We start from the raw sequence: 56,277 nt of genomic DNA, 5'->3' as shown, positions 1-56,277 counted from the left end.
AGCGGCGTCAGAATACATCGCTGTTAACCCCTGAGGCCCCGGAACGGTAGTTCCGGGGCCTCAGGATTTGTTCGCGCCGTTGCGAGGAGGCGCTAACTCCAGGTGCCTGCCGTTATGCGTTGGCCTTGATGGCCGCGGCAAGGACGTCCAGGCCGTCGTTCAGCAGGTCATCGGTGATGACCAGCGGGGGCAGCAGGCGGATGACGTTGCCGTAGGTGCCGCAGGTGAGGATGATGACGCCTTCCTTGAGGCAGGCGGCGGCAACGGCCTTGGTCAGTTCCGGGTTTGGTTCCTTGGAACCGGCCTGGACCAGTTCGATGGCCAGCATCGCGCCGCGGCCGCGGACGTCGCCGATCACGCCTGTGCCGGTGCCAACCAGTTCGGTCTGCAGTTCGCGGAGGCGGGTGGTGGCAACAGCTTCGATGTGGCGGGCGCGGCCGGCCAGGTCGTATTCCTCCATGGTCCCGATGGAGGCGAGGGCGGCGGCGCAGGCTACCGGGTTGCCGCCGTAGGTGCCGCCCAGGCCGCCGGGGTGGACGGCGTCGAGCAGGTCTGCCCGTCCGGTGATGGCGGACAGCGGCATGCCGCCGGCGATGCCCTTGGCCAGGGTCATGATGTCCGGGATGACGCCTTCGTGGTTCACGGCAAACCATTCACCGGTGCGGCAGAACCCGGACTGGACTTCGTCGGCGATGAAGACGATGCCCTTCTCCTTGGCCCAGTCAGCCAGCGCGGGGAGGAAACCCTCGGCCGGGACAATGAAGCCGCCCTCGCCCTGGATGGGCTCGATGATGATCGCGGCGACCTGGTCCCCGCCGATCTGCTTCTCGATCATGGTGATGGCGCGCTTGGCGGCCTCGGCACCGGTGATCTCCGGGTTTTCCTCACGGTACGGGTAGCTCATGGGCATGCGGTAGACCTCGGGCGCGAACGGACCGAAGTTGGTCTTGTACGGCATGGCCTTGGCGGTCAGCGCCATGGTGAGGTTGGTGCGGCCGTGGTAGGCGTGGTCGAAAGCCACGACGGCGTCGCGCCCGGTGGCCAGGCGCGCCACCTTGATGGCGTTCTCCACTGCTTCGGCACCGGAGTTGAACAGGACTGTCCGCTTTTCGTGGTCGCCCGGGGTGAGGCGGTTCAGCTGCTCGGCGACGGCCACGTAGCCTTCGTACGGGGTGACCATGAAGCAGGTGTGCGTGAAGTGCTCCACAGCTTCCTTCACGGCGCCCACGACGGCGGGATCGGAGGCTCCGACGCTGGTCACGGCAATGCCTGAACCCAGGTCAATGAAGGAGTTGCCGTCCACGTCGTGGATGATGCCGCCGTCGGCGTCTGCAACGTAAACCGGGACGCCGGACGCAACGCCTGCGGCGACTACGGACTTGCGCCGCTCCGCCAGGGCCAGCGACTTGGGGCCCGGGAAGTCGGCCTGGACGCGCCGCTTCTGCTCCAGGCGGAAGGTGATGTCTGATGCGGTGGTGGTCATGATGATTCTTTCCTTGCTGGGTGGGCCCACGCCGGCGGGATTCCCTGGCCGAAGCGGAGCGAGGTTGAGGGGCAGGATTAGGCGTCGAGCGCGGACATCACGTGCTTGATGCGCGTGTAGTCCTCGACGCCGTACATGGAGAGGTCCTTGCCGTAGCCGGACTGTTTGAAGCCGCCGTGGGGCATCTCGGCGGTGAGCAGGATGTGGGTGTTGATCCAGACTGCGCCGAAGTCCAGGTCGCGGCTCAGGCGCATGGCGGTGCCGTGGTTGGAGGTCCACACACTGGAGGCCAGGGCGTAGTCCACATCGTTGGCCAGCTCCACGGCTTCCTGCTCCGTGCTGAACTTCTGCACGGTGATGACCGGGCCGAACGTTTCCTGCTGGACGATGTTGTCCGACTGCTTCGCGCCAGTGATGATGGTGGGCTCAAAGAAGAAGCCCTTCTCCCCCGCCCGGTGTCCACCGGTTTCGATCCGGCAGTGCGCGGGCAGGCTCTCCACCACCGAGGTGACCTGGTTGAAGTGGTTCACGTTGTTCAGCGGGCCGAAGTAGTTGTCTTCGTCGTTCTGGGAGCCTGTGCGGAGGGTCCTGGTGTGCTCCACCATGGCTGCCACCACGTCGTCGTGCACGGTTTCCTCGACCAGCACGCGGGTGATGGCCGTGCAGTCCTGGCCGGCGTTGAAGAATGCGAACTCGGCAATCGCTGCGGCGCTCTTCTTGATGTCGGCGTCCTTGAAGACGATGGCCGGAGCCTTGCCGCCCAGCTCCAGGTGGGCCCGCTTGAGGCCCTTGGCAGCACCGGAGGCAACGGCGATGCCGGCGCGGACGGAGCCGGTGATGGACACGAGTCCCGGGACCTTGTGGTCCACCATCATGGCGCCGGTCTTGCCCGTGCCGAGCACAACGTTCAGGACGCCGGCAGGCAGGATGTCACCGGCAAGGCGGGCCAGGACCAGGGTGGACTCGGGCGTCGTGTCCGAGGGTTTCAGGACCACGGTGTTGCCGGCGGCGAGCGCGGGGCCGATCTTCCAGATGGCCATAAGGAACGGGTAGTTCCACGGGGCAACCTGGGCCACCACGCCGATGGGTTCGCGGCGGACGTAGGAGGTGTGGCCCTCGAAGTATTCACCGGCGGACTTGCCTTCGAGGATCCGCGCCGCTCCGGCGAAGAAACGCAGCTGGTCTGCGCCGGCGGCAATCTCCTCCGAGGCGATCAGGGAACGCACCTGGCCGGTGTTGCGGTGCTGCGCCTCCACCAGTTCGTCACTGTTGGCCTCGATGGCGTCTGCGAGCTTGAGCAGCATCAGCTGCCGCTGGCCCGGGGTGACGTGCTTCCAGCTCTTGAAGGCCTCCTTGGCGGCGGCCATCGCTGCATCAACGTCTTCCTGGACGGAAATCGGCGAGCGCGCCACAACGTCACCGTTGGTGGGATTGACGATGTCCAGCGTGCCGGTGCCGGCGGGCGTAACAAACGTCCCGTTGATGAAGTTCTGCAAGGTTTGGACCACGGTGTGCAACCTCTTTCCTGGGGGCCATCGGCGGCAAAGCGGATGGATCTGACTGCCTTGAGCCTATGCCAGCACCCCGTTGCCGTGAATAGCCACCTGCACACCCTTCCTGCTGCTTTTTAGTGCGGTTGACTAGCAGCCGTTTATCCTTGGTTCATGGCCATTTCCCTTGCTGCCCTCCTGGGTGTCAAATCCCTGAACCTGTCCAAGGCAGGGGTTGCCGAGACGACGTGGCACCAGGACATCAATTGGGTGGCAGTGACCGAACTGGAGGATCCGCAGCGGTTCATCAACGGCGGCGAGCTTATCCTCACCACCGGCCTGAGGCTGAGGTCCGCACCCGAGCAGCGGCGGTTTGTCCGGCAGGTGCAGCGGGCAGGGGCGGTGGGGATCGGTTTTGGGGTGGGCCTTTCCCATGACGCTGTGCCGCCGGCGCTGCTCGCGGAGGCGAACCGCTGGGGCCTGCCTGTGGTGGAGGTCCCGTACGAGACGCCGTTCATCGCCATCGGCAAACTGGTGGCGGACGCCCAGTCTGCGGACCACTTCGCCAAGCTGGAGCGGCTGATCGCAGGACATCAGGTGCTGGCCCGTGCCCTGCTGACGGGCGGCGGCCTGGCTGAGTTGCTGAAGCACCTGGGCGGCATGCTCCGGGCGGACATTGCCCTCACCCAGTTCACGGCCCAGCTGTACAACAGCAGCAAGGACACGCCGCAGGCTGACACCTGGGCCTCGTACCCCATCCCCACCGGCCGGCGCGACGCCTGCACGCTGTGGGTCCGCAAGCCCTTCGAGGACAGCGGCATCATCGGGTATGCCCAGAACCTGATCAGCGTTGAACTGAACAACATGGTCAAGCAGCGCCAGGCCGAGCGCGCCCTGTGCGGGCAGGTGCTGGAGGATGTGATCCACGGGGCGCTGGAAACCAGTGAGGCGCAGCGCCGCCTGGCCGGCGTCGGTGTGAACAGCACCCGCAAGAACGTCGTGCTGCTGGCCGTTTCCGCAGCCCATCACAAGGCGCTGGTGAGCACCTCGGTGCCGCGGGAACTGGAGAAGGCGGTGGCCGCCGTCGTGGGCAAGGATTTAATGCTGGTGATGAACGACGACGGCGGGGCGGCGCCCTCCCTGGCGCGGAAGTTGAGTGACCACCTGGCCGAGGCGGGCATCCACGCGACCATCGGCATCGGCGGCGCGTACACCAAGCCGAACGGCCTGCGCTGGAGCTACTTCGAGGCGCGCGACGCGGCAAGCCACGGGCTTCCCGTTAACGAACCGGAGCGGCTGAGCCTGACGTCGCTGCTGCTGGCGAGTGAAGATGTGCCGCTGGCCGACATGGCGCACGAGTCACTGAATCCGCTCCGGACGTTCGACGCGGCGCACGGCGCGGAACTGATGACCACGCTGGAAAGCTACCTCAACAACAACGGCTCTGTGGCCGCCGTCGCCGAGGAACTCACCCTGCACCGGAACACGGTCCGGTACCGGCTGGCACAGATCACCGAACTGACCGGCTACGACCCCGCCGTCACCACCGACCGCGTGCAGCTGTGGCTGGCACTGGCGGTGGCCCGGCTGTCCGCACGGCAGGGAAAGTAAGGGAACTCCCCGGGGGATTAAATAACCCGGGGCTTCAGCAGGCTGCGGGACTTCTTGCGGGCTTTGCGGTACCTGGCCTCGGCCGCGTCCATCAGTTCCGCCTGGCGGACCCGCAGCGCGGCCAGGGCCTCAGCAGTGGTCTCAGGCAGCGCGTGGCCTGCTTCGAGTGACTGCAGCAGGTTCCGCGCAATCAGGGCGTCGTGGAAGTCGCCCAGGATCCGCTGCTGCCGGTGGGCGGCCTTGGCCACCTTCTGCGGCCGTTTGCCGCGCACCAGGCCCGCAGACTCGGCCACATGGCGGAGCCGCTTGGCGTCCTTGCGGACCTGATGGAGGGCGTTTTCGTGGGCCGTCCCTCGCCTGGCGTGGGCTGCGGCCTTGTGCGAGCGCCGCAGGCGGCGGGCGGATTTCTCCACCACCTTTGCGGCAACGGTCCGCCCCGGGGCCACTGTCTGCGACAGCACCGGCGGCTGGCGGCAGAAGTCCTCAAGACCATCCAGCAGCCGGAAGTAGCGTTCCGACTGCAGCGCCGCCCGGAGCCGGCGGTATCCGGCGTCGAAGGCAGCCCCGGCCCTGTGCTCTACTTGTTCCCTTGCTGCGTCCGTCCCCTCGCCGGGCGGCAGCTCATCAAGGTGGACCCGGAGCCGGCCCAGCAGGACTTCGGCATCCCGGGGTTCGCCCAGCAGGTGGCCCAGCCAGCCAAGTTCGTCCCGGAGGCGCCGTACCGGGACAGCGCGGTACAGCTTGCGGTAGGCAGCCAGCACCGAGCGGATCCGCCGGGTGGCGGACCTCATGTCGTGGACAGCCTCAGGCTCCTCCAGCCTGACGGCGGCATCCCCGGCGAAGAGTTGTCCCAGTTGCTCCGCGAGATAGGCGGTGACGACGGCGGCGGCCGGGGCCTTCTTTCCGGCCAGGAGCGCGGAGGGGCTTTCCTCCTCCTGTTCCCCGCTCCCGTTTCCAACGCTGCCGAGCGCCCGCGCGAGCTTGGATGCGTGTCCGGCGGGACGGGCGCCGGCGGCTGTGAGGAGTGGCTCAGCGGGGCCGAACAGGTCCGGCCCGCCGTTGACCAGTTCCAGTTCCCACTCCCGCCAGCGCTGTGGCTGTTCACCCGCAGGTCCGTGCAGGCGCCTCGCCTCCACCTGGTCATCGGCCAGGTCTGCCAAATGAACGCCGTCCTCCCCGTAAAGCGCATGGGTGGTGCGGCGTGTTTCAAGCCTGACCACAGGCACCACTTCCGTTCCGCGGAGGTATGCCTGCACGTGGGCGAGGAGGGTGTCGGGTACGACGTCGGGCTGGCCAAGCGGTGCGTGCAGCTCGCGGCGCTGCTGGGGTTCTGTTCCGGGTCCGGCCTGGGCTTCGGGAGGCAACTTCAGGTGCCAGCCGGCGTCGATCCCGCCGGTGCGGCGGCGCAGGGTGATGCGGCGGGATGCGAGCGCGTGCCGGTCGGTATCGAAGTAGACGGCCTCCAGCACAGCGGTATGGGGCGTTCCGACGCGGGCAACGCCAGGCAGTTGTTCCAGCGCGGGCACTGCGGCATCGTTGCCGACGTCGTACTTCTTTTCGATCTCGATCCCTTGGGAAGCCTTCACAGCCGTCCTTCCGCGTTGGTCCTGCCTGCGGGCCAGGTGGTGCCCGTGCCCTCGGTGGAAGTCTATTGCCCGGGCAGGATGGGCCGGGAGAGCTTGGCCACAAAACTGGAGACATCAAACGTCCAACCTTTAGCCTTGGAAGATGCCCGCCACTCCCCCCGCTCCTGCTGCCGCACCCTCCGCCGTGGCCACGGCGCCGTTCCCTGTGCAGGCTGCGGTGCCGCCTGCCTCCGCATCCGCCTCAGGGGTCCCGCTCACCCGGCCCCGTTCCGCCGTTGTGTTCGGCGTTATTGCGCTGGTGCTGATCGGGCTTAATCTGCGTGCGGGCATCACCGGGGCATCCGCGCTGCTGCACGACCTGCAGACGATGCTGGGCTACGGGCCGCTGGTGGCTGCCTTCATCCCGTCCATCCCCACCCTGTGCTTCGCCCTGGCCGGCGCCGCCACCTCCTGGCTGACGGGCAAACTGGGTGTTGAGAAGGCGATCCTTTTGTCCCTGGCCATGCTGGCCGGCGGACTCCTGCTCCGCGGAATCCCTGCCACCGGGATGCTCGTGGCCGGCAGCGTGCTCGGGATGTCCGGGCTGGCGGTCTGCAACGTGGCCATGCCGTCCTTCATCCGCGAGCACTTCGCCGCCCGGACGTCGCTCATGACCGCCGTTTATACGGTGACCATGACCACCGGGGCCACCGTCACCGCCGTCGCCGTCGTCCCCCTGGCGCAGGCCCTCGGATCGCCGTCAGCCGCCGTCGGCGCCATTGGCATCACTGCCGTGGCGGCATTCCTGGGCTTCCTGCCCGTAGCTCTGCACGCGCACCGGAACAGCACCCGTTCGACCGCGGGGCATGTGTCCCCCTGGCCGCTGCTGCGGACCAGGAAAGGGCTGCTGCTGACTGCCATTTTCACGCTTCAGGCGCTGTTGGCCTACGCGCTGCTGAGCTGGTTCCCGTACATGCTCACCACCATGGGGATGGACGCTTCCGGGAGCGGACTGATGTTCGGGCTGATGCAGCTGGTGTCCGTCCCCGCGGGCATGCTGCTCATCGCCATCGGCTCCCGCCCCAGGATGCTGCGCCCCGCGTTCTACCTTGTCAGTGTCACCATGGCGGTGGGCCTGGCACTGCTCCTGGTGCTGCCCGTGGGCCTTGCCATCGTTCCCGCGATCCTGCTGGGCTTCGGCCTGGGCATCTTCCCGCTGGTGATGGTGATGATCAGCCGCAGCGGCGCGAGCACGGCCGAAACCACGGCGCTGTCCACGCTGGCCCAGTCCACGGGCTACCTGCTCGCGACCACCGGGCCCTTCGGGATGGGCCTCCTGCACAGCGCAACCGGCGGCTGGACCCTGCCCCTCACCCTGCTGCTGGTCCTGGCGCTGGTGCAAATTGTGGTGGCGCACCTGATCACCGGAGGCGCAATGACGCGGAGTGTCTCCGGGACTGCACCCGGCACTCACGGCGGCACTGCCGGCCGCGCCGCCAACCCAACGGCCGGCGCCACAGCCGGGAAGGGTAAGTAGGCTGCCGTGGCGCTGACCCCCTCACACCGCCCGCCGCTCGCTGAGGAAGTCACAGCGAAGCTGCGGACCATGATCCAGTCCGGCGCGTGGCCCCTCCACCAGCGCATCCCGTCCGAAACAGGGCTGATCACCGACCTCGGCGTCTCCCGTGGCACCCTCCGCGAGGCCATCAAGGCGCTCGCCCACAGCGGCATGCTGGAAGTCCGCCGCGGCGATGGCACGTACGTCCGGGCAACCAGCGAAATCTCCGGGGCAGCCCGCCGCATGTACCAGGACCACACTGAAGCCCACATCCTGGAAGTCCGGCTCGGCCTGGACACCCAAGCGGCCCGGCTGGCGGCGCGGAATGCAACAGCCGACGACGTCGCAGCCCTGCGCGCCCTCCTCGCCCGCCGGAACGCGGCCTGGAACTCGGAGGACTACGAGGCCTGGGCGCGGGCGGACTGGGGCTTCCACGAGCGGGTGGCGCAGGCATCGGGCAATCCCCTGCTGCACGAGCTGTACGTCAGCTTCGGCGCCGTGGTCCACGGGGATCTGCTCCAGCAGCTGCGCCGGCCGGGATTCGACGGGCTCCAGCACGAGGGGCACGATGTGCTGCTGGCAGCCATTGAGCGGCGGGACGAGGACGCGGCTGTGGCCACCGTCAACGCAAACCTGAACTCCTGCGCGGAGTGGCTTGCCGCGTAGTTGTTTTGCGCTTCGGGGTTTCACCCTTCCTTAATCGGTCAGTAGGCTTACTATCTGAGAAAGGTAGTATCCCTGCCGTGTACAGCGCGCTAGGGCACCCGCCAAGATAAGGAGACCCCATGGCGCGAGCAACACGCCTGACCGACCACGGGCCAGGCAGCGACACCGCGCAGCCGGCACCCGCCGCCGGCTCAGCCCTGCAGCAGGCTGCGGCACCGGCTGCGAGGAAACAGGAGGAACCCAAGCCGCCCGGCGCACTCTGGGCGGACGGACTGGGACGGGTGGGCATACGCTCCGCCCAGATCCTGCTGATCCTGACAGTGGCTGTGGTATCGGTCTATGCCCTGATGCAGATCAAGCTCCTGGTGATACCGATCCTGATCGCACTCATCCTGGCGGCCGCCATCGGCCCGTTCGTCAATATGCTTCGCCGCCGTGGGTTGCGGGGCGGGCTGGCAACCGGCATCGCTTTCATCGGGCTGCTTCTGGTGCTGGGTGGCGTTGGCACGGTTATTTACTACTCCGTCCGCAACCAGTGGGGCGAACTGGCCCAGCAGGCTGCATCCGGGCTGGACGAGCTGGAGAGGTTCCTGCTTACCGGCCCCATTCCCTTGGAGCAGGAGCAACTGGACCAGGCCCGCGAGGGCATCGTGCAGTTCGCCACCAGCAGTCAGGTCCGCTCGGGCGCCATCACCGGACTGTCTGTGGTGACCGAGTTCATCGCCGGCGCCAGCCTCGTGATCATCATCCTGTTCTTCTTCCTGAAGGACGGGGCAAAGATCTGGAATTTCTTCCTCCGCCCCTTCAAGGGGGAACGTGAGGCCAAGCTGCGCCGGGTGGGCAAACGTACCCTTGAAGTGCTCGGCGGCTACGTCCGCGGGACGGCGATCGTAGCGCTGGTGGACACTGTAGCCATTGGAGCCGCACTGCTGATCCTCCAGGTTCCGCTGGCAATCCCCCTTGCACTCATCGTCTTCATCGGCGCGTTTGTCCCGCTGGTGGGTGCCACTGTTGCCGGGATCCTTGCCGCCCTGGTGGCGCTCGTGGCCAACGGTCCGGTGGTGGCGTTGATTGTGGTGGCCGTGGTCATCGCCGTCAACCAGCTCGAGGGCGACCTCCTGCAGCCCATCGTGATGGGCAAGTCGCTGCAGCTCCACGCCTTGGTGATCCTCATGGCATTGACGGCCGGAACCATCCTGGCCGGCATCGTGGGCGCGGTGCTCTCCGTACCGCTGGCCGCCGTCGCCTGGGCCATCATCCAGGTGTGGACGGCCGAGGATCCAAAACTCGAGGACATGAACCCGGACCTGCCACCGCCCAACAGCCAGCCGGTCTAGCCGGGGCTTGCCATAGCAAAGCCACACAAAAGACGACGGTCCGGCACTTGGGTGCCAGACCGTCGTCGTATGCTCTGCGCTTCCGCTGTTGGTTAGCGCTGCAGGCCCGTGAAGACGTTCTTGGGACGCTGCATCTCGCCATGCTTGGCACCGAGGATGACCACCAGGCCCGCGAACGCGGGGATCACCCACTGCAGCATCTTGAGCTGCTGCTGGGCAGCCTGGAGTTCATCAGAGGCGCCAGGCCGCGGCTCGGTGGCGCCCTCAGCGCCCTCACCGGCCAGCTTTTCAACTTTCTTGCCAAGGATTCCGGAGTAAAGGGTCACTCCTGCGCCCGCCAGCGTCACCGCCGTCTTGATTATGGTGTCCCGGGCCACGCCGTCCTGCTTGGCGATGCGCTCCTTGTTCTCCCACGCGATGGCGAGGTCCGCCACGAGGTGCGAGGCAAAGGCTGCCGTCTGGAACGGCGCCCATTTCATCCATCCGGCGCTGGAGAGCCGGGTACGCTCGGACGGATCCTTGGCTGCCGCCGCTGCACCGTTCAGGCCGATGGCACCCATCAAAGATCCACCGAACCATGCTGCTGCCGTCAGATCGTGAACTGACCGGGCAATGAGATTTCCTGCCATGATGTGCATTCCTAACGTTGAACTGGTTGAGATGCCGCGCCTGCGGACTTCACTTGCCGTGTCCCATCGAGGTCATGGTCCGCCTATGGTAAGCACACTTACTAATGTTACGAAAGCCCGTCTTGCGACGGACGGACCGCGTAATATCGTCGGCATGGGAACTACAGGCAGTTTGTTCGGCTGGGCTTTCGGAGACCCCGCCCGTGAAAATGACGACAGCTACGTGCAGGGGCTTCAGCGGGAGGCGTTCGGGAATGCCCGGGACACCGCGAAAGCCAAGGGTGTCTCCGTTGTGGCGGGATCCGAGGTCTTCACGGTGTTGAGCGCGGATGATTCTTTGGTGGAGCTGGATAACGCCCCCGGAAAGCTTGTGGTCCGCTGCACCGTTCACCTTGAAGGACCCGGCGCGGAGAAGATCCGTGCCGAAGGGCCCATGAACGGCTGAGCAATGTCGGACAGCGACTCCACCATCAGCCAGGCCGCGGACGCCGTCGAGGAAGCGTCCAACCACCCCGCCCTGGACGTCCTGGCGCGGACCGGATTCGCCGTGATGGCCCTGCTGCATGTCATTATCGGGGCCATAGCCATCGCCGTGGCTTTTGGCCAGCCCGGCGAAGCCGAACCTACAGGTGCCATTGAACAACTGGCCGACAACCCCTGGGGTCCGGCAGTGATGTGGATGTGCGTCGCGGCGTGCATCGGTCTGGGGCTGTGGCAGGCAAGCGAGGCGACCCTGCGGGCACGCCGACTGCCCCGCAAGGAACGTGTATCCAAGCTGATCTCGTCGGGCTTCCTTGCAATTGCGTACACCAGCGTCGGACTCAGCTTCGCGGGCTTTGCCGTGGGCCTGCGGGGGGATTCCAGCGAAAGCACCCGGGACTTCAGTGCAAAGCTGATGGCTACGCCGCTGGGCCTGTGGGCGTTGGTGGCGCTGGGCCTGACCATCATCGGCATCGGCATCTACTTTGTCTTCAAGGGCGTGCGCCGTGGGTTCAAGGAGGAGCTCTTCCACTTTGACGGCACCCGGCGCGGCCGGCTGATCGACACCCTTGGCGTCACTGGCCATATCTCCAAAGGCGCCGCTCTGGGCCTTACCGGCATGCTCTTTGTCATCGCTGCCGCCAAGCACAGCCCGGAGGAGTCCACCGGATTGGACGGCGGCCTCAAAGCCCTCCGGGACCACCCATTCGGCCCCTATGTTCTGGTCGCCATCGGGGCAGGATTCATCGCCTACGGATTATTCGCCCTGATCCGGTCGCGGTTCGGACGAATGTAGTTCCCCTCGAGATGGGTAGGAAGGAAGCATGACGCAGCACTTGCTGAGGGACCAAACAGCAGGCGACGGGCCACGCGGCGTGGCCCCTGCCGTCACCGAGGCAGGTGGCCGCGCCTTTGCCGCCTTGTTCCGGCTCCTCAAAGTAGTCCGCCCTGACCGGCCGATCCATCCCAAGGGAATTGGCCTGAGCGGAGAACTGGCCAGGACCGGGACTCGCGGCGAGCCGAGCGGCCTGGACTGGCTCGACGCTCCCGGGATTGACGCCGTTGCCGCCCGGTTTTCGCGTTCGGCCGGGTTGCCCGAGAGGCTGCCCGACGTCCTCGGGCTGGCGCTCCGGGTGACACCCTCCCGCAGCGGGGCGTCGGGCAAGGCCAACGACGGCGTGGCGGGCGACGTGCTGTTTTCCTCCACCGGCTGGAAGCTTCCGGGCAGGTTCCTGCTCCAGCCCAGGCTCGACGTCTCCTCTGCCACCTTCACCACGCTGATGCCCTACCGGGGCCGACAAGGTCCCGTGCTGCTGGGGCTCCGGACCATAAGCCTGCCGGAAGGGTCGGTGACGGGCGGCGAGTGGGTACTTGGCCTGTACTGGGCCAAGCCTGCGGGGCCGTGGCGGCAGTGCGGCGAACTGTGGCTGCGCGCCTCCCCGGAGCCGGCCGATACGCCGCTGCGCTTCAATCCACTCGAGAACCAGCCGCCCGGCACACAGACCTACGACTGGACCCGCCGCCTGCGTGAGCGCTCGTATCAGGCGGCGCAGGAATCCCCGCCGTCCGTCGTCGGGCATGCTGCCGCCGCTTCCGCTCGCGGGGGAAACACCACCAGCCCAGCTACCACAGAAAGGAACACCATGTCCACCGTGTCCCAGCTGTTCAATACCCCTGCCGCCGACGTCTGGCGGGTCATTGCCGACGGCTGGCTGTACGCCGGCTGGGTCGTGGGGGCATCCCGGATCCGCGCCGTGGACGACACCTGGCCCCAGGCCGGAGCGCGCCTCCACCACTCCGTGGGCGCTTGGCCGCTGGTCATCAACGACAGCACCCGGGTGACCGCCGCCGAACCCGGAAAGTCCCTGGAACTGGTCGCACGTGGCTGGCCCATGGGCGAAGCGAAGATTGTGATCACGCTCCAGGACCAGGGATCCCAGTGCCTCGTCACCATCGCCGAAGACGCCATCCGGGGGCCGGGCAAGAAGGTGCCAAAAATCATGCGGGACCCGATGATCACCGTGCGGAACCGCGAAACGCTGAAGCGCCTGGAGCTGATGGCGGCCGGCGGGGCCGGGAAATAGCGCCGCCACGTTAAAACAACGCGAGGTCACCCAGCGCCCATAAACCCCTTAGGGATGGTCGCGAAGTGACCTCCGCACCTGCACCCTGGGGTGCGGGTGTGTGTTGCTGTCCTGTTAGACCTGCGCTGCGACACCGTCGCGGGAAATGGCAACCATGTCCTCGCGCGGCACCACCTTGATGCGCTCACGCTTGACCTCAACGCCGTGCGAACCGCCGGCCTCGGTGGCGGCAGCGCCCAGGGCAAGCTCGTGGGCGTCCAGCGCCAGCCAGCCTTCCCAGCTGGTGAACTTCACGCCACGGGCGTCGAGCAGGTCGACGACGGCGTCAGCCTCGGGAACGGCAGCCACCGGAAGGTTTTCGCGGTCTTCCAGCAGGTAGGTCACGGTCTCCAGGGCGTCGCCCTTGGTGTGGCCGATCAGGCCGACCGGTCCGCGCTTGATCCAGCCCGTGGCATAGATGCCCGGGACGTGGGTGCCGGACGCGTCCAGGACGCGGCCGCCGTCGTTCGGGATGACGCCCTTCTTGTGGTCGAACTCGATCTCCGGCAGGGCGGAACCGAAGTAGCCGATGGCGCGGTAGACGGCCTGCACCGGGTAGTCCACGAACTCGCCGGTGCCGCGGGCGTTGCCCGTGCCGTCCAGCTCGGTGCGCTCGAACTTGATGCCGGCCACCTTGCCCGGCGTCTCGGCGTCGTCGTAGATCTCCACCGGGCTGTGCAGGAAGTGCAGGTGCAGGCGGCGGGAGGCCTTGAGCTCGGAGAGGTCCTCGGGCTGCTCGGCGATCCAGTTGGTGAGCGTGCCCACCATGGTCTTGGTCTGGTTGTTGGTCTGGATCTGGCGGTCGGATTCCTCGTCGAACTCGAAGTCCTCCGGGTACAGGATGATGTCCACGTCCTTGGAGTGGGACAGCTCGCGCAGCTCCAGCGGGGTGAACTTGACCTGGGCCGGGCCGCGGCGGCCGAAGACGTGCACGTCGGTGACGGGCGAGGACTTCAGGCCGGCGTAGACATTGTCCGGGATTTCGGAGACCAGCAGGTCGTCGGCGTGCTTGGACAGGACGCGGGCCACGTCCAGGGCCACGTTGCCGTTGCCGATCACGGCGATCTCCTTGGCCTCCAGCGGCCATTCGCGCGGAACATCCGGGTGGCCGTCGTACCAGGAGACAAAGTCGGCGCCGCCGTAGGAGCCGTCCAGTTCGATGCCGGGGATGTTCAGGTCCGCGTCCTTGATGGCGCCGGTGGCGAAGATCACGGCGTCGTAGTGGGTGCGGAGGTCCTCGATGGTGAGGTCTGTGCCGTAGTCCACGTTGCCGAAGAAGCGGATGTCACCGCGGTCCAGGACCTTGTGCAGGGCGTTGACGATGCCCTTGATGCGGGGGTGGTCGGGGGCCACGCCGTAGCGGATCAGGCCGTAGGGTGCCGGGTAGCGGTCAAAGAGGTCGATGCTCACGGTCAGCTCGCCGCTCTTGACGGCTTCGCTCTTGGTGAGGATGTCCGCGGCGTAGACGCCTGCCGGGCCGGAGCCGACGACGGCGACGCGCAGCGGGCGTTCGGCAGAACCTACGGTGGTGCTTGATGACACGGCTGTGTTCCTTTTCTTCGGTCCGTCCCAACCTCGTTGGGTTGGTGGGCTAGCTGGTGAGGACTCGGGGCTTGTTCGGGGTGATGGTGCTGTAGTCAGCGGTTTTGAAGTGCGACGGCGCGAACGGGCTCACGCGCACCACGTCACCGATGACAATGACTGCCGGGTTTGCGACGCCGGCGGCTTCCGCCTGGTCCGCAATGGAACCGAGCGTGCCGATGGTGACGCGCTGGTTCGGCAAATAGCCGTTTTCAACAATACCAACCGGGGTGTCCGCGGGCAGACCGGCTTTGCCCAGAGCGGACGCCGATTCGCGCAGCTGGCCGACACCCATGAGCAGGACAACCGTGTGGTCCGGGCGGGCCGGAACCTCGGACAATTCCTCGTGGCCGGTCACCACACTGAAGCCCTTGGCCAGGCCGCGGTGCGTGACGGGGATGCCTGCGGCGGCGGGAACGGAAATCGCGGAGGTGACGCCTGAGACCACTTCTACCTCGACGCCGTGCTGCCGGCAGTACTCGGCTTCCTCGCCGCCGCGGCCCAGGACGTAGGGGTCGCCGCCTTTGAGGCGTACTACGCGGTGGCCTTTCAGGGCTTCCGCCACGAGGATCCGGTTGATCTCTGACTGCGGCACAGGGTGGTGGCCGGGGGTCTTGCCGACCTCGATCACGCGGACATCGGGGGCCAGTTCGTTCAGGAGTTCGCGGGGGCCCAGGCGGTCTGCGACGACGACGTCGGCCTGGCCGAGCAGCCGGCGGCCGCGGACGGTGATGAGGCCGGTGTCGCCGGGACCGCCACCTACAAGGGCAACGCTTCCGGCGGAAGCCCGGCGGCGGCGCAGCGGCAGGTCTCCGGTTTCGAGGGCGGTGGCGACGGCGTCACGGACGGCCATGGCGCGGCGAGGGTCTCCCCCGGCGTTCACGGCGATCTTGATGTCGTCCACCTCGGCGACAGCAGGGGTCCAGGCGACGGAGGCTTCATGGTCGGAGGCATTGACGCACCAGATGCGCTGCGCCTCGGCGTCGGCAGAGACCTGGGCGTCCACAGCGCAATCGCCGGTGGCCGTCTGGACGAACCAGACGCCGTCGACGTCGGAGGAAGCGTAGGTGCGCGGCTCCCATGCGAGCAGGCCGGCGTCGGCGAGCTCACGGAGCGCAACGGAGGCAACCGGAGCCACGACGGTGACCTGGGCACCGGCGTCGAGCAGGCCCTTGGCGCGGCGTGCAGCAACGGGGCCACCGCCGACCACCAGCACCGGGCGGCCGAGCAACCGCAGCGCGGTGGGGTAGATATCCTGAATTGCCATGAATCAACGGTAGGGCCGCGTCACAATCGCCAACAAAGGCCGAGCAACACCAGTTCACGTAAGGTAACGCTGCGTCACACAAGAGCAGTTTCCCAGAGCACCGAGCCTTCCACGCGTTGCCCAGCATGTTCGCGGAAACAGAGCAAAGCCCGACGGCGGGAGTCGCCGTCGGGCTTTGCTTGGTTTGTCCTGGTGCTGTTAGCGGGTGCTGCCGGAGAGCAGGCCGCGGCTGCGCAGGAGGCGTTTCTCGATCGGCGCGAACACCAGCAGCTCGATCAGGATGCCGACGGCGAGGATGAGCAGGATTGCGGCCATCACCACTGACATGTCGGACAGTTGCCGGCCCTGGTCCAGCAGCGAGCCCAGGCCGAAACCGATGGTGCCGCCCACGGCGATGATTTCCGCGGCCATCAGGGAGCGCCAGGAGAACGCCCATCCCTGTTTGAGGCCGCTGAGGTATCCGGGAAGTGCGGCGGGAAGGATGATCTGCAGCGCCATCTGGAGCCGTGATGCGCCCAGGACGGTGCCCACGCGGCGGTACTGCGGCGGGATCTGGTCCACCCCGGAGATGAGCCCGTTGATGATGGACGGAATGGCGCCCATAAAGATGACGAAGTACACGGTGGCGTCGGTGAGCCCGAACCAGATGATGGCGGCAGGCACCCAGGCCACGGAGGGCAGCACCTGGAGGCCGGAAATCAGCGGGCCGAAGGCGCGGCGGAGCGGAGCCACCTGGGCCAGCAGCAGGCCGACGGGAGTAGCGATGGCCACACTGATGACAAAGCCGACAATCCCCCGCTGCATGGAGGTCCAGACGGACTCCTGAAGTTTGCCTTCGCTCCAGAGGACCCCCATCTGGTTCACCACGTCCATGGGGCCGGGCACCAGGTCGCGGCGTTTCACCCCGAGCGAGACGTAGAACTGCCAGATGAGGACCAGGACCACCAGAGCCGCGATGGGCAGGAGCACGCGGCTCCAGTCGATCCGGTGCTTGCGGTCGGCGTCGGACTGCAGCGAGTCAAGGCCGGATTCCAGTTCCCGCAGGTCCTCTTTGCCCGTGGAGGTGCGGGTCAGGGCAGCGTGGACGTGCTGAGGTTCCGTAGTGGCATCTAAGGCACCGGCCGAGGGACCCGACGCGAGCTTGCGAGTGTCGGGAAGGCCGGCGCCGCTGTCGGAGCCGGACGCTTCGTCCGCAGGACGGAAGCCGTCCGGCGAAGGGGCGGGGGCGGCATCCGGCGCGGAGCTGGACAGGGACTTACTTGGCATGGCGGCGAATCTCCTCACGCAGCCGGGCAGTGATGACCCCGGTCAGCTGGCCGGCAAGGCCGGCGTCGGTTCGGTGTTCCTCGGTGACTGCCCATTCCTGGACCACGCGGCCGGGGCGGGAGGACAGCAGCAGCACACGCTGGCCCAGCCGTACGGCCTCACGGACGTTGTGGGTGACGAAGACGATGGTGCGCCCGGTTTCCTTCCAGATGCGCTCGAGCTCGTCGTGCAGGAGGTCGCGGGTGATGGCGTCCAGGGCGGCGAACGGCTCATCCATGAGCAGGAGCTGCCGGTCCTGTGAGAGCGACCGGGCGAGGGACACACGCTGCCGCATGCCGCCGGACAGCTCATGCGGGCGCTTGTCCCCGGCGGAGCCCAGGTGCACCAGGTCGAGGAGTTCCTGGGCCTTGGCCTTGCGCTCGGTTTTGCCGACGCCGCGGAGCTTCAGGGCCAGTTCGATGTTCTCGCGGGCTGTCAGCCAGGGGAACAGTGCGGCGTCCTGGAACATAAAGGCGGCACCATCGCTGGGCACCTCGAGGGCGCCCGACGTCGGCGCCTCCAGTCCTGCCATGATGTTCAGCAGGGTGGATTTGCCGCAGCCGGAGGCACCGAGGAGGGCAACGAACTCGCCCTTGCCGATGTTGGCGTTGACGTCGTCCAGTACCGGGGCGCCGTCGCCGAAGCGTTTGCCCAGGTGTTCCAGTACGACTGGCATGGTGCCGTCCTTAGGTAGTAATGAAAGGGGGTTAGTCCTGGCCGAGGCCGGCGGCCGCGATCCGTGGGGTGCCGCCGTCGCCTGCGATCACGCCGTTGAGGGGGCGAAGATCGAAGAGACCGTTGATGTCGGCCTGCTTGGTGGTCCCGGCCTCCACCCCGTCCTGCAGCAGCCGGGGGTAGCTTCCGGCCAGCGGGTCGAGGGTGAACGTGATGTTGGCCAGGGACCGTGCGAGGACGTCCTCGGCCAGGGGTGCGCCGGCAGACTCCTGCAGGGCCGAGTTGATGACGGAGGCCTTCTGCGCGGCCGGCGCTTCGTTCAGCCAGGCCACGGACTTTGCGTGGCCCGCGAGCAGCGCCTTCACGGTGTCCGGGTGGTCGGCCGCGAACTTCTGGTTCACGATCAGGACGGTTGTGGGAAACTCGCCGGGCTTGCCGGTGCTGCTGCCATCCCACAGGTCCTTTTCGTCCACCAGTACCTTCGCTCCGGCCTGGAGGACCAGCCTGGACGCCCACGGCTCAGGCAACCACGCGCCGTCGAGCTTTCCGTCCTGGAACAGCTTCAGCGTTTGTGCGTTTTCGGTGGGGTTGATGGCGACATCGCCGCTGCCGTCCACGTTGGTTTTGTACCCCTGGTGCGCAAGCCAGGCGCGCAGGGCCACATCCTGGGTTCCGCCGAGCTGTGGCGACGCGAGGGTCTTGCCCTTGAGGTCCGAGGCGGAGGTGATATCCGGCTTGACCACCAGCTGGGCACCTCCGGCGGCAGCTCCGGCCACGATCCTGACGGACTCGCCCCGGCTCTTCACGAAGGAGTTGATCGCCGGATTGGGGCCGATGTAGGCCGCATCAATAGCGCCGGCGTTCAGCGCCTCGATGGCCGCGGGCCCGGCGTTGAAACTTTCAGTGCTGAGGGCGGTATCGCCAAGGGCTTCAGCCAGGAAGCCTTCCTTGATCCCTACGAGTGCGGGCGCATGCGTGACGTTGCCAAAGTATCCGAGCTTCAGGTCCGCGGCGGGCGTGGGCTCAACAGCCTGCGCCTCAGTATTACGCGACACGGTGGATGCCACCACTGCCCCCACCACGATCAGCAGGACCAGCCCAACGGCCAGGGCAGCCTCGATGGCACGCGTGCGCTTGGGGACCGCGCTTTCACCTGCCACGATGCGGGTCATCCCGGGCTTGGAACTAGTCATTGTTTCACCATAGGGAGTGGCCGAAAGCCGTTCAATGAAGCGGAAACGGGGGGTCACGCGGGTTCATTTGGCGTCATATTTCGAGGACGGCGCCCCACCACTTGTGAGCGGCGGATTCCCCATGCCTGCAGATTCGAGTACTCACTACTCGTGCCTCGCCATCCTCCGCCACGTAGCGTCCATTAGAAGTCCTGCTGGGAGGCACATAGCTATAGCTGTTTTGACTTTCAGGGGCATGTCATGGGTATCGAGCTATGCAGGCGACGGTTGTGTCACCGGACTGTGCCCGGCGGGCGGGCAAGCCGCGGGGGGCAACAGTGACCCAAAGCGACGGCTATGCGCCCCTCCTTAATCCTGCCGTGCTGGAGAGGCTTCGCGAGGAGCTGGAAGGCGATGAAGGAGTATGGCGGATTTTTGTGCAGAACTTCATCGGCCATCTGCCCGAACGGCTTGAGCGGCTGCGGCAGGCCCTGACAACCGGGGACTTCAGGGGATCGATGGACGCGGTGCTCAGCCTCAAAACATCCAGCCAGATGGTGGGCGCTGAACGCCTTGCCGACATGGCTATTGACCTGGAATGGGCCCTTCGCAACGACACCCGCGACACCGATGCAGCCGTTGCACTTCCCCGGCTGGCCGCGGGGTACCTGCGACGGATCAAACAGTGCGGCCGGCAAACAACGTACCTGCTGCAGGCCACGCTTAAGCAGAAACCGGACCTCAGCTGACGCTCGGTCAGCGCTGGCCCGTGAATCCGGCCGGGAGGCGGCAGTTCCGGTGCTTCGGTCTTTTGACCAGATGTTTTTACCCCGTTAAGGTCGCTCCACCTGTCTGTTGACCTTGCCTTCGTAGGTTCTGGATGTGACCAACAACCAGGTGCTTTCCGCTCTGCAACTACCGCGCAACGTTCCGGACCACCCCACGCAAACCGACTCCCTCGCTACGGATTTCGTGGTGGTCGGCCATCGCGGGGCCATGGCCCTTGCACCGGAGAACAGCGCGTCATCTTTCCGCCATGCTGAAGCCGACGGCGTCGACGAGATTGAACTGGACGTCCACATTACTGCCGACGGCGTCCCCATCGTCCTTCACGATCCCACCCTTGAGCGGATGGCAACGGCAGGGCCCTGCCCGGCCACGCCCGTGACCCAGCTGACGCTGGCCCAGCTGCACGAGGTTCAGTTGGATTCGGGACACCCCGTTCTGACATTCGCTGAGGCCCTCGAGCTGACGAGTGTCAGGCTCCAGGTGGAAATTAAGGACCCGTCCGCGGTCCCGGCGCTGGCCGCACTGCTCGCTGAGGTCCCGGCATGCACCCGCCGTATCAAGTTCAGCAGTTTCCTCCCGGAGGCGCTTTTCCTGCTTGCTTTGCACCTGCCCCATGTTCCCCAGGGACTCATTGTCAGCAGCTTTCCCACAACGCGGCGGCAGCAGGAGGAACTGGAGGACGTCCTTATCATCACCGGCGCCGGCACGCTCTACACGGGATTCGAACACCTCGCGCCGATGCATGTGGAACAGCTGCACGCAGCGGGCCTGGAGGTCCACGTCTGGCCCCTGACATGTTCCGGGGACCTGGACCGGGCGCTGGAGTTGAAGGCCGACGGCGGAACGGCTGACGACCCGGGCCAGGCCAGGGCCTGGCTCCAGTCGGCACGGACGCGGGCCGCAGCGCTGGCCGTGGAAGCGTCCTGATGCCGGCAGCGGGAGGCGGGCAGCTCGAGCCCGTCAGTTGCCTTTGACGTTGATCAGCTGCCGGAGTTTGTGCCGGACGGTGACGAGGTCGGTGGCGTCCTGCATGACCTGGTCAATCGACTTGTAGGCAGCCGGGATCTCATCGATGAATGCCTCGGAGGCACGGAACTCGATGCCCCGCATGGCCTTCTTCAGCTCCTCCAGGGAGAACGTCCTGCGGGCCGCGTTGCGTGAGTACTCCCGGCCTGCCCCGTGCGGCGATGAGTTCAGGGAGGCGGGGTTGCCGCGTCCTTCCACCACGTACGACGCCGTCCCCATGGAACCCGGGATGAGTCCGGGATCGCCGGGCGCGGCTTTGATGGCCCCCTTCCGGGATACCCACAGGGACCTGCCGTAGTGGCTCTCCTGCTGCGTGAAGTTGTGGTGGCAGTTGATGCGCTCGCGTTCCTGCACGGGGCCGCCCACCCAGTTGCCGAACTGCGTGCTGACGCGGTCCATCATCTCCTCCCGATTCAGCAGGGCGAAGTGCTGGGCCCAGCGGAGCTCCGCGATGTACCGGTCGAACTGGGGCGTGCCCTCATCGAGGTAAGCGAGGTCCGGGTGGGGCAGGTGGATCTGGTTCTTCCGCGAGACGTGCTGGGCGACGCCGATATGGTGCTGGGCGATCTTGTTGCCTATGCCGCGCGAGCCGGAGTGCAGGAACAGCCAGACGTCGTCGGCTTCGTCTGCGCAGACTTCAATGAAGTGGTTGCCCGAACCCAGGGAGCCCAGCTGCAGCTCCCACTTCGCAACGTATTGGGCGGGATTGAAGCCCGCCTTTGCCGCCAGTTCCTTCAGTTCAGCGATCCTGGGCTCGGCCGTGGGGAGCACTTTTTTGTTGTTGTGCCCGGCGGACAGCGGAACCACACGCTCGATGTCTTCGCGGAGCTTCTTGCGGTCCTTCGGCAGGTCCTTCAGCGAGTACTGCGTCCGGATGGCGATCATGCCGCAGCCGATGTCCACCCCCACGGCCGCCGGGATGATCGCGTGCAGCGTGGGAATAACCGAACCCACGGTGGCGCCCTTGCCCAGGTGCGCGTCGGGCATCAGCGCCAGGTGCGGATAGATGAACGGCAGCGTGGACGTCATCACGGCCTGCTCCCGTGTTTGGCCGTCCAGGATCGAAGCCCAGTTCAGCAGCTTGCTGTTGATGGTTTCCATGCAGTGCCTCCCACTGCCCGATACTAGACCGGAACCACCGGCAAGGTCACCGGAAACGGACCGAGGCCGCCGTAACTATACGGCGGCCTCGGGTGCTTGGTTCCGGCGAACCCGGCTACTTCAGATGCTGTAGCGCTCGTCTTCGTGGTCGCCCGGGTGGTCCTTCACCAGTCCGGCGGCGAGCGTGTTGCCGTCCAGCGGGTCGATGACCAGGAATGCACCGGTGCGGCGGTGGTGCAGGTAGTTCTCCAGGGGCAGCGGCGCGGCGAGCCGGAGCTGCGCGTGGCCGATGTCGTTCAGTTCCAGGGTGGATGCCGGCTCCAGCTTGAAGGAGGCCAGGTCCAGCTTGCCGCCAACGTTGCGCACCAGGGCCTGGACGGTGCGGGTGCCATGCTTGACCAACACCTTGGCGCCTTCACGGAGCGGCTTCGGGGACAGCCAGCACAGTGAAGCGTACAGGTCCGCCGAAGCTTCACGGACGGTGCCGGCAGCGGCGATGGTGTCACCACGGGCGACGTCGAATTCTTCGGCCAGGCGGATGGCGACGGACTGCGGGGCAGCGGCTTCCTCCAGCGAGGCGCCGGCGAAGTCGATGCCCACCACGGTGGTGGTGCGCGGGTCCTGGCCGGGGGTCAGGACGGAGACCTTGTCCCCCACCTTGACCGAGCCTTCGGTAATCTGGCCGGCGTACGCGCGATAGTCGCGGTAGGCCTCTATATCGAGGCCGGCGGCGACGGCGTCGGGAGCCAGAGCGCCCTGCGGCCGGATGACCAGCTGCACCGGGAAGCGGAAGCTCTCCAGGTGGCTTTCCAGCTCGTCGGCGGCCGGGAGGGTTTCGAGGACCTCGAGCAGCGCGGGGCCGGTGTACCAGGGGGTGCGCTCCGAGCGGTCCACCACGTTGTCGCCGTCAAGCGCCGACACGGGGATAACCAGCAGGTCGGTGATGCCATCGGCACCGAGTCCCAGCTCGCGGCCCACCTGCTGCACGTCGGCTTCGATTTCACGGAACACGGACTCGCTGAAGTCCACCAGGTCAATCTTGTTCACGGCCACGATCACGTGCGCCACGCGCAGCAGCTGCAGTACGGACAAGTGCCGGCGGGTCTGCTCCAGGACGCCCTTGCGGGCGTCAATGAGTACGACGACGGCGTCCGCGGTGGACGCGCCGGTCACCGTGTTCTTGGTGTACTGGACGTGTCCCGGGCAGTCGGCCAGGATGAAGCTCCGGCGGTCCGTGGCGAAGTAGCGGTAGGCCACGTCGATGGTGATGCCCTGTTCGCGCTCGGCACGCAGGCCATCGGTCAGCAGGGCGAGGTCGATGCCGCCCTTTTCTCCGCCGAAGCCGCGGTCCGCGGAGGTGCGGGCAACGGCGTCGAGCGTGTCAGCCAGGATGGCCTTGGAATCGTGAAGGAGGCGGCCCACCAAGGTGGACTTGCCGTCGTCGACCGATCCTGCGGTGGCGAACCGGAAAAGGGTAGTGGGCAGGGCTGTTTCCAGGTCCGCCGGGAGAACTGCTTCGGTGGTCATTAGAAATACCCGTCCTTCTTGCGGTCTTCCATGGCTGCCTCGGAGATGCGGTCATCTGCACGGGTGGCGCCACGTTCGGTGAGGGTGGAGGCGGCGACTTCAACCACGACGTCGGCCACGGTGTACGCGTCGGACTCGACGGCGCCGGTGCAGGACATGTCCCCCACGGTGCGGTAGCGGACGGTCTTGGTGATGACTTCCTCGTGGGGCAGCGGCTGGGACACCTCGCCCACTGCGCGCCACATGCCGTCGCGGGCGAAGACCTCGCGCTCGTGGGCGTAGTACAGGCCGGGCAGCTCGATGTTCTCGCGCTCGATGTAGCGCCAGATGTCCAGCTCGGTCCAGTTGCTGATGGGGAACGCGCGGACGTGCTGGCCCACGGTGTGGCGGCCGTTGTAGAGGTTCCACAGTTCGGGGCGCTGGTTGCGCGGGTCCCACTGGCCGAACTCGTCACGGAGGCTCAGGATGCGCTCCTTGGCGCGGGCCTTGTCCTCGTCGCGGCGGCCGCCGCCGAAGACGGCGTCGAACTTGTTCTGCTGGATGGCGTCCAGCAGGGGGACGGTCTGCAGCGGGTTGCGGGTGCCGTCGGCACGCTCGGCGAGCTCGCCGCGGTCGATGAACTCCTGCACGGAGCCGACCACGAGCTTCAGGCCCAGGCGCTCCACCGTGCGGTCGCGGAAGTCGATGACCTCCGGGAAGTTGTGGCCGGTGTCCACGTGCAGCACGGGGAACGGGACCTTGCCGGGCCAGAATGCCTTGGTGGCCAGGTGCAGCATCACCACGGAGTCCTTGCCGCCGGAGAACAGCAGTGCGGGCTTCTCGAACTCGGCAACAACCTCGCGGATGATGTGGATGGCCTCGGACTCGAGGGTGTCCAGGCTGGAGAGGCGCGTGGAAACGGCGGCTTCTGTCACCTGGGTGGTCTCCTCGGTTAGGGAAGTGCTCATACGTGTAGTCCGCATTCTGTCTTGTCGGAGCCTGCCCAGCGGCCGGCGCGGGGGTCGTCGCCCGGCGCCACCTTCCGGGTGCAGGGCTGGCAGCCAATGGAGGGGTAACCCTGGGAAAGCAGCGGGTTGACGGGCAGGAGGTTGTCGTCCGAGTACTGGACCAGCTGGTCGAACGTCCACGCCGCCACCGGGTTGACCTTGACCAGGCCGTTGGCCTCGTCCCAGGTCACTAGCGGGGTGTTGGTGCGCGTGGGGGCTTCCTCGCGGCGGACGCCCGTAAACCAAACTTCGTAGCCGGACAAGGTGCGGCGCAGCGGGGCCACCTTGCGCAGGGCGCAGCACTGGGCGGCGTCGCGGGCGAAAAGGTCCTTGCCCAGGAGCCGGTCCTGCTGCTCCACTGTGCTCTCGGGGAGCACGTCCACCACGTTGACGCGGAGGTTTGCCGCCACCTCGTCGCGCGTGGCGTAGGTTTCCGGGAAGTGGTAGCCGGTCTCCAGGAACAGCACGTCAACGCCGGGCAACTGGTCCGCGACCAGGGCGGGCAGGACGGCGTCGGCCATGGAGCAGGCGACGGCGACCGCCGGCAGCTCGAAGTTTCGCTCCACCCAGGCGATCACGTCGCGGGCCGGGGCGTCCCAGCCGAGCTCGGCAGCGCCGGCCTCAGCGAGGGCCTTCAGTTCTTCCTTGCTGCGGAGCTTTGGAGCGGGCGCAAGGTCAACTACCGTCGCCTCGACCTGGGCAGATGCCTCAGCCGGCGCAACCACGGGGTCTACTCCGAGTGCGTGCTTACTCACTGGAGTGCCTCCTCGTCTGCTGCGTGGGCCCATTCGGCGAAGGTCTGGCCCTCGGCGCGCTGGGCCACGAAGGTGCGGACTACGCGCTCCACGTAGTCGGGCAGGTCATCAACATAGACCTTGAGCCCGCGGACGGTGCGTCCCAGGCCTGCCTCCTCGCGCTCGTTGGAAGCCAGCCCGCCGCCCAAGTGGACCTGGAAACCCGGGGAGGGGTCGCCGTCGGGCGTGGGAAGCATCATGCCCTTAAGGCCGATGTCCGCGGTCTGGATACGGGCGCAGGAGTTCGGGCAGCCGTTGATGTGCAGGGACAGCGCGTGCGGCAGTTCGCCGGAGGCGGCGAGGTCGGCCAGTCGGCGTTCCAGCTCGGCCACGGCTGTGGCGGCCGTGTGCTTGGTCTCCACGATGGCCAGCTTGCAGTACTCGATGCCGGTGCAGGCGATGGTGCCGCGGCGGAACACGGACGGGCGGGCGGACAGGCCCAGTGCATCCAGTTCGGCCACCAGGGGCTCCACGTGGTCCTTCTCGACGTCCAGGACCACCAGCTTCTGGTGCGGCGTGGTGCGCAGGCGGTAGGAGCCGCGGGCCTCCAAAGTGTCGGCCAGCTTGACCAGGCCCGCACCGGACAGGCGGCCGGCCAGCGGGGTGGCGCCGATGAAGAACTTGCCGTCCTTCTGCTCGTGCACGCCGATGTGGTCACCCGGAGTGGTGGGCTTGGGCGCGGCCGGGCCGTCGGCCAGCTTGTAACCAAGGTACTCGTCCTCGAGGATCTGGCGGAACTTCTCCGGGCCCCAGTCGGCCATCAGGAACTTCAGGCGCGCCTTGGTGCGCATGCGCCGGTAGCCGTAGTCACGGAAGATGCTGGTGACGCCAAGCCATACATCCGCGGCCTGCTCCGGCGTCACGAAGGCGCCAAGGCGCTTGCCGAGCATCGGGTTGGTGGACAACGCACCGCCGGCCCAGAGGTCGTAACCGATGCCCAGATCGGGGTGGCGGACACCCACCAGGGCGAAGTCGTTGATCTCGTGGACCACGTCCTGGCTGGGATGGCCGGTGATGGCCGTCTTGTACTTGCGCGGGAGGTTGGACAGCAGCGGGTTGCCGATGAACCGCTCTCCCAACTCCTCGATGAGCGGGGTGGGATCGATGATCTCGTCCTTGGCGATGCCGGCCACGGGCGAACCCAGGATGACTCGGGGAACGTCGCCGCAGGCCTCGGTGGTGGACAGGCCAACAGCTTCCAGGCGGGTCCAGATCTCGGGGATGTCCTCCACGCGGATCCAGTGCAGCTGGATGTTCTGGCGGTCCGTGAGGTCCGCAGAGTCCCGCGCGAAATCAACGGAAATCTGGCCGATGACGCGCAGTTGCTCGGTGGTGAGCGCACCGCCGTCGATCCGCACGCGGAGCATGAAGTACTTGTCCTCAAGCTCATGCGGCTCAAGGGTTGCGGTCTTGCCGCCGTCGATCCCGGGCTTCCGCTGCGTGTACAGGCCCCACCAGCGGAACCGGCCGTGCAGGTCCTGGCCGGGGATGGCGTCGAAGCCCTCTTTGGAGTAGATGGACTCGATACGCTCGCGCACGTTAAGGCCGTCGTCTTCCTGTTTCCAGGTTTCGTTGGCGTTCAGGGGCGTTTTGCCGTCCACTTTCCACTGCCCGTGCGGCTTCGCGGCGGGCCGGGACGTGCGGGCCGGGCGCTTGGCGGCGGCGGAGTCCGCGGACGCTCCGGCTAGAGCTGTATCAGTCATGCATCGACTGTAGGTCCCGCCCGAATAGCGTCACAAAGGCCCGGAAACGCTAAGTCACCTAGGGAAATATTTCGTCACGAAACGCCGGACCGCCTTGAAGAAGCCATCCTGCTGTGCATCCGGCCGGGCCTCCGCCGGGGCTGCGGCAGGCCCGCCGGCTGCCGCGTCAGCTGGTGACTTCCTTGCTTTTTCGGTTGGGGTTTCGGTTACGGTTTCGTGGGCCTTCGCGACGGCGGCGTCGTACCTTTCCAGCGCGATCTGCGCAAGCACCGGCGACGGCAGCAGCGGTTCCGTCACGAGGTCGGCCCCCGCCTTGGCGAGCTGGTCGTGGAAGTAGCCCGGCGCCAGGAGGTAGGAGGCAATCACCACCCGCCCGCCGACGTCGACAGCTCCTGCGGACTCCCCCGCCCCGGCACCGCCTTCCAGTTCCTCCCGAAGCATGGCGACGGCGTCGGGCACGGACGGCTTGGCGGACGCACCATAGGCGGCCACCATCCGGTTGGGCCGCAGTTCCTGGAGCTGGCCCAGCAACTCCTCGACGCTCACGGCTGCCTTGGGGTTCGACGAGCCGGCGGCGGCCAGGACAATCGCGTCGCGGTCCGTCACTCCAGCTTCGCGCAGCCGCTCGTCGAGCAGCGCGGCAAGGCGCGGATCCGGTCCAAGCGGGGCCGCGGCCGTACTGCCCGGACGGCTCTTCACGGCCCGCGCGATGTCCACCTTTACGTGGTAGCCCACGCTCAGCAGCAGCGGCACCACCACCGCAGACTCCCCCTCGGGCAGGCCCGCAACAACATCCACCAGGTCCGGCTGCTGGACATCCACGTAGGCTTCCCGGACGTCGAGGCCCGGGCGGAGCGCTGCGATGGCGTCACGCAGGGCGTTGACCTCTGCGGCGCCTTGTGTGCTGGATGTCCCATGGGCGCACGCGATCATGATGGGGCTGTTCATAGGGGCTAGCGTAACGTTGGAGCCGCCCTGTCCGCCCTCTTTGAAACCGCCTGGACGCTCAATGACATTCCCTTTTGACATCGCCCTGGTGTGGCTGGACCTGGTGGGTGTCTTTTTCTTTGCTGTCTCGGGATCCCTGTTGGCCGCGCGGAAGCAGTTCGACATTGTGGGATCGCTCCTGCTGGCTTCCCTCGTGTCCCTGGGCGGCGGCGTCATCCGCGACATCATCCTCGGCGCCACGCCCCCCGCAGCCTTCAGCAATCCCGCCTACCTCGTCCCGCCGATGCTGGCCACCTTCCTGGTCTACTTCCTGTTTTCCAGCGTGGAGCGCTTCACATCGCTGCTGGTCCTGTTCGACGCCGGCGGGCTGGCCCTGTTCTGCATCACGGGCACGCTGAAGGCGCTCTCTTTCGGTGTTAATCCTGTGGCGGCCGTCCTGCTCGGCGTCACCACTGCAGTGGGCGGCGGGCTGTTGCGTGACATCACCGCCAACGAGGTGCCCCAGTTGTTCAACTCCCGGGACCTCTACGCCCTGCCGGCCTTCAGCGGGGCCGCCCTGACCGCGGTGCTGTGGGTTACCGGATCCTTTAATGCCGTGACCGCTTGCGTGGTGGCCGCCCTCGTTTTTGCCTTCCGGGTGGTTGCCTGGCGGCGGTCCTGGTACATCCCGCTGGCCGTCAACGGATGGCACCGCGCAGGGGTTGACAGCGGCGAATCGCGGGCCCGCGATTAGCTAGGATATGAAGCATGACTGACATGTTCCTCGAGAAATTCCGTGCGCTTGTTCCGAAGTATCTCGAAGACGAATGGCAGGAAGAGGACGGGCTGTCTCCGGAGGAGCTGGACAAGGCCCTGGCCGACCACCAATTCCAGATTCCCCTGGTCCTCCGCGAGTTCTATCTGGCCATCGGCGGCTGCGAGGACCTGATGGAGGCCTACCACTACTTCTGGGACCCTGACGAGCTCGAGGTTGACGACGAAGGCTTCCTCATGTTCCTCGAGGATGAAGAAGAGGAATACACCTGGGGCTTCCGCGTCGGCGACCTCAGCGTCCCGGATCCCATCGTGTACCGCCGCAACAACGCCCGCGGCCAGTGGAAGTCCGAAGAAGGCACCTTCTCGGAGTTCGTGTTCGACATGTTCGAGTGGGCCTTCGAGGACGAGGAAGGCTAGGGGCACCCTGCTGCCCCGCCCCGGGCCTCGGCCGAAGCGGGGCACTATGACGCAGACCCGCCGTGGGCAGAGCCCGATTCAGGGTTTCCGAGGCCCAAAGTAGCCCACGACGGCTGCGCTCACCTGGCGCCGAAGGCTCCCCGACGGCTCAACTCCAGCACCGCCAACACCCGTTCCACCATCCGCTCGGGGTGATGAACGACGTCGTCATAGCCGAACCGAAGAACCAGGTAACCGCCGGCCACGGTGGCGTTGTTGCGCTTGCGATCCTTTTTCACTTGGCGAGGCTCCAAGTGAGTGGCACCGTCGGTCTCCACCACGAGGCAGTCCTCGACCAGGAAATCCACTTCACCAACATCAGGCACCTCCACGTGCCTGCGGACATACAGCCCCGCCCGCCGGAAGTGATAGCTCGCCAGGACCTCCAGCAACGAGTCGGCCCTCGGGATCACGTAGCCCAGGACTGCCCTGGCCCGGGCATTACGATTCCCGGGGAGCTTGCGGCACAGGAATTCCACTGTGATGTCCCCGCGTTGAGCGGCACACTGGACCATGACCAACGCCTCGATCTCTGGCAGGCACCGCAAGGAATGGATCAGCACGTCAGCCAACCCGGCGATCGGCAGCCAGCGGTGGCGTGGATGTGAACATCGCCCGTGGGTAAGTGCACCCGGCGGGGTCCTCTTATGCCCGGGGCTCAGGTGTGGGGCGTCTGGTCTGTGCAACGTCCACAGCCCGTACTCCGGTGCAGCAGACAAGCACGTCAGCAAGGCGTTGTATTGCAGCGCCATGCCAAGGACCCCCGACTCCCGCTTCAGGCTGTAGATGCCCCGTCGCAGGCGCACTATCCGGCCGGACGCCAAAGCCTTATCAATGCTGCTTCGGGAAAATCCTGCCTGACGGAGCGTTGAATTGCGCGCTACACCCGCGCGCCTGCCGAGGAAAGCTTCAATATCCATGCCTTCACGGTGACTTGGCTGGGAGGCGAGGAGCAGAGTGGTCCTTCAATATGTGGACAAGCCTGCCTTTATGGGGCACTTCAACCCGGACGCGCCGACTCATAACCCGGAAAAGCCAGGCGGACGCCGCAATGTGCCCCAAAGAGGTTTGAAAGTCTTTGACACGGACAGTAACAAGGGACTTGCGTTTTATGACAAAGCTGTCATAAGCTATTCACGGATCCGCTAAACGCCTCCGGCGGGTCTGATGCGAACGGAGAGATAGCCTCGGTTCACGGCAACGGATGACTCGTATCGTTGCTGCGGACCGGGGCTGTCCCGTTTAACGGCGGCTCCCTCGCAGCGTTGGGGCCGGGCAGCGTTGGGACCCGGCGGCGTCTGCCTACACAAGAAGAAGCCCGGCGCCACCCATGGAGCCGGGCTTCCCCAAGACAAGAACTAGCTGGCGCGGTCTACGACGGCCTGCGCGAAGTTGGACAGCGATTCCTTGACCACGCCTTCAGGCAGCGGGGCCAGTGCAGCAATAGCGTCATTCGCCCACTCGCGCGCCACAACCCACGACTCCGCGGTCACCGGGTGCTGACGCAGTCCAGCGACGGCCTCGGCCAAGGCTGCGTCGGAAGTCAGGTCGCCATCGATGAGCTTAAGAAGTTCGACGGCGGATTGGTCCCCGTCTGCAGCGGCCCGGCGCAGGAGCAGCACCGGCAGCGTCGGAACACCTTCGCGCAGGTCTGTCCCCGGGGACTTGCCGGATTTGACCTTGATGCCGGTCACGTCGATGACGTCATCGGCAAGCTGGAATGCCACACCCACCTTCTCGCCGTACTCCACGAGGACCGACTCGTAGGCGGGATCAGCTCCGGCAAAGATCGCGCCGAGCTGGCCGGACGCTGCGACCAGGGAGCCGGTCTTGTCCGCAATGACGGAAAGGTAGTGCTCCAAGGGATCTTCGTCCGGACGCGGCCCCACGGTTTCGTGCAGCTGGCCCAGGCACAGGCGCTCGAAGGTTCGGGCTTGGATACCCAGCGCCCGCGAGCCGAGTTCGGAGACCAGGATCGAGGCCCGGGCAAAGATCAGGTCACCGGTGAGGACAGCCACCGAGTTGCCCCAGACCTCGTGGGCAGTGGGAGCACCGCGGCGGAACGGAGCTGAGTCCATCACGTCGTCGTGGTAAAGGGTGGCCAGGTGGGTCAATTCCACCACGACGGCGGCCTGCACCACGGCGGGAAGCGATGCGTCGCCAAGGTGCGCGCAGAGGAGGGTGAGCAGAGGCCGGATGCGCTTGCCGCCGGCTTCCACGAGATGGCGCGACGTTGCGTCAGCCAGCGGATCCGAGTTGGCGATGGCCTCGCGGAGCTTCTTCTCCACGCGCGCCAGGTTGTTGGTGATGGCCGGACCCAGCTCTGCATCTCCAGCGATGGCGGCGAAGCCGGCGGGCAGCTGCAAACCCGTTGCGATGGCGGTGGTGTTGAGGCTGGGTTCGGAGTCCGGCAGGCCGTGTCCGGCGTGCGTCCAGCTGTGGTCTGCGGGGGTGTTCACTGGTTAACCCTAACTTTTTGTTGCGGATACCGCTGATTCGAAGCCGACTGGGTATTGGATGTGGCCGGAACCAGCGACTCCAGGACCCGGATCACCCGGTCCTCGAAGCCCTTCGCAGAGGGGTCCGTGAGGTTGGCCAAAAGCCGTACAACAATCCGCATCAGCACCGGGATGGGCATGCCGGTCCGCAGCGCGAGCTTCATGACGGCGGGCTTGCCAATCAACGCGGCGAAGGCCCGCCCCAACGTGAAGTGCGATCCCCACTGGTCCCGCACATATTCCGCGTACCGCGAGAGGTGCGCATCGGCGTCGTACGTTCCGCCTGAGGAGGCAGCGCGCGAGGAGGCGTCGATGATGAACTCGGCGGCGAACCGGGCAGACTCCATGGCGTAGGAGATGCCCTCGCCGTTGAACGGGGAGACCATTCCGCCGGCGTCGCCCAGCAGGAGTATTCCGGGTGAGTAATGCGGGGTGCGGTTGAAGCCCATGGGCAGCGCGGCGCCGCGGATTTCCCCAACCTGGTTTTCCGGCGTGAAGCCCCACTCGGCAGGCATTCCGGCGGTCCACTCGCGGAGAACCTGCTTGTAGTCGAGCTTGCCGAATTCTTTGGAGGAGTTCAGGATGCCCAGGCCCACATTGGACGTGCCGTCGCCGACGCCGAACACCCAGCCATAGCCCGGCAGCAGCTTGCCGTCGCGGCCGGGGAGCTCCAGCCACCCTTCCATCCAGTCGTCGTCCGTGCGAGGTGAGGTGAAATAGGTGCGGACAGCCACGCCGAGGGGGCGGTCGTCACGCTTTTGGATCCCGAGCGATACGGCTGTGCGGGTGGAGTTTCCGTCGGCGGCGAGGACGACGTCGGCACTGAAGTCGCGCGTCTCCCCTGTCTTGCGTCCGGCCTCGTCAAGGATGGCGGCGTGAACGCCGGTGACCCGGCCGTCGTCGTTGCGCACGGCTTCGGTGACGCTGTGCCGTTCAAGGATGATGGCGCCGGCCGCCTGGGCGTGGCGGGCCAGCTCCTCGTCGAAACCCAGCCGGGTACGGATGAGGCCGTACTGCGGAAAGTCGGAAACCTCGGGCCAGGGCAGCTCGATGGTCCGGCCCCCGGCGATCAGGCGCAAGCCCTTGTTGCGGCGCCAGCCGTCAAGCTCGGGGTGCGGCAGGCCAAGTTTCTGGATTTCGCGGACGGCGCGGGGGGTGAGGCCGTCGCCGCAAACCTTCTCGCGCGGGAAGCCCGTCTTCTCCAGAACCGCGACGTCGATGCCTGCCTTGGCAAGGTAGTACGCGGCAGTGGAACCGGCCGGCCCTGCGCCGACTATCAGTACCCTCACCGGTCAGCGGGTGATGTTGCGGCGCAGCTTGGCCACGGGGCCTTTGTGCGCGGCGATGGCGGCAGCCGTTCCACCAGTCGTGCCTGCAGTTGATTCCGGCGCCTTGAAAGCGCGGTGCACCGCCACGATCCCGCCCGTGAGGTTGCGGTAGGTGACTTTTTCCCAACCGGACTCCTCCAGCCAGGCGGCAAGGTGGTCCTGGTCCGGCCACGCGCGGATGGACTCGGCCAGGTAAACGTAGGCATCCGGATTGGAGGCCACCTTGACGGCGATGGCCGGCAGGGCCCGCATGAGGTATTCGGTGTACATGGTGCGCCAGAGCGGGACCACGGGCTGGGAGAACTCGGCAATGACCAGGCGGCCGCCGGGCTTGGTGACCCGGAGCATCTCCTGTAGCGCCTTCTTCGGCTCATTGACGTTGCGCAGGCCGAAGGAGATGGTGGTGGCATCAAAGGTGTTGTCGGCGAACGGCAGGTTGGTGGCGTCCCCGGCGATGAAGTCGATGTCCGGCCGGCGGCGCTTGCCCACCTTGAGCATTCCAAGGGAGAAGTCGCACGCCACGACGTCTATGCCTGCATCGGCATACGGCTCGCTGGAGGTACCCGTGCCGGCAGCGAGGTCCAGGACGCGCTGACCCCTGGAGGTTTCCATCGCATCCACTACCACCTTGCGCCAGCGGCGGGTCTGCCCCAGCGACAGGACATCGTTGACGACGTCGTATTTGGGGGCGACGTCGTCAAACATCGTGGCTACTTCGTCCGGACGCTTATCCAAGGATGCTCGGTTCACCATGTCATTGTCTCAAATGTTCAGGAGGGCCCCGACCACGCCTTGCCCCGCCGCTCCCCGGCTGGCCAACAGAGCTAGCCCAGGAAAGCCTTGGTGTCCTCGGCCACCCGCTCCGGATCCTCCCACAGGACCACGTGGCCGACGCCCGGATAAATCTTCAGGACGGAGCCCGGGATGCGGTCAGCAAGTACTTCGTGGTCGGCCTGCGGCAGGAGATCGTCCTGTTCACCCCGCAGGATGAGGGTGGGCACGTGGATAGCTCCCAGGTCCAGGGGCGGTGTCGCCCGGTAGAGCCCTGCCAGGGCAAGTTTCCAGACATGCACGGGCATCCTCACGCCGTCACGTACGCGGTCGTCCAGGTACCACTGGGGAACCGGCCTGCCCGGCTGGAACCACAGGAGGGACTCGCGCACCCAGTCCTCGTCGATCGGCTCGGTGAGGGCTTCCACCTCGTCAGCGAACGCCGGCCTGCGGCTAAGGGTCAGCGGCGCGCCCACCAGGACCAGTGTGTCCACCCGCTCGGGATGGCTGACGGCAAGCTGCTGGGCGATGTAGCCGCCACTGGAGGAGCCCAGGATGGAAGCGGAACTCAGGTGCAGGGCATCGAGGATCGCTGCAACGTCCTCGGCCTGCTCCTGAAGAGAATAGCCACTGGCTGGTTTGTCCGCTTCGCCCTGGCCGCGCAGGTCCGGCGCGGCAATCCGGTAGTTGGCGAGGAGCGGGATCAGCCGGTCGAAGCTGCGGCGCGATTCGCCCCACGCGTGCAGGAGCAGCAACGGCGTTGCCGTCGGCCCGCCGTGCAGCAGGCACGGCACCCTGACTCCTGTGCGAAGGTTCAGGAGGCGGACGTCGGAGTCCATGGTTGAAGGCTACGCGCGGCGGCGGTTCCGCGGTACGTGTACCTCGAAGTACTCCTTTGTGCGCTTTGCGAGGGGTAAATAGGGGTACCGTGGAGCAATCATGACCAGCATGTTCCGCACCTTGACAGTCCCCCTTGATGGCCAAAAATTCGCCGGGGGGCTGCCGTCGTTCCTGGTCCGGGACGATGTACTCTGCTGGACCCGGCGCGAGGCTGGGCTGGTGGGATTCGGGGAGATCGCACGCTTTACCGCCACGGGCCCGGAACGCTTCCTTGAAGCCGATATCTGGTGGCGACACCTTGTGCTCGAAGCGGAAATCACGGACTCCGTGGAACTCCCCGGGACCGGCCCCGTCGCTTTTGGCTCCTTTGCCTTTTCCAAGACTTCCGCCCACAAATCCCGGCTGATCGTGCCCGAGATTGTGGTGGGCGTCCGTGATGGCCAGGTCTGGGTCACGCAGTTGACGTTCGACGACGGCCCTCTCACCGAGGCGGGCACCCTCGCCGTGCTGGACCGCTGGCTCGCCGGCGGTTCCGCCGGTGGAAGCACGACGGCGGCAGCGGACTTTTCCGGGGACGGCACCCCAGGCGCCGCTCATGGCAAGGCGGGCGGCGCCGTCGTCCGCCCCCTGCCTCTGGCCGCCGGCGCAACCCTGCACACGGGCTCGCTGAGCGAGAAGGACTGGATGGCCGCCGTGGCCGCGGGGGTGGCCGAGATCCGGACGGGCGCACTGGAGAAGCTGGTGCTGGCGCGGGACGTTGTGGCCACTGTTCCCTCCGGCGTGAACGCCGCGCAGGTGTTGCGTGAGCTCGCCAGGCGGTACCGCGAATGCTGGACGTACGGAGTGGACGGACTGGTGGGTGCCACACCCGAAATGCTGATCCAGGTGGAGGGCCGTACCGCACAGGCGCGCGTGCTGGCCGGCACGCTGGACCGCCGTGATGCGCACGGCGAGGACGGCCTTCCCATGGATTACGCCACGCGGGTGCTGGCGGGATCGGAAAAGCAGCGGCACGAACACGAGATCGCGATCCAATCGCTGACCTCCCAGCTGGCGCCGTTCTCGGAGGCCATGAACGCCCACGACGAGCCCTTCATCCTGGAGCTGCCCAACGTCTGGCACCTGGCATCGGACGTCAAGGCCGAGCTGGCCGAGGTGGAGGGGCACGTCCCAACGTGCCTGGCACTGATCAATGCCCTGCACCCCACAGCCGCCGTCTGCGGAACGCCCACACAGGTGGCCGGAGCACTGATCCGCAAGCTGGAGCACCTGGACCGCGGGCCGTACGCCGGGCCGGTGGGATGGCTGGACGCCGCCGGAAACGGGGAATGGGGCATCGCACTGCGGGGCGCCGTCATCGAGTCCCGCGACACGGTACGGCTGTATGCGGGTTGCGGCATCGTTGACGGCTCACTGCCCGAGGCCGAGCTTGCCGAGACGTGGGCGAAGTTCCGGCCAATGCTGGAGTCGCTCGGAATCAGCAGCTAGGTTCCGGTTTAGGCAGGATGTCCGGCATCCAGGACACCGCCCCTTCGCCTAGGCTTGAAAACAGCTGTACTTTAGTTATCCAATAGTGAATCTAAGTTTCCTGTGATGCACATCTCCTAAACGGCGCTACACTATGAACCGATTTAGTACCGCATACTCCTGCAACAAAAGGTAAGAAACATGCAGCTCAAGTCCCTGGCCACGGCCAAGATCACCGCCAAGGCAGCAGCTTTGTTCGCCGTCGGCGCCCTCACCCTCACGGCCTGCGGCGGCGGAAGCTCCACTCCGGCAGCCTCCGAAGGCGGCATCCAGCTCATCAACGCCGGGAAACTCACGGTGTGCTCGGATATCCCCTACGAGCCGTTCGAATTCGAGAAGGACGGCCAGACGGTCGGCTTCGACGTGGACATCGCCAAGGAGCTCGCCAAGGACTTCGGTGCCGAACTGAGCATCGTGGACAGCTCCTTCGAGGCCATCGAAACCGGCACTGCCCTGACACAGTGCGACCTGGGCATCTCCTCCATCTCCATCACGGATACCCGCAAGGCCGTCATGGACTTCTCCACCCCGTACCTGGATGACGACCTGGCTCTCGTAGCCAGCGAGGATTCCGGCATCAACGGGCTGGCCGACGCCAAGGGCAAGAAGGTTGGCGTCCAGCAGGCCACCACCGGCGCCGACTACGCACAGGAGCAGGGCATCGACGCCCAGCAGTTCGAGGACACGGGCCTCCTGGTGCAGGCCCTGGAGGCCGGCACCATCGACGCAGCGCTGGGCAACCAGTCCGTCCTGGGCTACGCCATCAAGGACCAGCCCAAGTTCAAGAGCGTTGAGGAATTTGCCACCGGCGAGCAGCTGGGCATTTCCATCAAGAAGGGCAACACCGCCATGGCTGAGAAGGTCAACGGCACGCTCAAGCGCCTGACCGACGACGGCTCCCTCGAGAAGTTCAAGACCACCTGGTTCGGCGAAGCCGCCAAGTAGCCAACCACCGTCAAGTAGTCGCCGTGCAGGCCCGGGGCTCCCCCGCCCTGGTTCAGTCACGGCCCTGAGAACTACGCAGCCGGGGCCCCGGACGAGCTGTACCGCAGTCCGTCCGGGGCCTCTGCCACGCACAACGAATGTGAGCAATCCATGGCAATGACCGCACGTCAGCGCGCCAGAGTAAGCCTGTATGTCCAGGCCGGAATCTTTGTTGTGGCCATCGCCGCGCTGATCCTGGCCACCGACTGGGAGACCATCGGCAACAGCGTCTTCAACTTCGCCAAGATCGGTCCCATGTTCCCGGGCATCTTCATGACCGGCCTGGTGAACACCCTGATCTACACCTTCCTCGGCTTTATCGTGGGCCTCTCCGGCGGTCTGCTGCTGGCCCTGATGAAGCTCTCGAGCTTCCCGTTGTACCGCTGGATCGCCACCGGCTACATCGAGTTTTTCCGCGGCATCCCCGCGCTGCTGGTCTTCATCGCCTTCGGCTACGGGGTTCCGCTGGCGTTCGGCGTCTCGTGGAACATCACCGTCATCGTGATGGTTTCGCTGGGCATGGTGGCCTCGGCCTACATCGCCGAAACCCTGCGTGCCGGCCTGCAGGCCGTACCGAAGGGCCAGCTGGAAGCAGCCCGCTCCCTGGGCATGCCGCAGTGGCGGGCCATGGTCACCATCGTCATCCCGCAGGCGTTCAAGATCGTCCTGCCGCCCCTGACCAACGAGGTCATCCTGCTGACCAAGGACTCCTCGCTGATCTACGTCCTGGGCCTCACCGCTTCCCAGTACGAGCTCACCAAGTTCGGCCGCGACGGCATCTCCAGCCTCGGCGCAGGCCTGACCCCGCTCCTGGTGGCCGGGGCCTTCTACCTGGTGATCACCATCCCCCTGAGCTTCCTGGCCCGGAAGTTCGAAAGCCGCACCGCGCGGTCAAACCGATAGGCAGCGAAGACCATGAACGACGTCGTAAACAACTCCCGCGGTGGCACGGCAACCATCCACGCCGCCGGCGTGGAGATCAAGGACCTGCGAAAGGCCTACGGATCCAATGAGGTCCTTAAAGGCATCAGCCTGGACGTTGCTCCCGGTGAAGTGGTGTGCCTGATCGGGCCGTCCGGCTCTGGCAAGTCCACCTTGCTCCGTTGCGTGAACCTGCTGGAGCAGCCCAACCAGGGCAGTATCCGCGTGGGCGGCTTTGAGGCCACTGATCCCGATGTGGACATCGATAAGATGCGCCGCAAGGTGGGCATGGTGTTCCAGCAGTTCAACCTGTTCCCGCACTTGGACGCCAAGCGCAACTGCTCCATCGCGCAGACCAAGGTCCTCAAGCGGTCCCAGGCCGAAGCGGTCAAGGTGTCGATGCACAACCTGGAGCGCGTGGGACTGGGGCACCTCTCGGACCGTTTCCCCGACCAGCTTTCCGGCGGCCAGCAGCAGCGCGTGGCCATTGCCCGTGCGCTGAGCATGGATCCGGAGCTGATGCTCTTCGATGAGCCCACCTCGGCGCTGGATCCCGAGACCGTGGGCGATGTCCTCTCCGTGATGCGGAACCTCGCCAAGGAGGGCATGACCATGCTGGTGGTGACCCACGAAATGGGCTTCGCCCGCGAAGTGGCCGACCGCGTGGTGTTCATGGACGGCGGCATTGTGGTGGAGGAAGGCGTGGCCGAGCAGGTCATTTCCGCCCCCACCCAGGCGCGGACCAAGGAGTTCCTGCGCCGGGTGCTCGATCCGACGCACATCGACATCGAGGAGTAACCCTCCTCCAGCTTCGACACCCAAATTCCCTGGAGCTGCGGATACATCCGCAGCGCCAGGGAATTTCTGCGTCTGGGGTAGCTTGCGCGCCGCCACTCCCGCAAGGCGTACGACGGCGGCACGCGCTTCGTGCCCGGGCATTTACTTCCGCTGTAGTGCGGCACACAATAGGTCCCACTACAGCTCTGGCTCAGCAGCGTGCTGCCCATCCGACGTGCCGTCCCACCCGGGCCGGCCAATAGAGGAGCGCTGGCATGACAGACCCGACAACCACACCGCGGCCAACCTCGGCGGTATCGGTTCGCGCGGCACGGCTGGCATCCATTTCCTCTTTCCAACGCGTTGACGCCTTCTTTACGGCGGCCAGCCTGCGCCGGAAGGACCAGTCGGACGTCTGTGATTTCACTTTCGGCAACCCGCACCAAATGCCGGCTGACCGCTACGTCAATACGTTGCGGGATGCCCTTACTCCGCAGCACGACCAGTGGTTCGCGTACCAGACCAATGGCGAGGCCGCCCGGGACGCCGCGGCGGAATCCCTGCGTCGGCTGCTGGATGTGCCGTTCCGGAAGGAGGACATCTACCTCACTACCGGCGGGTTTGCCGCCATTGCCCTGGCGCTGAAGACGGTCAGCGATCCGGGTGATGAGGTGATTTACAGCCTGCCCCCGTGGTTCCTGTACGAGCCGTTGATCCTTGAAGCCGGCCTCGTCCCTGTGAAGGTAAAGGTCAACACCACAACATTCGACCTGGACCTGGACGCGATTGAGTCTGCCATCACGGAGCGCACCAGGGTTGTGATCATCAATTCGCCCAACAATCCCACCGGGCGGATCTACCCTCCCGAACTGCTGCTCCGGCTGGCGGAAATGCTGGAGGCGGCCTCGCTGAGGATCGGCCGGCGGATTTACCTGGTCTCGGACGAGGCCTACAACCGGCTTGTGTTCGACGGCCTCCGCTTCCACAGTCCGGTGGAGTTCTATGCGCACACGCTGCTGGCCTATTCCTACGGCAAAACCCACCTCTCGCCAGGCCAGCGGGTAGGCTACCTGGCGCTGCCGCCCAGCATGCCGCACCGTGAGGAGATGCGCCCCGCCATCACCGGCCTGCAGGTAGCGATGGGGTGGGTGTACCCGAACGCCCTACTGCAGCACGCGCTTCCGGAACTGGAAAAGTTCACCATCGACGTTGACCAGTTGCAGCGGCGCCGGGACCGGCTCATGGATGCGCTGGGCGGCATGGGTTACCGCATCCACCGGCCGGAAGGCACGTTCTACCTGTTTGCCACCTCCCCCGTTCCGGACGATGAGGCGTTCACCGAGTCTTTGGTTCGCCGGAATGTCTTTGTTTTCCCGGGCGCGCTCTTTGAAACACCCGGCTTCTTCCGGATCTCCCTCACGGCCAACGAGGACATGATCGAACGCAGCTTGCCTGCATTCGAAGCGTCCATGAAGGAAAGCATCACCAGGAGCGGGACGTGAGCGGACGGACATACCCCCAGGGTGTCCCCTGCCAACTGAAGGCCAGCTTGGTTGTTTGCGGGGCTTATGTTTCAGCGCGTGCTGCAACAATCTGGAAGGTCAGGTCGAAGTAGCGGCCTACCAAGCCCTTTGAACCTGTGATGCCGAACGAACAACGGTCCAAGTGGCTGGCCCACGCCGTAACGTGAACCTGGCCAGGGATTGGGGCTGCCCAGGACAGAACCGTAACCTCCACGGCGGCTTCAACTCCGTGCATGGCCACAATCCCGGCAAGAATTATGGCGCCGTTGTCCTCACGAATTCCGGTGGACGAGAACCCGATACGGGGAAAGGCGGCCACATCAAGCAGGCCCCGGCCTTTCACGTCGCGGTCGCGGCGCTCATTGGCGGAGTTGAAACTGGCCGGGTCGATGGTGGCACTGGCTCTGCTGCCTGCCAATGTTGACGAGACAATCAGCAGCCCGGAGGAGATGCGGAATTGGGCCCGAACCTTGCCAAGTCCGAACATGTGCTGGCAGGCGTAGGTGACGCATGAGCGTTGGGGGTCGACCCGGTAGGTGCCGGCATCCGGCAACGTGAGAGCTTCTGTGGCTGACTGGGCGGTCATGGGTTGTTCCTTAAGGGCTTGGCCCGCTTCCCCCGTGCCGGGTTATTGCTGATGTATCAACAACTTTGCCCCTGTTATGCTGACATGTCAACAACTATTCGGGCTCTACGGATTGGATGCACGTTGCCTAAGAGTCGCGGCCTTACCACGGACGAAGAGGAGGTGTGGTTCGCCTACATCCTGTTTACCCGGCAACTGGCAGCCGGGATGGAGAGGCAGCTGGCGGGAAGCGGCGTATCAGGTGCCGACTACCAAATGCTCGCTCCCCTTGCCGAAGCCGGCGCCGCCGGAATGCGGGCCCGGGACCTCGGACACAGTGCCGGCTGGGACCGCAGCCGGCTTGCCCATCAGCTGCGTCGGATGGAGGAACGAGGCCTCGTCAGCCGGGAGCAGGCGCCCGATGACGCCCGCGGGGTGGTCATCCATTTGACTGCAGCGGGGCGGGCAGCACTGCGTGCGGCGTCGCCGGGGCACCTGGAGTGGGTCCGGGAGAACTTCCTCGACCTGTTGACGCCTGCGGAACGGAAAATGTTGGTTGAAGTCTCCGAGCGGGTTATGGCGAAACTTGAGCCGGAGTCCGGCTCCTAGCGCGCCAGCACTCCCCCTACAGCTGCCGCGACGCTCTCTTTGATCCGGCTGTGCAGGGCGCGCAGGCCGTGCCGGTCCGTGCGGACTTCGATGATGCTGCGGCCCTCGATCGGCTGCGCGAGCGCCTCGGCGAGTGCCGCCGTCGTACTTACCGAGCAATGCCCGACGCCGTACGCTGCAGCCAGTGCCGCGATGTCCGCTGTGTGGGGGGTGCCGAAGAGGCGCTCGACGGCGTCACCATATGTTCCCGCCTCACGCACCGCGCCGTGCTCCAGCAGGTCGAAGATGGCCCCACCGGCGTCGTTGAGCACAACGATCCGCAGCTGTGGCTCCTCCTCCCCGGTGCCCAGGAGCAGGCCGCCGGCGTCGTGCAGGAAGGTGACGTCGCCCAGCAGGACGGTGGTTTCCTGCCGCCCGCCGAGCGCAATGCCGGTGGCCGTGGAGATGGTGCCGTCGATCCCGGCGAGGCCGCGATTGGCATAAACCGTGGCGGCAGGTTCAGGAGCGGGAAGGCCAGCCAGGTCCACGTCGCGGATTCCGTTGGAGGAGCCGAGCAGCAACTGGCCACGGGCGTGTTCCCACACCAGCGAGCCGACGGCCGGACCGGTGGCCGGAGTTTCCTCAATGAGGATACGGTCCAGCGCGTGCTGCGCGGCCGATCCGGCAAGCAGCCAGGTATCCAACCATGTAGACGGGCCCCGGCCGGCGAAATCTGCCAAGTCCGCAAGGCTTTCCAAGGGCAGTTCCGTGCGCCGGCCAGGCTCGTACCAGGCCACCGGGACCGGCTGGTAGAGAGCGGTTTGAACGTCTCGGCGGGCCAGCAGGGCTGCGACCGGCCGGGACAGCGTGGGCCGGCCGAACAGGACCACCCGCTCAATCGGCGTTGCTGCCTCTGGGCCGAAGTGCTCCAGCAACAGGCGGTATGGTCCCACGGCATTCGGCCCAAAGCGGGCGTTGGAGGACGGCTCAGCCAGCAGCGGCAGGCCGTGCGCGCGGGCGAAGGCTTCGGCGACCGGGCCGGCGTCGTGCCCTGCGAGTACCACCGTGCGGCGTTCGGGCAGGTTCTCGGATGCCGGCGGCAGGTTCATCACGAGCGGCTCGCCGGCCAGCCGGTATCGCGGCCGTTCTGCCGCCGCCGGCAACTTCGCCCCGGCCTCGGGAACCAGCGGATCGCGGAACGCCAGGTTGAGCTGGACCGGGCCGGGGGCCAGGTCAGGGAACGCACCGGTGGCCGCCGACAGGCCGGTCCGGATGGCACGTTCAGGGTCGCTACCTGCGGGGATGTCGACGGCGAAGCGCACCTGTTCGCCGAAGATGTCGGGCTGGATGGTGGTCTGGTTGGCGCCAGTGCCGCGCAGCTCGTCCGGCCGGTCAGCGGACAGGACGATGAGCGGGACGGCCGCATGGTTTGCCTCCATCACCGCCGGGAGGAGATTTCCGACGGCGGTCCCGGACGTCGTGAGGACGGCGGCCGGCGAGCCGGTGGACAGGGCCAGGCCCAGCGCCGTGAAGCCGGCGGAACGCTCGTCGATGCGGACCAGCAGCTCCACCTTGCCCTCCGCCGATGCCTCGGCCAGTGCGTAGGCCATGGGAGCGGACCGGGAACCGGGCGACACCACCACGTGCTGCACACCGCCGTCGGCCAGGACCCCGACAGCGATCCGCGCCGCCGCCACAGCACTGAGAGAAGGCCCGGCACCGGAAGCGCCTGCTGGGTAAGTCTCTGCGGGGGAAGAGTCTGTAGAGGATGCGTCTTGGTGCGAAGCGTCGGGGGCGGAATCGTTGGGCGAAGTCACCAAACCAGTTTGCCACCCCAAACGCGCCATCACCTTCCGGGTCAAAACCCGAAACGCTCTCTCACTCCCTGCCCCCCAAACGCCAAACGCTCTCTCACTTGATGCGCCTTAAGCCGGAACGCTCTATCACTCTCCTGGAGAGAGGGATAGAGCGTTCCGGATTTTCCCGCGTTAAGTGAGAGAGCGTCAAGGGCGGGAGGGGACCTAGGCGTCGGTACGGAACACCTGGATTACGGACGGGCGCGGCGCACGTGCGTGACCGGGAGCCGGCGTCGTGCCTGCCGCAACGTAGTCAGGGAAGAAGGAGACCTGCTTTTCGAAGGTACCGTCCTCGCCCGGGTGCTGCACGGCGACAAACACGGTGCGCTCCTCGTCGTGGATGATGGGGCCACAGGTTTCGCCGTCGCGCGGGACGGCGAGGAACTGCTCAACCTTGCCGCGCTCGGCGCCGTCCAAAGTCACCTTGAACAGGCCGTCCGCCCGGCCGATGCCCGAGGGGGCACCGTCGGTGGAGATCCAGAGGTTGCCCACGGAGTCGAACGCGAGGTTATCCGGGCAGGAGATGGGTGAGACCTGGTCCACCGGGAAGCCGGAGAAGTAGGTGACGTCGCCCTGGGCCGGATCGCCGCAGACCATGAGCAGGTTCCAGGTGAAGGTGGTGGAGGTCTGGTCCCCGGTTTCGGTGATTTCCACGATGTGGCCGTCGCGGTTCTGGTTGCGGGGGTTGACCTCGGTGGCGCCTTCGTTAGACCCGACACCGCGGTTGGAGTTGTTGGTGCAGGCCACGTAAACCTTGCCGGTGTGCAGGCTGGGCTCAACGTCCTCGCAACGGTCCATCTTGGTGGGGCCAACCTTGTCGGCGGCCAGGCGGGTGTACACCAACACTTCCTCAACGGACATCCCGGGAACTGCGGACTTGCCATCAACCACCAGCGGGAGCCACTCGCCGATGCCGTCGAAGGCGCCGTCTGAGGGAACAGCACCAGTTCCGGTGATGTCCACGGCCGGTGAGTTGCCGGTGAACCGGGCCACGTAGAGGCTGCCGGCGGACAGCAGGGTCATGTTGTGCGCCCGGTCGCCTTCGCGGTACTTGTCCTTGGAGACGAACTTGTAGAGGTAGTCGAAGCGCTCGTCGTCGCCGGAGTAGGCCACGACATGTCCGGACTTGGCGATGATGACGTTGGCGCCCTCATGCTTGAAGCGGCCCAGCATGGAGTGCTTCTTCGGGGTGGAGTTGGGGTCGAAGGGGTCGACTTCCACGATCCAGCCGAAGCGGTTGGCCTCGTTCTCGTAGCCGGCCTTGCGGGTGTCCCAGCGGTCCTCGTCCAGTTCCCACTGGCGGGCGGTGGGCTTGGATGTGATGCCGTAGCGCTTGTCGCCGGCAGAGGTGCCGTTGCCAACGAAGTAGCCCTGGAAGTTTTCCTCGCCGGACAGGATGGTGCCCCACGGGGTGGTGCCGCCGGCGCAGTTGCCGAGAGTTCCCTTGATGAAGCGGCCGGCCGGGTCTTGAACGGTTTTGGTCAGTGAAGATCCGGCAGCCGGACCCGTCAGTTCGTAGACGGTGTTGTTCAGGAAGCGTCGGTTCAGCGGCGCGCCCTTGACGTAGGTCCACGGCTTGTTCTTGTTCTTGCGCTCCAACTCCACCACTGTGAGCCCGTGTGCGGCTGCCCCCACAGCACGCATCTGGTCCGCAGGCATGGTGGCCGGGAACATGATGTTCTCGTTGGTGTATTCGTGGTTGGCGAACAGCACGGCGCGGCGGCCTTTGCTGCCCGGGATCTCCAGGATGTCGGTGTAGTCGTTGTTGTAGCCGAACTGCCCTTCCTGGGCTGCGGCGGTCTGGTTATTCAGGTCGAACTCCGGAGCGCCGTTGAAGATGGGGTCACCCCAGCGGATGACTGGCTGCCAGGTAAAGCCCTGCGGAACGGTAACAGCGTCCACCATGGCGTCTATCGAGGGGATGGCAGTGAACTGCAGCTTGGACCTGCCGAAGCCTTCCTTGGCAGCCTTTGAGAGGCCGGCAGCGCTGGCGGATTCAGGCGAAGTGACGGCACTGCCCAGTACGACGGCGAGCGCACCGGCGGCGCCGAAGCCCAGGGCGGCGCGGCGGGACATGGTTGCGGAGGCGATGTCCCGGAAGTAGCTGTTGGAGCTGGTGTTGCAGACGTCGCCGGCGCAGGCGTTGTCACACTTCAGCGCGCAGGTGACGGCACTGCGCTTGCCCTTGGTATGGCCGAGCATCGGCAGCAGGGTGAACTTGCGGGCAGTCGTTTCAGACATGGGGGCCTTCCAAGGTATTTCTATGAGGTCCCGCCCACCCTGTCAGCCGGTTTCTACGGGCAGTAGTCAGCAAGGTGAAGTTCCGGTTAACCGCTGGTGACCTGCAAGGATGTGACGGAGCGTCAGCCCAAAAGGCCCCGAAAGTGAGAGAGCGCCAGCCAAAAAAGGCCCCGAAAGTGAGAGAGCGTCCGCCCAAAACGCCCCGAAAGTGAGAGAGCGTCTAGGCGGCGAGGAGGGCGTGGACGCGGCGGAGCCGGGCCAGCCACCAGTCCCGGCGCTCAGGGGCAGCTGCATACTGCTGGAGCAGCCCCGCGTCGGCGGTGACGTCGCGGAGGCGGATGGCGCCGTCGTCGGCCACCAGCGGATCCATGCTGATGTCCGTTTCGAACAGGGACACCGTCCCCAGCCCGCAGGCATAGGGAAGTTCCGGCAGCGCTGCCGCCAGGGCAAGGCCAGCGCGGATCCCCACCGAGGTGTCCAGCGCTGAGCTCACCACGGCGGGAAGCCCGGCCTGCGCCACAATGTCCAGTGCGCGCCGTACTCCCCCGAGCGGCGCCACCTTGACCACGATGAGGTCGGCTGCGCCGGCACGCGCCACCCGCAGGGGGTCTGATTCCTTACGGACACTCTCGTCCGCCGCGATCAGCACGGGCGTTCCGGCAGCCCGGAGCGCACGGCGCACCTCAGCCAGGCCGTCAATTGTGGGCACGGGCTGTTCGGCATACTCCAGCCCGACCTCGGCCAGCCGCGTGAGCGCCTCCACAGCAGCCGGAACATCCCAGCCTCCATTGGCATCCACGCGGATTGCCGCAGCCGGCAGGACGGAGCGGACAGCAGCGAGGCGGGCGGCGTCGTCGTCGAGGGTCTGGCCACGCTCGGCAACCTTGACCTTCACGGCGTCCACCCTGCCAAAGCGCGCCAAAACCTCCGGCACCCTGCCGGCGGGGACGGCCGGAACGGTGGCGTTGACGGGAATGACCGAACGCAGAGGTGCAGGGAAGCCCACCCAGGCGGCCTCGATTGCGGCGGCAAGCCATCTGGAGGCCTCGGCGTCGCCGTACTCGGGGAACGGGCAGAACTCACCCCAGCCGGCGGGGCCCCGCAGCAGCATGGTCTCGCGTTCCGTGATGCCGCGGAACTTTACCCGCATGGGCAGTCCCACCACGTGTGCACCGGCCAGCAGTTCCTCCAGGGCAGGCAGGGGGCTCGGGTCCGTGGGCATGGACCCACTGTACAAGCGGGGACGGCAAACCCTTCCAATACATATCTATATCGATATATGATGAGCGGTATGGCACGGGCAGCGACGACTACGGACGCTTTCAACGCGGTAGCTGAGCCCCGCCGTCGGGATATCCTGGACGCCCTCACGCAGGGTGAGCGCCCGGTGAACGAACTGGTGGAACTCCTTGGCCTGGCCCAGCCCCAGGTCTCGCGGCACTTGCGGGTGCTGCGGGAGGTGGGCGCGGTGGTCGTGCGGGATGAGGGCCGGCAGCGGCTGTACCGGCTCAACCCCCAGGCGCTCAAGCCCATCCATGACTGGGTCTCCAGTTACCAGCATCTCTGGGACGAGCGCTTCGAACTGCTGGAAGACGTGCTCGCCGACCTCAAACAGGAAGACACGCAAAGCTAAGGATCAGGGCAATGACACAGACAAGCACCATGGACGTGACCTTTCCCAGCGACCGGGAAATCCTCATCACCCGGACCGTCAACGCGCCCCGGCACCTCGTGTACAGGGCGTGGACCACACCCGATCTGGTCAAGCGCTGGTGGCCCGGCCGGCGGGGCGAGATGAAAGTGGTGGAGATGGACTTCCGGGTAGGCGGGGCCTGGCGCTATGTGATGGTGGCGCACGGTGAATTCGAGGTTGCCTTCCACGGGACGTACCGCGAGATCGTGGCCAGTGAGCGGATTGTGCACACGGAGGTCATGGAAACGCCCGATGCGGCGCCGGACAGCGAGGAAGGGGCCGTGGTCAACACCGTTACCTTCAGCGATGCCGACGGCGGCGCCACCCTTGTCAGCATCCGCACCGATGCGGGCAGCAAGGAAGTCCGTGACCTGATTGCGCAGTCCGGCATGGAGGGCGGCGTGCGCGAGCAGTTCGAACTCATCGAGGAACTTGCCCGGAACCTGAGGTAAGTGCCGCCGGGCCCGGCTCACCCCGCGGCACTGCCCGGCACATGCGGCGGGACCCCAGCTTTCTGTGACAACCTTAAAGCGATGACTTCGCAACGGCAGGCACAGACCAGGACCCCAGCACGCCCGGCTCCGGGATCGGGTTTCTTTTTCGTGCTCGCCACGCTGGCCTGCGTTGCGGGGCTGATTGCCACCTACTACTACTTCGTCCAGACCACCACGGGCCAGTTCATCGACGAGTCTGCGCTGGTGGAGGCCGTCGATATCCACGGGCCGGCGGGCAAGGCGACCACCAGGTTCCTGGACCTGCTGCCCACCATCTCCCTGGTGATGGCCGCCGTCGTGGTGCTCTTTGTCACGGTGATCCGGAAGCACTGGACGGAAGCGGGCATTGCGGTGGTTGCCTGCATAGGCGCGAATATTGCCACGCAGGTCCTCAAGGATGTGCTGCCGGCCCGGCCGGACAAGGGCGTGGTGACGCTGGAGCTGAATTCGCTGCCGTCCGGGCACACTACCCTGGCGGCGTCGGCGGCGGCCGCGGTGTTCCTGATGGCCTCGCCGCGCTGGCGCCCGATGGCCGGGTTTGTGGGAGGGACGTTCGCGATTGCCTCGGGCGTGTCCACGCTGATTAACCAGTGGCACCGGCCGGCTGACGTGGTGGCGGCGTTCCTTCTGGTAGGCGCGTTTATGATTCCCGCGGGCTGGCTGATCATCCGCCGCGGGGCCTGGAATGCGTGGGACGGCTTCGGCGGGCACATCGGGTCGGCCCGGATCTGGCTGACGCTGCCCGTGCTGATCGGGCTGGCGTCGGCTGCGGTGGCGATGTATTCGCTGGCCCGGATCGCGCCGAGTCCCTGGCAGGAAGCCAGCACCACCAACTATTTCTGGGCCGGGATCTCCCTGATCGTGATCGCCGGGTATCTGGCCACCGTTGCCACCACCGCCCTGTTCGCGTACGCCGCACGACGCCGTGGCTCACCCAGGCGCTGACCGCATCTCCCTCCCCGGATGGCCCAAGTGACTCGCACTTAACGTCGCGAAAACACGAAATGGGGACGTTAAATGCGAGCTAGTTGGGTGGGGAACAGGGGAGGTTAGCCCGGGGAATTAAGGCGGGCAATCAGCAGAGCCTCGGCGACGATGGCGTTCTCGAAGTCGCCCAGGTGGATCGACTCGTTGGCCCCGTGGGCGCGGGAATCCGGATCCTCCGCCCCGATGATGAGCACCTCAGCCCGCGGATACAGCTTGGTCAGGATGTTGACGGCGGGAATGGAACCGCCAACCCCCATGCAGACCGCCGGCACTTTCCAGGTGTCCTCCATCGCCGAGAGCATGGTGCGGGCAGCGGGTGAGGCAGCGTCACCGGCAAAGCCCTCAGTCCGGCCCGCGGGCGTAAACGTCACGTCGGCGCCGAAGGGCGTGTGCACCTCCACGTGCCGCCGGACGGCGTCCATGGCCGCGGCGGTATCGCTCTCCGGGGCCAGGCTGAGGCTGAACTTCGCCCGTGCCACCGGCTGCAGCGTGTCCGAGGACAGGGCAACCGACGGCACGTCCATCCCGATGACCGCCAGCGCCGGCTTGGTCCACAGCCGCGATGTCAGCGAGCCCGAGCCAGCCAGGGACACGCGTGGCCGGACGCCGGAATCTGCCCGGAACTCCTCTTCGTCCATCGAAGGCCCCGGCATATCCGAGGCGATAAGCCCCTCCACGGCCACGCTGCCGTCGTCGTGATGCAGCGTGGCAATCAGGCGCGAGAGCACGGTGACGGCGTCCAGTAAAGGACCCCCATAGGTGCCCGAGTGCAGGGCGTGGTCCAGCACCCGCACCTCGATGGTGCCCAGGATCAGTCCGCGGAGGCTGGTGGTCAGGGCCGGGACACCTACCTTCCAGTTTCCAGAGTCGGCAACCACCAGGACGTCGGCGCTGAGCAGGTCGCCGTGCTGCTGGAGCAGCAGCGGCAGGCTGGGCGAACCGGCCTCCTCCTCACCGTCGATGAATATGGTGACGCCGAGTTCCAGATCGTCCCCCAGGACGCGCAGCACGCTGCGGAAGGCGGCCAGGTGCAGCATCACCCCGGCTTTGTTGTCCGCCACTCCCCTGCCCCACAGCCGGCCGTCCCGCTCCACCGCTTCGAACGGTGGGCTCTCCCAAAGGGTGATGTCCCCGGCCGGCTGGACGTCGTAGTGCGCGTACAGCAGGAGCGTTGGCTTGCCGTTCCGGGCAGGCCTCCGTCCCACCACTGCCGGCGCTCCCGGTGCGCCGTCCGGCCGCGGCGCCTGCAAAATGTCGACGTCGGTGATCCCGGCTTCCTGGAGCAGGCCAGCCACATGCCGGGCTGCCTTATCCAGCTCGGAGGGGTCGAAGGAGTCCCAGGCCATGGCTGGTATGCGGACCAGGTCCGACAGTTGGCGGACGGCGGAGGTGAAGTCCGCCGTGACGGCCTGGCGCAGCCCGGGCAACAGGGAGGTGGACGTGTCCGGCAGGCTCAATGATCAGCCCACCCCGTGGTGCTGGAGCCACATCTCCAGCAGCGCCAACTGCCAGAGGACGTTGCTGTTAACGGCGGTCCGTTGCGTGTTGGGGTCCGCCAGGAGGCCATCGATGTAGGCCGGCTGGAAGAGTCCCCGCTGTTTGGACTCCGGTGCATGGAGCGCCTCGCGGACGATGGAGATGAACGGTTCCTCCAGGTGCCGGAGGGCAGGGACCGGGAAGTATCCCTTGGGCCGGTCCACCACGGCTTTGGGCAGCAGCTGCCGGCCCAGGTCCTTCAGAATGCCTTTTCCGCCCTGGGATGCCTTCAGTTCCGGCGGGCAGGACGCGGCGAGCTCCACCAGCTCATGGTCCAGGAACGGTACCCGGGCCTCGATGCCCCAGGCCATGCTCATGTTGTCCAGCCGTTTGACGGGGTCGTCCACCATCAGCAGGTGGGTGTCCAGCCGGAGCACCGCGTCCAGGGCGGTGTCCGCGCCGGGGGCATCCAGGTTGGCGGCCAGGACCCGGCGGCTCACATCGGTGGCGCAGTACCACTCGGGCTCCAGGATGTTCAGGAGTTCCTCGTGGCTGTGATCCACAAAACTTGAGGTGAACGTGGACAGCGCCTCCGAACGGCCCACCGAAGCAAGCGGCTGGTGGTACCCGTACCCACCAAAGACCTCATCGGCGCCCTGGCCGCACTGCACCACCTTCAGATGCTCGGCAACAGTCCGGGAGAGCAGGTGGAACGCCGTCACGTCGTGGCTGGCCATCGGTTCGGACATCGCCCCCACGGCCCCATCGATGGACGGCGCGAACTCGGAAGTGCTGATGTGCAACTGCTCATGCCGCGTACCGAACTCCCGCGCAACGAGGTCCGAGTAGGCGAACTCGTTTCCGGAGTCCCCGCCGGCGCCGTCAAACCCGATGCTGAACGTGGACAGCCCATGCTGGCCCTCCTCGGCGAGCAGGGCAACCAGGAGGCTGGAATCCAGGCCCCCGGAGAGGAGGACGCCCACCGGCACGTCGGCCACCATCCGGCGTCGTACTGCCGTTTGGAGGGAACCACGGACGGCTTCCTGCCAGTCCGCCGCGGACCAGTCCGCGTGCTCCGAGCGGCGCGAGTAGTCAGGTTTCCAGTACTCGCGGTCATGCCAGGTTCCGTCGGCCCGGATGGTCCGGATGGTTGCCGCCGGCAGCTTCTGGACGCCGCGCAGGATGCTCCGCGGTGCGGGGACAATCGAGTGCCAGCTCAGGTAATGGTGCAAGGCCGTCTCGTCAATGGACGTATCCATCCCGCCGGAAGCCACCAGCGCCGGCAGGCTTGAAGCGAAGCGCAGCCTTCCCGGGAGCTGGGAGACGTACACCGGCTTGATGCCCAGCCTGTCCCTGACCAGCAGGACTTCCTGCCGTTGCGGGTCGTAGAGAGCCACCGCGAACATCCCCACGAGGTGGTGGACAAAGTCGTCGCCCCACTTCCGGTAGGCCTTCAGGATCACCTCGGTGTCGCTGTTGGACCGGAAGGTGAACTCCGGTTCCAGTTCCCGGCGCAGTTCCTTGTAGTTGTAGATGCAGCCGTTGAACGTGACGGCCAGGCCGCCGTCGTCCAGCATCGGCTGCGCCCCTGCCTCGGAAAGGTCAATGATGCTGAGGCGCTGATGCCCCAATGCCACCCAGCCCGACTCCCAGGTCCCCCGCCCGTCAGGCCCCCGCGACGTCATTGCCCCCATCATCTTTAGAACCGACTCTTGGGAGGCCTTCCTCCCGTTGAAGGCGATTTCGCCGGCTATTCCGCACATGGTGCTGTCCTCGTTCCTTGCCTTTACTGCGATCTGTGTGGTTCTTCACGAACCACCCTGATGGTCTTGAGCGTTGGGTCGGCGGGATCCGGCAGGACCATGCCTGCCTCAACCCCGCTGCGAAGGTAATCCATGGCCGCTTTGTTGATCCGTTCGCCGGGCAGCAGGAGGGGAATGCCGGGCGGATAGGGTGTGGCCATTTCGGCTGCGATGCGGCCGGGTGCCTCTTCGCACGGAATCACTTCCACAGGCCCAAAGAACGCGTCCCGGGGCAGCATCACCGTCTCCAGGTAGAGGTCCTCCTCGTCCGGGATGACGACGGCGGGTGGCCGGGGCAGGTCCGGGGCGGCTTGGGTGAGTGCGCGGAGTCCGTCCAGGAGCCGGTTGGCTGTCTCCTGGTCATCGGCCACGGAAATCACGGCTTCGGTCCGCCGGTGGTCCGTGGTGCCCATGTCGATGCGCCAGTTCTCACGCAGCCAGTCCGTGGCCTGGAACCCGCTGATACCAAGGTTGGAAACGTCGATCATGATGTGCTGGATATCCAGGTCGTGGGACGCCTCGGCGTGGACCAGTTCGTCTTCGAGGACGTGCAGTCCGGGGAGCGCCTCGATGTCCCGCCGGAGTCCCTTCGTCAATTCCAGGGCCTTCTCGATCATGGCTTTGCCCTCCTGGACCATCTGCCGGCGCCAGCCGTCCATCGCCGCGTACAGGAGCGTGTTGGCGCTGGTGGTGGACAGGACATCGGCGCACTGGTTCAGGCGGACCGGATCCACGAGGTTTCCCTGGAGGTGGAAGATGGAGCCCTGTTCAAAGCCCATCCCCATTTTGTGCACGCTGACCACGCAGATGTCCGCCCCCGCAGACATGGCCCAGGTGGGCGTGTCCGGGTGGAATGGAAGCTGCGCGCCCCACGCCTCGTCAACGATCAGCGGCTTGCCGCGTTTGTGGCAGATCTCGGCAATGGCCTCAATGTCGGCACAGGTGCCGTACGGCGTGGGGCTGACGATCAGGGCGGCAGAGGCGTCCGGATACCGCTGCCACATCTCCTCCACCGTTTCGGGTGACGGCGGGTGGCTCAGCTTCAATTCGTTGTCCCACCGCGGTTTGATCCACCGCGGCTGCAGCCCGGACAGCACCAGCCCGGAGACTACCGATTTGTGGGAGTCACGGCTGATGAGGAGCTCGCCCTCGCCGCGGGTCACCGCCAGTATTGCCGCCTTGATGGACAAGGAACTGCCGCAGGTGGTGAAGAACGCCATGTCCGCGCCCACGGCTTCGGCCATCAGCTGCTCTGCCTTGGACAGGTAGCCGTTGGAGGACTGCCGGTCGTCGAGTCCTGAGGAGGCAACGACGTCGGACTTGAAGCTCTGTTCGCCCAATACCTCAAGCACCCTCGGGTCAGCGCCGCGGCCCTGCCGATGGGCAGGAGGAGTGAAGCCGTACCTTTCCAGTTTCTGGTGTTCTGCCAGCGCCTCGAGCACCGGCGCCTCATTCTGGTCCATTTGCCCTCCCGGTTCCTTGCCTAGAAACTCTGGTCGCCCGCCAGCAGCGGCGCATCAATCAACTGCCGCAGCGCTGTTGCCGGCAGGCTGCTGGCGTGGACGGCGTCTGCAATGACGTCGCAAAGGCTGCCCGCTTTGGCGTAGGCCTCCCGCTGCCTTGCAGCGCCGGTGCCCCTGGTCAGGACCTGGAACAGCAGGGATTCCACCACGTCGAACTCGCCCTGTTCCTTGAGCACCGGCTGGATGAAGTCCAGCAGGGACATGACCACTTCGAAGGCGGCGCGGGGCTGGCCTGTCAGCGGATCCACCAGCTCACCGTCGAGCCCGAAACGGCCCGCCTGCCAGGAGGCGAGTCGAAGCTGCACTGCAGAGGCAGGCACCGGGGGGACCCCGGCGCGCCACTGCCGGGCCGCGGTCTCCGCCAGGCCGCGCACCAGGGCGGCGAGCAGGACGGCGTCGTCGGCAAACAGGCACACGTCCGCTACCCGGATTTCCACGGTGGGGTGGTGGTGGCTAAGCCTGGCGTCGAGGTAGATCTGTGCCAGGTCCATGGGGACTCCCGAGCGGAGCATTTCCTGGAGGTGGGCGTGGTAGCCCTCAGCGGAGCCAAAGATCTCGCTGGGACCGGCAGTGGGCCACCTGTTCCAGGCCTGGGAGCGGTAGCTTGCGTAGCCGGTGTCCGCACCGTTGCAGAACGGGGAATTCGCTGTGAGTGCCATCAGGACCGGGAGCCAGATCCGGATCCGGTCCAGGATGGCAACGCCTTCCTCGTCCGAGTCGATCTCCACGTGGACGTGGCACCCGCACGTCAGCTGCTCCACCGCAGTCACGCCAAACTTCTGCATCATCCGCTCGATACGCTCACCGGGCGCGGCGGTGGAAGCCACCGGGAAAGGGGACGTGGCCAGGGCAACGGAGCGTGCTCCCACTGCGCGGGCGGTGGAATCGGCACTCACCCGGCGGGCCGTGATGTCCTGCGCCAGCTCGTCAAGGCTGATCCTTGGCAGCGTGCAGGCCTCGATCTGTTCCTGCTTCATTTCACTGCTGAGCCCGTCATCGTCACTGAGACGGTCCAGCAGTTCGCCCAGTGGCACGGCACGGCCGCTTTCATTGTCGACGATGAGGAACTCTTCCTCCACACCCAGGCGGCGCATCAGCGCTGCCCCTTTGGGCCGGCATCTCCCCTACGTGGGACTTGTCCGCGGGCAGGAGGAAAAACGTTACGCAAACCAGCCATTTATGACTCCCTGGATAGAACCATGAAGCGTTGGCTTAACCTCAGTGTTGAAACATACTAAGCATGCTTATTTCCCGTCCGCAAGGCGGAATGCATGAAAACGCCCGGAAACAAGGCGCATTCCGCGGCTGTTTCGGGGCGTTTCATTGGGTTATTCAGGAGCTCTTGCGCCAGGCTGTTTTGCTCAGACGAGTGGCGGCCCCGCGAGGCTGGCATTGATCTCCGCGGTGACCGGCGACGTCGGCGTGGCAGGCAGGAGGCGCGACAGGAACTTCCCCCGGGCTGCTTCGACGAAACCCCGGAAAAGGCCGAAGTCTTCGGGCAGTTCCTCGGGGTGCCATTGGATGCCCATCGTGAAGGTGTTGGCGGGGTATTCGATGGCTTCCACCACTTGGTCCTCGCTCCAGGCTGCAGCAATAAGGCCCTCGCCGAGCTTGTCCACCGCCTGGTGGTGGGACACCGGCACTGGTCCGGGGTTCGCGCCGATCAGCTGCTCGAGCCGGGAGCCGGGCTTGATCTCCACCGGGATCCTGTTGAAGTTGTAGCCGCCGGGCTGGTACTGGCCGTTCCCGATGACGTCGGGCAGGTGCTGGTGGAGGCTCCCGCCAAGCGTAACGTTCAGCAACTGCTCCCCCCGGCAGATGCACAGCAGCGGAACGTCCTGGCGAATTGCTTCCTGGATCAGGGCCTGTTCCCAGGCATCACGCTCCGGCCGGGGGGCATCCGTCTCCGGGTGTGCTTCCTGGCCATAGAGGGCCGGGTCCACGTCCCAGCCGCCCGGAACCACCAGGCCATCGAGCCTGCCCACCAGCAATTCGATCATGCCTGCCATGACGGGATGGGGAGGCAGCAGGATGGGTACTCCGCCTGCGGCGATGATGGGGTTCAGGTATGTCTCAGGCAGGAACGCTGCCCTGACCGTGCCGCAACCGTCGGTCCCAGCCTGCTCCAGGTACGTGGTGAGTCCGATGATGGGTTTCATCGCGGCGTCGGTGGTCTGCACAGTGGTCCTTCCGGGAAAATTCTCTGCCTTCAATTTTATGGCCGCGGAAGGCACTGAATGTTTCGTGGAGGTCAAATGCAGGTGTCAAGAAGGTCACACTTCCGGGGTTACCCAAGGTCCCGGGGTACCACCGTGAAGCGGCGGTTGCGCAGGGACGGCACGCGGGTCCTGACCGCCGCGATCCGTTCAGGTTCGAGCTCGGCAAAAATGACTCCGGGTGCCTCGCCGGCATTGGCGATCACCACCCCGAAGGGATCAACCACCATGGAGTAAGCAGTAGCCAGCGGCCCGCACTGGTTGGCCGCCACCACGTAGCTGGTGTTCTCGATGGCACGGGCACGCACCAAGGTGTTGAAGTGGTCTTCTTTACCCGGGCCGACGATCCACATGGCCGGCAGCAGCAGGACGTTCGCGCCGGCATCCACCAGATAGCGGGCGCTCTCCGGAAACCTGAGGTCGTAGCAGGTCAGCATCCCCAGGCGCAGCTGCCCGAAGGAGAGCAGATAAGGGTCGGCGATGGTGCCCTGGCTTGTTCCGTCGCTTTCACGGTAGCCAAAGGCATCGTAAAGGTGCACCTTGCGGTACGTCCCCTGGACTTCGCCCTCCGGGCCAAGAGCCACCAACGTGTTGAAGGGAAGGCCGTTGGGGTTGGCCTCGGCGGTTCCTACCACCACG

At 66.1% G+C, this 56,277-nt stretch carries 51 protein-coding genes and 1 pseudogene (2 of these 52 cut by a window edge); 21 read left to right on the top strand and 31 right to left on the bottom strand.

Annotation, left to right across the window (positions count from 1 at the left end; all coding sequences use genetic code 11):
* On the top strand, window positions 1–2 hold a 2-nt sliver of the coding sequence (locus M1D32_RS05695; protein ID WP_458781359.1) for an NAD(P)/FAD-dependent oxidoreductase. Its footprint begins 1,252 nt before the window's first position; a 2-nt sliver of its 1,254-nt coding sequence is all that appears in the window; its start codon lies beyond the left edge, outside the window; the stop codon is cut by the window's left edge — 2 of its three bases fall inside, at window positions 1–2.
* 110 nt (window positions 3–112) lie between these two features.
* Here the strand turns inward: M1D32_RS05695 and gabT are convergent, their stop codons facing one another.
* Window positions 113–1,483: a 4-aminobutyrate--2-oxoglutarate transaminase gene (gabT, locus tag M1D32_RS05690; RefSeq protein ID WP_458781358.1), complete on the bottom strand. Its 1,371-nt coding sequence runs from the start codon at window positions 1,481–1,483 to the stop codon at window positions 113–115.
* 77 nt (window positions 1,484–1,560) lie between these two features.
* Window positions 1,561–2,991, bottom strand: coding sequence for a gamma-aminobutyraldehyde dehydrogenase (locus tag M1D32_RS05685; protein WP_458781357.1), 1,431 nt, complete (start codon window positions 2,989–2,991; stop codon window positions 1,561–1,563).
* A 156-nt stretch (window positions 2,992–3,147) separates the two neighbouring features.
* Between M1D32_RS05685 and M1D32_RS05680 the strand changes: the two genes are divergently transcribed.
* The gene (locus M1D32_RS05680) at window positions 3,148–4,584 is read left to right on the top strand and encodes a PucR family transcriptional regulator (RefSeq protein WP_458781356.1); all 1,437 of its coding nucleotides are present in this window, start codon (window positions 3,148–3,150) and stop codon (window positions 4,582–4,584) included.
* Window positions 4,585–4,601: 17 nt separating this feature from the next.
* Here M1D32_RS05680 and M1D32_RS05675 read toward each other — a convergent pair whose 3' ends face one another.
* Window positions 4,602–6,170, bottom strand: a complete 1,569-nt coding sequence (locus tag M1D32_RS05675; protein WP_458781355.1) for a CYTH and CHAD domain-containing protein — start codon at window positions 6,168–6,170, stop codon at window positions 4,602–4,604.
* Between the two features lie 142 nt (window positions 6,171–6,312).
* Here M1D32_RS05675 and M1D32_RS05670 point away from each other — a divergent pair, with 142 nt between their 5' ends.
* The 3 genes from M1D32_RS05670 (at window position 6,313) to M1D32_RS05660 (ending at window position 9,710) form a co-directional block, all read left to right on the top strand.
* Window positions 6,313–7,686 (top strand): MFS transporter, encoded by a 1,374-nt coding sequence (locus tag M1D32_RS05670; protein WP_458781354.1) that lies wholly within the window; start codon window positions 6,313–6,315, stop codon window positions 7,684–7,686.
* A 6-nt stretch (window positions 7,687–7,692) separates the two neighbouring features.
* Window positions 7,693–8,373 (top strand): FadR/GntR family transcriptional regulator, encoded by a 681-nt coding sequence (locus M1D32_RS05665; RefSeq protein ID WP_458781353.1) that lies wholly within the window; start codon window positions 7,693–7,695, stop codon window positions 8,371–8,373.
* Between the two features lie 119 nt (window positions 8,374–8,492).
* Window positions 8,493–9,710: an AI-2E family transporter gene (locus tag M1D32_RS05660; RefSeq protein ID WP_458781352.1), complete on the top strand. Its 1,218-nt coding sequence runs from the start codon at window positions 8,493–8,495 to the stop codon at window positions 9,708–9,710.
* Window positions 9,711–9,802: 92 nt separating this feature from the next.
* On the opposite strand, the gene M1D32_RS05655 is transcribed toward M1D32_RS05660, so the two are convergent.
* Window positions 9,803–10,339, bottom strand: coding sequence for a hypothetical protein (locus M1D32_RS05655; protein ID WP_458781351.1), 537 nt, complete (start codon window positions 10,337–10,339; stop codon window positions 9,803–9,805).
* A 154-nt stretch (window positions 10,340–10,493) separates the two neighbouring features.
* On the opposite strand from M1D32_RS05655, the gene M1D32_RS05650 reads away from it, so the two are divergent.
* From M1D32_RS05650 to M1D32_RS05640, 3 genes are read left to right on the top strand one after another with little or no spacing between them, the layout of a single operon-like run.
* The gene (locus M1D32_RS05650; RefSeq protein ID WP_458781350.1) at window positions 10,494–10,784 is read left to right on the top strand and encodes a hypothetical protein; all 291 of its coding nucleotides are present in this window, start codon (window positions 10,494–10,496) and stop codon (window positions 10,782–10,784) included.
* Between the two features lie 3 nt (window positions 10,785–10,787).
* Window positions 10,788–11,615 (top strand): DUF1206 domain-containing protein, encoded by an 828-nt coding sequence (locus M1D32_RS05645; protein WP_458781349.1) that lies wholly within the window; start codon window positions 10,788–10,790, stop codon window positions 11,613–11,615.
* A gap of 28 nt (window positions 11,616–11,643) precedes the next feature.
* Window positions 11,644–12,903 carry an SRPBCC family protein gene (locus M1D32_RS05640; RefSeq protein ID WP_458781348.1) on the top strand — a complete coding sequence of 420 codons (1,260 nt, stop codon included), beginning with the start codon at window positions 11,644–11,646 and terminating at the stop codon, window positions 12,901–12,903.
* Between the two features lie 114 nt (window positions 12,904–13,017).
* On the opposite strand, the gene M1D32_RS05635 is transcribed toward M1D32_RS05640, so the two are convergent.
* The 5 genes from M1D32_RS05635 to M1D32_RS05615 all read right to left on the bottom strand — a co-directional run bounded on the left by M1D32_RS05635 (window position 13,018) and on the right by M1D32_RS05615 (window position 18,942).
* Window positions 13,018–14,484: an FAD-dependent oxidoreductase gene (locus M1D32_RS05635; protein WP_458781347.1), complete on the bottom strand. Its 1,467-nt coding sequence runs from the start codon at window positions 14,482–14,484 to the stop codon at window positions 13,018–13,020.
* A 49-nt stretch (window positions 14,485–14,533) separates the two neighbouring features.
* Window positions 14,534–15,790, bottom strand: coding sequence for a uroporphyrinogen-III C-methyltransferase (gene cobA, locus M1D32_RS05630; protein WP_458781346.1), 1,257 nt, complete (start codon window positions 15,788–15,790; stop codon window positions 14,534–14,536).
* 198 nt (window positions 15,791–15,988) lie between these two features.
* Entirely contained in the window at window positions 15,989–17,056 is a 1,068-nt protein-coding gene (locus M1D32_RS05625) for an ABC transporter permease (protein WP_458781345.1), read from the bottom strand.
* The gene (locus tag M1D32_RS05620) at window positions 17,046–17,771 is read right to left on the bottom strand and encodes an ABC transporter ATP-binding protein (protein ID WP_458781344.1); all 726 of its coding nucleotides are present in this window, start codon (window positions 17,769–17,771) and stop codon (window positions 17,046–17,048) included. Before M1D32_RS05620 ends, M1D32_RS05625 begins: the two co-directional genes overlap by 11 nt.
* Window positions 17,772–17,802: 31 nt before the next feature.
* The gene (locus tag M1D32_RS05615; protein ID WP_458782111.1) at window positions 17,803–18,942 is read right to left on the bottom strand and encodes an ABC transporter substrate-binding protein; all 1,140 of its coding nucleotides are present in this window, start codon (window positions 18,940–18,942) and stop codon (window positions 17,803–17,805) included.
* Window positions 18,943–19,280: 338 nt separating this feature from the next.
* On the opposite strand from M1D32_RS05615, the gene M1D32_RS05610 reads away from it, so the two are divergent.
* The gene (locus M1D32_RS05610) at window positions 19,281–19,691 is read left to right on the top strand and encodes an Hpt domain-containing protein (RefSeq protein WP_458781343.1); all 411 of its coding nucleotides are present in this window, start codon (window positions 19,281–19,283) and stop codon (window positions 19,689–19,691) included.
* A gap of 133 nt (window positions 19,692–19,824) precedes the next feature.
* The gene (locus tag M1D32_RS05605; protein WP_458781342.1) at window positions 19,825–20,658 is read left to right on the top strand and encodes a glycerophosphodiester phosphodiesterase; all 834 of its coding nucleotides are present in this window, start codon (window positions 19,825–19,827) and stop codon (window positions 20,656–20,658) included.
* Window positions 20,659–20,691: 33 nt separating this feature from the next.
* Here M1D32_RS05605 and M1D32_RS05600 read toward each other — a convergent pair whose 3' ends face one another.
* The 6 genes from M1D32_RS05600 to M1D32_RS05575 all read right to left on the bottom strand — a co-directional run bounded on the left by M1D32_RS05600 (window position 20,692) and on the right by M1D32_RS05575 (window position 27,816).
* Entirely contained in the window at window positions 20,692–21,858 is a 1,167-nt protein-coding gene (locus M1D32_RS05600; RefSeq protein ID WP_458781341.1) for an RtcB family protein, read from the bottom strand.
* Window positions 21,859–21,978: 120 nt separating this feature from the next.
* Window positions 21,979–23,385: a sulfate adenylyltransferase subunit 1 gene (locus M1D32_RS05595; protein ID WP_458781340.1), complete on the bottom strand. Its 1,407-nt coding sequence runs from the start codon at window positions 23,383–23,385 to the stop codon at window positions 21,979–21,981.
* A complete protein-coding gene (gene cysD, locus M1D32_RS05590; RefSeq protein ID WP_115526347.1) occupies window positions 23,385–24,332 on the bottom strand; it encodes a sulfate adenylyltransferase subunit CysD in 948 nt (315 codons plus the stop codon). Before cysD ends, M1D32_RS05595 begins: the two co-directional genes overlap by 1 nt.
* Window positions 24,329–25,126 carry a phosphoadenylyl-sulfate reductase gene (locus tag M1D32_RS05585; RefSeq protein WP_458781339.1) on the bottom strand — a complete coding sequence of 266 codons (798 nt, stop codon included), beginning with the start codon at window positions 25,124–25,126 and terminating at the stop codon, window positions 24,329–24,331. Before M1D32_RS05585 ends, cysD begins: the two co-directional genes overlap by 4 nt.
* Window positions 25,123–26,868 carry a nitrite/sulfite reductase gene (locus M1D32_RS05580; RefSeq protein WP_458781338.1) on the bottom strand — a complete coding sequence of 582 codons (1,746 nt, stop codon included), beginning with the start codon at window positions 26,866–26,868 and terminating at the stop codon, window positions 25,123–25,125. The genes M1D32_RS05585 and M1D32_RS05580 overlap by 4 nt, the downstream gene beginning before the upstream one ends.
* A 54-nt stretch (window positions 26,869–26,922) precedes the next feature.
* Complete coding sequence (locus M1D32_RS05575; RefSeq protein ID WP_458781337.1) at window positions 26,923–27,816, bottom strand: sirohydrochlorin chelatase; 894 nt, start codon at window positions 27,814–27,816, stop codon at window positions 26,923–26,925.
* Between the two features lie 61 nt (window positions 27,817–27,877).
* Here M1D32_RS05575 and M1D32_RS05570 point away from each other — a divergent pair, with 61 nt between their 5' ends.
* Entirely contained in the window at window positions 27,878–28,549 is a 672-nt protein-coding gene (locus tag M1D32_RS05570) for a trimeric intracellular cation channel family protein (protein ID WP_458781336.1), read from the top strand.
* A gap of 14 nt (window positions 28,550–28,563) precedes the next feature.
* Window positions 28,564–28,989: an SMI1/KNR4 family protein gene (locus M1D32_RS05565; protein WP_163161658.1), complete on the top strand. Its 426-nt coding sequence runs from the start codon at window positions 28,564–28,566 to the stop codon at window positions 28,987–28,989.
* Between the two features lie 119 nt (window positions 28,990–29,108).
* On the opposite strand, the gene M1D32_RS05560 is transcribed toward M1D32_RS05565, so the two are convergent.
* The 6 genes and pseudogenes from M1D32_RS05560 to M1D32_RS05535 all read right to left on the bottom strand — a co-directional run bounded on the left by M1D32_RS05560 (window position 29,109) and on the right by M1D32_RS05535 (window position 34,464).
* On the bottom strand, window positions 29,109–29,543 hold the full coding sequence (locus tag M1D32_RS05560; protein WP_458782110.1) for an endonuclease domain-containing protein: 435 nt from the start codon (window positions 29,541–29,543) through the stop codon (window positions 29,109–29,111).
* A gap of 321 nt (window positions 29,544–29,864) precedes the next feature.
* Window positions 29,865–29,948, bottom strand: a pseudogene (locus M1D32_RS05555) (hypothetical protein); the annotation flags it as partial.
* 438 nt (window positions 29,949–30,386) lie between these two features.
* Window positions 30,387–31,487, bottom strand: a complete 1,101-nt coding sequence (locus M1D32_RS05550; RefSeq protein ID WP_458781335.1) for a polyprenyl synthetase family protein — start codon at window positions 31,485–31,487, stop codon at window positions 30,387–30,389.
* Window positions 31,484–32,815 carry a geranylgeranyl reductase family protein gene (locus M1D32_RS05545; RefSeq protein WP_458781334.1) on the bottom strand — a complete coding sequence of 444 codons (1,332 nt, stop codon included), beginning with the start codon at window positions 32,813–32,815 and terminating at the stop codon, window positions 31,484–31,486. The genes M1D32_RS05550 and M1D32_RS05545 overlap by 4 nt, the downstream gene beginning before the upstream one ends.
* A 3-nt stretch (window positions 32,816–32,818) precedes the next feature.
* Window positions 32,819–33,604, bottom strand: coding sequence for a demethylmenaquinone methyltransferase (locus M1D32_RS05540; RefSeq protein ID WP_458782109.1), 786 nt, complete (start codon window positions 33,602–33,604; stop codon window positions 32,819–32,821).
* Window positions 33,605–33,678: 74 nt separating this feature from the next.
* Window positions 33,679–34,464 carry an alpha/beta fold hydrolase gene (locus M1D32_RS05535; RefSeq protein ID WP_458781333.1) on the bottom strand — a complete coding sequence of 262 codons (786 nt, stop codon included), beginning with the start codon at window positions 34,462–34,464 and terminating at the stop codon, window positions 33,679–33,681.
* Between the two features lie 100 nt (window positions 34,465–34,564).
* On the opposite strand from M1D32_RS05535, the gene M1D32_RS05530 reads away from it, so the two are divergent.
* From M1D32_RS05530 to M1D32_RS05510, 5 genes are all read left to right on the top strand, one after another.
* The gene (locus M1D32_RS05530; RefSeq protein WP_458781332.1) at window positions 34,565–35,953 is read left to right on the top strand and encodes an isochorismate synthase; all 1,389 of its coding nucleotides are present in this window, start codon (window positions 34,565–34,567) and stop codon (window positions 35,951–35,953) included.
* Between the two features lie 180 nt (window positions 35,954–36,133).
* On the top strand, window positions 36,134–36,937 hold the full coding sequence (locus tag M1D32_RS05525; RefSeq protein WP_458781331.1) for an ABC transporter substrate-binding protein: 804 nt from the start codon (window positions 36,134–36,136) through the stop codon (window positions 36,935–36,937).
* A gap of 150 nt (window positions 36,938–37,087) precedes the next feature.
* The gene (locus tag M1D32_RS05520; RefSeq protein ID WP_458781330.1) at window positions 37,088–37,879 is read left to right on the top strand and encodes an amino acid ABC transporter permease; all 792 of its coding nucleotides are present in this window, start codon (window positions 37,088–37,090) and stop codon (window positions 37,877–37,879) included.
* A 12-nt stretch (window positions 37,880–37,891) separates the two neighbouring features.
* Window positions 37,892–38,695: an amino acid ABC transporter ATP-binding protein gene (locus M1D32_RS05515; RefSeq protein ID WP_458781329.1), complete on the top strand. Its 804-nt coding sequence runs from the start codon at window positions 37,892–37,894 to the stop codon at window positions 38,693–38,695.
* Window positions 38,696–38,949: 254 nt separating this feature from the next.
* Window positions 38,950–40,176 carry an aminotransferase class I/II-fold pyridoxal phosphate-dependent enzyme gene (locus M1D32_RS05510; protein ID WP_458781328.1) on the top strand — a complete coding sequence of 409 codons (1,227 nt, stop codon included), beginning with the start codon at window positions 38,950–38,952 and terminating at the stop codon, window positions 40,174–40,176.
* Window positions 40,177–40,240: 64 nt separating this feature from the next.
* On the opposite strand, the gene M1D32_RS05505 is transcribed toward M1D32_RS05510, so the two are convergent.
* The gene (locus M1D32_RS05505) at window positions 40,241–40,783 is read right to left on the bottom strand and encodes a YceI family protein (protein ID WP_458781327.1); all 543 of its coding nucleotides are present in this window, start codon (window positions 40,781–40,783) and stop codon (window positions 40,241–40,243) included.
* Window positions 40,784–40,906: 123 nt separating this feature from the next.
* On the opposite strand from M1D32_RS05505, the gene M1D32_RS05500 reads away from it, so the two are divergent.
* Entirely contained in the window at window positions 40,907–41,371 is a 465-nt protein-coding gene (locus M1D32_RS05500) for a MarR family winged helix-turn-helix transcriptional regulator (RefSeq protein WP_458781326.1), read from the top strand.
* Here the strand turns inward: M1D32_RS05500 and menD are convergent.
* From menD to M1D32_RS05485, 3 genes are all read right to left on the bottom strand, one after another.
* The gene (gene menD / locus M1D32_RS05495; RefSeq protein ID WP_458781325.1) at window positions 41,368–43,167 is read right to left on the bottom strand and encodes a 2-succinyl-5-enolpyruvyl-6-hydroxy-3-cyclohexene-1-carboxylic-acid synthase; all 1,800 of its coding nucleotides are present in this window, start codon (window positions 43,165–43,167) and stop codon (window positions 41,368–41,370) included. The genes M1D32_RS05500 and menD overlap by 4 nt on opposite strands.
* Window positions 43,168–43,371: 204 nt before the next feature.
* Window positions 43,372–45,447, bottom strand: a complete 2,076-nt coding sequence (locus M1D32_RS05490; protein WP_458781324.1) for a PhoX family protein — start codon at window positions 45,445–45,447, stop codon at window positions 43,372–43,374.
* 220 nt (window positions 45,448–45,667) lie between these two features.
* Entirely contained in the window at window positions 45,668–46,669 is a 1,002-nt protein-coding gene (locus tag M1D32_RS05485) for an o-succinylbenzoate synthase (RefSeq protein WP_458781323.1), read from the bottom strand.
* A 69-nt stretch (window positions 46,670–46,738) separates the two neighbouring features.
* Here M1D32_RS05485 and M1D32_RS05480 point away from each other — a divergent pair, with 69 nt between their 5' ends.
* The 3 genes from M1D32_RS05480 to M1D32_RS05470 all read left to right on the top strand — a co-directional run bounded on the left by M1D32_RS05480 (window position 46,739) and on the right by M1D32_RS05470 (window position 48,579).
* On the top strand, window positions 46,739–47,080 hold the full coding sequence (locus M1D32_RS05480; RefSeq protein ID WP_458781322.1) for an ArsR/SmtB family transcription factor: 342 nt from the start codon (window positions 46,739–46,741) through the stop codon (window positions 47,078–47,080).
* 11 nt (window positions 47,081–47,091) lie between these two features.
* Window positions 47,092–47,592, top strand: coding sequence for an SRPBCC family protein (locus M1D32_RS05475; RefSeq protein WP_458781321.1), 501 nt, complete (start codon window positions 47,092–47,094; stop codon window positions 47,590–47,592).
* A gap of 81 nt (window positions 47,593–47,673) precedes the next feature.
* Window positions 47,674–48,579: a phosphatase PAP2 family protein gene (locus M1D32_RS05470; RefSeq protein ID WP_458781320.1), complete on the top strand. Its 906-nt coding sequence runs from the start codon at window positions 47,674–47,676 to the stop codon at window positions 48,577–48,579.
* A gap of 104 nt (window positions 48,580–48,683) precedes the next feature.
* On the opposite strand, the gene M1D32_RS05465 is transcribed toward M1D32_RS05470, so the two are convergent.
* The 6 genes from M1D32_RS05465 to M1D32_RS05440 all read right to left on the bottom strand — a co-directional run.
* Complete coding sequence (locus M1D32_RS05465) at window positions 48,684–50,078, bottom strand: M20/M25/M40 family metallo-hydrolase (protein WP_458781319.1); 1,395 nt, start codon at window positions 50,076–50,078, stop codon at window positions 48,684–48,686.
* Between the two features lie 3 nt (window positions 50,079–50,081).
* Window positions 50,082–51,860 carry an N-acetylglutaminylglutamine amidotransferase gene (locus tag M1D32_RS05460; RefSeq protein ID WP_458781318.1) on the bottom strand — a complete coding sequence of 593 codons (1,779 nt, stop codon included), beginning with the start codon at window positions 51,858–51,860 and terminating at the stop codon, window positions 50,082–50,084.
* A 23-nt stretch (window positions 51,861–51,883) separates the two neighbouring features.
* On the bottom strand, window positions 51,884–53,362 hold the full coding sequence (locus M1D32_RS05455) for an aminotransferase class I/II-fold pyridoxal phosphate-dependent enzyme (protein WP_458781317.1): 1,479 nt from the start codon (window positions 53,360–53,362) through the stop codon (window positions 51,884–51,886).
* Between the two features lie 20 nt (window positions 53,363–53,382).
* On the bottom strand, window positions 53,383–54,516 hold the full coding sequence (locus tag M1D32_RS05450; RefSeq protein WP_458781316.1) for a glutamate--cysteine ligase: 1,134 nt from the start codon (window positions 54,514–54,516) through the stop codon (window positions 53,383–53,385).
* A 267-nt stretch (window positions 54,517–54,783) separates the two neighbouring features.
* Window positions 54,784–55,602, bottom strand: coding sequence for a gamma-glutamyl-gamma-aminobutyrate hydrolase family protein (locus tag M1D32_RS05445; protein ID WP_458781315.1), 819 nt, complete (start codon window positions 55,600–55,602; stop codon window positions 54,784–54,786).
* Window positions 55,603–55,709: 107 nt separating this feature from the next.
* On the bottom strand, window positions 55,710–56,277 hold the 3' portion of the coding sequence (locus M1D32_RS05440; RefSeq protein WP_458781314.1) for a carbon-nitrogen hydrolase family protein. Its footprint extends 233 nt past the window's final position; the window shows 568 of its 801 coding nt (coding positions 234–801); its start codon lies off the right edge, out of view; the stop codon is at window positions 55,710–55,712.

It is taken from the genome of Arthrobacter sp. D3-16 (assembly GCF_054408515.1).
Note: the sequence above shows the minus strand (reverse complement) of the source record. Positions and strands in the feature narration are given on the sequence as shown.

What these genes read in the sequence shown, in the direction of transcription:
- M1D32_RS05460 (WP_458781318.1), bottom strand. Translation starts at nt 51,860, where the DNA reads ATGTGCGGAATAGCCGGCGAAATCGCCTTCAACGGGAGGAAGGCCTCC.
- M1D32_RS05625 (WP_458781345.1), bottom strand. Translation starts at nt 17,056, where the DNA reads ATGCCAAGTAAGTCCCTGTCCAGCTCCGCGCCGGATGCCGCCCCCGCC.
- M1D32_RS05580 (WP_458781338.1), bottom strand. Translation starts at nt 26,868, where the DNA reads ATGACTGATACAGCTCTAGCCGGAGCGTCCGCGGACTCCGCCGCCGCC.
- M1D32_RS05600 (WP_458781341.1), bottom strand. Translation starts at nt 21,858, where the DNA reads ATGGAAACCATCAACAGCAAGCTGCTGAACTGGGCTTCGATCCTGGAC.
- M1D32_RS05455 (WP_458781317.1), bottom strand. Translation starts at nt 53,362, where the DNA reads ATGGACCAGAATGAGGCGCCGGTGCTCGAGGCGCTGGCAGAACACCAG.
- M1D32_RS05470 (WP_458781320.1), top strand. Translation starts at nt 47,674, where the DNA reads ATGACTTCGCAACGGCAGGCACAGACCAGGACCCCAGCACGCCCGGCT.
- M1D32_RS05640 (WP_458781348.1), top strand. Translation starts at nt 11,644, where the DNA reads ATGACGCAGCACTTGCTGAGGGACCAAACAGCAGGCGACGGGCCACGC.
- cobA (WP_458781346.1), bottom strand. Translation starts at nt 15,790, where the DNA reads ATGGCAATTCAGGATATCTACCCCACCGCGCTGCGGTTGCTCGGCCGC.
- M1D32_RS05595 (WP_458781340.1), bottom strand. Translation starts at nt 23,385, where the DNA reads ATGACCACCGAAGCAGTTCTCCCGGCGGACCTGGAAACAGCCCTGCCC.
- M1D32_RS05615 (WP_458782111.1), bottom strand. Translation starts at nt 18,942, where the DNA reads ATGACCCGCATCGTGGCAGGTGAAAGCGCGGTCCCCAAGCGCACGCGT.
- M1D32_RS05515 (WP_458781329.1), top strand. Translation starts at nt 37,892, where the DNA reads ATGAACGACGTCGTAAACAACTCCCGCGGTGGCACGGCAACCATCCAC.
- M1D32_RS05680 (WP_458781356.1), top strand. Translation starts at nt 3,148, where the DNA reads ATGGCCATTTCCCTTGCTGCCCTCCTGGGTGTCAAATCCCTGAACCTG.
- M1D32_RS05530 (WP_458781332.1), top strand. Translation starts at nt 34,565, where the DNA reads ATGACCAGCATGTTCCGCACCTTGACAGTCCCCCTTGATGGCCAAAAA.
- M1D32_RS05570 (WP_458781336.1), top strand. Translation starts at nt 27,878, where the DNA reads ATGACATTCCCTTTTGACATCGCCCTGGTGTGGCTGGACCTGGTGGGT.
- M1D32_RS05645 (WP_458781349.1), top strand. Translation starts at nt 10,788, where the DNA reads ATGTCGGACAGCGACTCCACCATCAGCCAGGCCGCGGACGCCGTCGAG.
- M1D32_RS05575 (WP_458781337.1), bottom strand. Translation starts at nt 27,816, where the DNA reads ATGAACAGCCCCATCATGATCGCGTGCGCCCATGGGACATCCAGCACA.
- M1D32_RS05485 (WP_458781323.1), bottom strand. Translation starts at nt 46,669, where the DNA reads ATGCCCACGGACCCGAGCCCCCTGCCTGCCCTGGAGGAACTGCTGGCC.
- M1D32_RS05560 (WP_458782110.1), bottom strand. Translation starts at nt 29,543, where the DNA reads ATGGTCCAGTGTGCCGCTCAACGCGGGGACATCACAGTGGAATTCCTG.
- M1D32_RS05520 (WP_458781330.1), top strand. Translation starts at nt 37,088, where the DNA reads ATGGCAATGACCGCACGTCAGCGCGCCAGAGTAAGCCTGTATGTCCAG.
- M1D32_RS05475 (WP_458781321.1), top strand. Translation starts at nt 47,092, where the DNA reads ATGACACAGACAAGCACCATGGACGTGACCTTTCCCAGCGACCGGGAA.
- M1D32_RS05650 (WP_458781350.1), top strand. Translation starts at nt 10,494, where the DNA reads ATGGGAACTACAGGCAGTTTGTTCGGCTGGGCTTTCGGAGACCCCGCC.
- M1D32_RS05505 (WP_458781327.1), bottom strand. Translation starts at nt 40,783, where the DNA reads ATGACCGCCCAGTCAGCCACAGAAGCTCTCACGTTGCCGGATGCCGGC.
- M1D32_RS05490 (WP_458781324.1), bottom strand. Translation starts at nt 45,447, where the DNA reads ATGTCTGAAACGACTGCCCGCAAGTTCACCCTGCTGCCGATGCTCGGC.
- M1D32_RS05535 (WP_458781333.1), bottom strand. Translation starts at nt 34,464, where the DNA reads ATGGACTCCGACGTCCGCCTCCTGAACCTTCGCACAGGAGTCAGGGTG.
- M1D32_RS05620 (WP_458781344.1), bottom strand. Translation starts at nt 17,771, where the DNA reads ATGCCAGTCGTACTGGAACACCTGGGCAAACGCTTCGGCGACGGCGCC.
- M1D32_RS05480 (WP_458781322.1), top strand. Translation starts at nt 46,739, where the DNA reads ATGGCACGGGCAGCGACGACTACGGACGCTTTCAACGCGGTAGCTGAG.
- M1D32_RS05565 (WP_163161658.1), top strand. Translation starts at nt 28,564, where the DNA reads ATGACTGACATGTTCCTCGAGAAATTCCGTGCGCTTGTTCCGAAGTAT.
- M1D32_RS05660 (WP_458781352.1), top strand. Translation starts at nt 8,493, where the DNA reads ATGGCGCGAGCAACACGCCTGACCGACCACGGGCCAGGCAGCGACACC.
- M1D32_RS05655 (WP_458781351.1), bottom strand. Translation starts at nt 10,339, where the DNA reads ATGGCAGGAAATCTCATTGCCCGGTCAGTTCACGATCTGACGGCAGCA.
- M1D32_RS05670 (WP_458781354.1), top strand. Translation starts at nt 6,313, where the DNA reads ATGCCCGCCACTCCCCCCGCTCCTGCTGCCGCACCCTCCGCCGTGGCC.
- M1D32_RS05450 (WP_458781316.1), bottom strand. Translation starts at nt 54,516, where the DNA reads ATGCGCCGCCTGGGTGTGGAGGAAGAGTTCCTCATCGTCGACAATGAA.
- cysD (WP_115526347.1), bottom strand. Translation starts at nt 24,332, where the DNA reads ATGAGCACTTCCCTAACCGAGGAGACCACCCAGGTGACAGAAGCCGCC.
- M1D32_RS05510 (WP_458781328.1), top strand. Translation starts at nt 38,950, where the DNA reads ATGACAGACCCGACAACCACACCGCGGCCAACCTCGGCGGTATCGGTT.
- gabT (WP_458781358.1), bottom strand. Translation starts at nt 1,483, where the DNA reads ATGACCACCACCGCATCAGACATCACCTTCCGCCTGGAGCAGAAGCGG.
- M1D32_RS05525 (WP_458781331.1), top strand. Translation starts at nt 36,134, where the DNA reads ATGCAGCTCAAGTCCCTGGCCACGGCCAAGATCACCGCCAAGGCAGCA.